39 protein-coding genes and 1 pseudogene (1 of these 40 running past the window's edge) are annotated in these 57,671 nt (G+C 49.6%); 17 read left to right on the plus strand and 23 right to left on the minus strand.

Annotated elements, in window-relative coordinates; translation table 11 throughout:
- Positions 1-112: 112 nt before the first annotated feature.
- Positions 113-520, minus strand: coding sequence for an ORF6N domain-containing protein (locus QZN53_RS02925; RefSeq protein WP_294651503.1), 408 nt, complete (start codon positions 518-520; stop codon positions 113-115).
- 595 nt (positions 521-1,115) lie between these two features.
- Here QZN53_RS02925 and QZN53_RS02930 point away from each other — a divergent pair.
- The gene (locus QZN53_RS02930; RefSeq protein ID WP_163437394.1) at positions 1,116-2,564 is read left to right on the plus strand and encodes a reverse transcriptase domain-containing protein; all 1,449 of its coding nucleotides are present in this window, start codon (positions 1,116-1,118) and stop codon (positions 2,562-2,564) included.
- A gap of 49 nt (positions 2,565-2,613) precedes the next feature.
- Here the strand turns inward: QZN53_RS02930 and QZN53_RS02935 are convergent, their stop codons facing one another.
- The 4 genes from QZN53_RS02935 to QZN53_RS02950 form a co-directional block, all read right to left on the minus strand.
- The gene (locus QZN53_RS02935) at positions 2,614-4,164 is read right to left on the minus strand and encodes an ATP-binding protein (RefSeq protein WP_163437396.1); all 1,551 of its coding nucleotides are present in this window, start codon (positions 4,162-4,164) and stop codon (positions 2,614-2,616) included.
- Positions 4,165-4,358: 194 nt separating this feature from the next.
- A complete protein-coding gene (locus tag QZN53_RS02940; protein WP_163437398.1) occupies positions 4,359-5,780 on the minus strand; it encodes a Sau3AI family type II restriction endonuclease in 1,422 nt (473 codons plus the stop codon).
- Position 5,781: 1 nt separating this feature from the next.
- Entirely contained in the window at positions 5,782-7,122 is a 1,341-nt protein-coding gene (dcm, locus tag QZN53_RS02945; protein ID WP_163437400.1) for a DNA (cytosine-5-)-methyltransferase, read from the minus strand.
- Positions 7,123-7,249: 127 nt separating this feature from the next.
- Positions 7,250-8,158: a PD-(D/E)XK nuclease family transposase gene (locus QZN53_RS02950; protein WP_163437402.1), complete on the minus strand. Its 909-nt coding sequence runs from the start codon at positions 8,156-8,158 to the stop codon at positions 7,250-7,252.
- Positions 8,159-8,337: 179 nt separating this feature from the next.
- On the opposite strand from QZN53_RS02950, the gene QZN53_RS02955 reads away from it, so the two are divergent.
- Both QZN53_RS02955 and QZN53_RS02960 read left to right on the plus strand, forming a co-directional pair.
- Positions 8,338-11,238 (plus strand): DUF3427 domain-containing protein, encoded by a 2,901-nt coding sequence (locus tag QZN53_RS02955; RefSeq protein ID WP_163437404.1) that lies wholly within the window; start codon positions 8,338-8,340, stop codon positions 11,236-11,238.
- A gap of 1 nt (position 11,239) precedes the next feature.
- Positions 11,240-11,587: pseudogene (locus tag QZN53_RS02960) on the plus strand ((deoxy)nucleoside triphosphate pyrophosphohydrolase); the annotation flags it as partial.
- On the opposite strand, the gene QZN53_RS02965 reads toward QZN53_RS02960, so the two are convergent.
- Complete coding sequence (locus QZN53_RS02965; RefSeq protein ID WP_367269171.1) at positions 11,488-12,195, minus strand: master DNA invertase Mpi family serine-type recombinase; 708 nt, start codon at positions 12,193-12,195, stop codon at positions 11,488-11,490. The pseudogene QZN53_RS02960 and the gene QZN53_RS02965 overlap by 100 nt on opposite strands.
- Before the next feature lie 98 nt (positions 12,196-12,293).
- Entirely contained in the window at positions 12,294-12,614 is a 321-nt protein-coding gene (locus QZN53_RS02970) for a hypothetical protein (protein ID WP_163437408.1), read from the minus strand.
- Positions 12,615-13,846: 1,232 nt separating this feature from the next.
- Here QZN53_RS02970 and QZN53_RS02975 point away from each other — a divergent pair.
- The 4 genes from QZN53_RS02975 (at position 13,847) to QZN53_RS02990 (ending at position 17,501) form a co-directional block, all read left to right on the plus strand.
- Positions 13,847-15,049 (plus strand): PDDEXK nuclease domain-containing protein, encoded by a 1,203-nt coding sequence (locus QZN53_RS02975; RefSeq protein ID WP_163437409.1) that lies wholly within the window; start codon positions 13,847-13,849, stop codon positions 15,047-15,049.
- Positions 15,050-15,131: 82 nt separating this feature from the next.
- Entirely contained in the window at positions 15,132-15,302 is a 171-nt protein-coding gene (locus QZN53_RS02980) for a hypothetical protein (protein WP_163437411.1), read from the plus strand.
- A 141-nt stretch (positions 15,303-15,443) separates the two neighbouring features.
- Positions 15,444-17,342 (plus strand): carbohydrate-binding domain-containing protein, encoded by a 1,899-nt coding sequence (locus QZN53_RS02985; RefSeq protein WP_163437413.1) that lies wholly within the window; start codon positions 15,444-15,446, stop codon positions 17,340-17,342.
- A gap of 27 nt (positions 17,343-17,369) precedes the next feature.
- Positions 17,370-17,501 (plus strand): hypothetical protein, encoded by a 132-nt coding sequence (locus QZN53_RS02990; protein WP_294651518.1) that lies wholly within the window; start codon positions 17,370-17,372, stop codon positions 17,499-17,501.
- A 252-nt stretch (positions 17,502-17,753) separates the two neighbouring features.
- Here QZN53_RS02990 and QZN53_RS02995 read toward each other — a convergent pair whose 3' ends face one another.
- From QZN53_RS02995 to QZN53_RS03065, 15 genes are all read right to left on the minus strand, one after another.
- Positions 17,754-20,369: a carbohydrate-binding protein gene (locus tag QZN53_RS02995; RefSeq protein WP_163437415.1), complete on the minus strand. Its 2,616-nt coding sequence runs from the start codon at positions 20,367-20,369 to the stop codon at positions 17,754-17,756.
- 163 nt (positions 20,370-20,532) lie between these two features.
- A complete protein-coding gene (locus tag QZN53_RS03000; protein ID WP_294651524.1) occupies positions 20,533-22,194 on the minus strand; it encodes a cellulase family glycosylhydrolase in 1,662 nt (553 codons plus the stop codon).
- Between the two features lie 112 nt (positions 22,195-22,306).
- On the minus strand, positions 22,307-25,897 hold the full coding sequence (locus tag QZN53_RS03005) for a fibro-slime domain-containing protein (RefSeq protein ID WP_163437417.1): 3,591 nt from the start codon (positions 25,895-25,897) through the stop codon (positions 22,307-22,309).
- Positions 25,898-26,061: 164 nt separating this feature from the next.
- Positions 26,062-28,743, minus strand: coding sequence for a beta-L-arabinofuranosidase domain-containing protein (locus tag QZN53_RS03010; RefSeq protein ID WP_163437419.1), 2,682 nt, complete (start codon positions 28,741-28,743; stop codon positions 26,062-26,064).
- 16 nt (positions 28,744-28,759) lie between these two features.
- Entirely contained in the window at positions 28,760-28,915 is a 156-nt protein-coding gene (locus QZN53_RS03015; protein ID WP_163437421.1) for a hypothetical protein, read from the minus strand.
- 62 nt (positions 28,916-28,977) lie between these two features.
- Positions 28,978-30,801 (minus strand): carbohydrate-binding protein, encoded by a 1,824-nt coding sequence (locus tag QZN53_RS03020; protein WP_294651530.1) that lies wholly within the window; start codon positions 30,799-30,801, stop codon positions 28,978-28,980.
- Positions 30,802-30,966: 165 nt separating this feature from the next.
- Positions 30,967-32,466 (minus strand): carbohydrate binding domain-containing protein, encoded by a 1,500-nt coding sequence (locus QZN53_RS03025; RefSeq protein WP_163437423.1) that lies wholly within the window; start codon positions 32,464-32,466, stop codon positions 30,967-30,969.
- Positions 32,467-32,490: 24 nt separating this feature from the next.
- Positions 32,491-34,812: a family 43 glycosylhydrolase gene (locus QZN53_RS03030; protein ID WP_163437424.1), complete on the minus strand. Its 2,322-nt coding sequence runs from the start codon at positions 34,810-34,812 to the stop codon at positions 32,491-32,493.
- A gap of 354 nt (positions 34,813-35,166) precedes the next feature.
- The gene (locus tag QZN53_RS03035; RefSeq protein ID WP_163437426.1) at positions 35,167-36,837 is read right to left on the minus strand and encodes a sialate O-acetylesterase; all 1,671 of its coding nucleotides are present in this window, start codon (positions 36,835-36,837) and stop codon (positions 35,167-35,169) included.
- Between the two features lie 168 nt (positions 36,838-37,005).
- Positions 37,006-38,580 carry a sialate O-acetylesterase gene (locus tag QZN53_RS03040; protein WP_163437428.1) on the minus strand — a complete coding sequence of 525 codons (1,575 nt, stop codon included), beginning with the start codon at positions 38,578-38,580 and terminating at the stop codon, positions 37,006-37,008.
- A gap of 148 nt (positions 38,581-38,728) precedes the next feature.
- A complete protein-coding gene (locus QZN53_RS03045) occupies positions 38,729-40,819 on the minus strand; it encodes a carbohydrate-binding protein (RefSeq protein WP_163437430.1) in 2,091 nt (696 codons plus the stop codon).
- Positions 40,820-40,952: 133 nt separating this feature from the next.
- Positions 40,953-43,181 carry a carbohydrate-binding protein gene (locus QZN53_RS03050; protein WP_294651537.1) on the minus strand — a complete coding sequence of 743 codons (2,229 nt, stop codon included), beginning with the start codon at positions 43,179-43,181 and terminating at the stop codon, positions 40,953-40,955.
- A 125-nt stretch (positions 43,182-43,306) separates the two neighbouring features.
- A complete protein-coding gene (locus QZN53_RS03055; RefSeq protein ID WP_163437432.1) occupies positions 43,307-45,535 on the minus strand; it encodes a carbohydrate-binding protein in 2,229 nt (742 codons plus the stop codon).
- Between the two features lie 172 nt (positions 45,536-45,707).
- On the minus strand, positions 45,708-47,027 hold the full coding sequence (locus tag QZN53_RS03060) for a carboxypeptidase-like regulatory domain-containing protein (RefSeq protein WP_163437434.1): 1,320 nt from the start codon (positions 47,025-47,027) through the stop codon (positions 45,708-45,710).
- Positions 47,024-47,887: a DUF4423 domain-containing protein gene (locus QZN53_RS03065; RefSeq protein ID WP_163437435.1), complete on the minus strand. Its 864-nt coding sequence runs from the start codon at positions 47,885-47,887 to the stop codon at positions 47,024-47,026. Before QZN53_RS03065 ends, QZN53_RS03060 begins: the two co-directional genes overlap by 4 nt.
- Before the next feature lie 246 nt (positions 47,888-48,133).
- On the opposite strand from QZN53_RS03065, the gene QZN53_RS03070 reads away from it, so the two are divergent.
- The 6 genes from QZN53_RS03070 to QZN53_RS03095 all read left to right on the plus strand — a co-directional run bounded on the left by QZN53_RS03070 (position 48,134) and on the right by QZN53_RS03095 (position 51,855).
- Complete coding sequence (locus QZN53_RS03070; protein WP_294651543.1) at positions 48,134-48,526, plus strand: Fur family transcriptional regulator; 393 nt, start codon at positions 48,134-48,136, stop codon at positions 48,524-48,526.
- Entirely contained in the window at positions 48,519-48,785 is a 267-nt protein-coding gene (locus QZN53_RS03075) for a hypothetical protein (RefSeq protein ID WP_163437437.1), read from the plus strand. Before QZN53_RS03070 ends, QZN53_RS03075 begins: the two co-directional genes overlap by 8 nt.
- Before the next feature lie 84 nt (positions 48,786-48,869).
- Positions 48,870-49,916 (plus strand): metal ABC transporter substrate-binding protein, encoded by a 1,047-nt coding sequence (locus QZN53_RS03080; RefSeq protein WP_163437439.1) that lies wholly within the window; start codon positions 48,870-48,872, stop codon positions 49,914-49,916.
- A gap of 7 nt (positions 49,917-49,923) precedes the next feature.
- Entirely contained in the window at positions 49,924-50,568 is a 645-nt protein-coding gene (locus QZN53_RS03085; RefSeq protein WP_163437441.1) for an ABC transporter ATP-binding protein, read from the plus strand.
- 4 nt (positions 50,569-50,572) lie between these two features.
- A complete protein-coding gene (locus tag QZN53_RS03090) occupies positions 50,573-51,424 on the plus strand; it encodes a metal ABC transporter permease (RefSeq protein ID WP_163437443.1) in 852 nt (283 codons plus the stop codon).
- Positions 51,425-51,528: 104 nt separating this feature from the next.
- Positions 51,529-51,855 (plus strand): hypothetical protein, encoded by a 327-nt coding sequence (locus QZN53_RS03095; RefSeq protein ID WP_163437445.1) that lies wholly within the window; start codon positions 51,529-51,531, stop codon positions 51,853-51,855.
- Between the two features lie 40 nt (positions 51,856-51,895).
- On the opposite strand, the gene QZN53_RS03100 is transcribed toward QZN53_RS03095, so the two are convergent.
- Positions 51,896-52,117 carry a hypothetical protein gene (locus QZN53_RS03100; RefSeq protein ID WP_163437447.1) on the minus strand — a complete coding sequence of 74 codons (222 nt, stop codon included), beginning with the start codon at positions 52,115-52,117 and terminating at the stop codon, positions 51,896-51,898.
- 161 nt (positions 52,118-52,278) lie between these two features.
- Here QZN53_RS03100 and QZN53_RS03105 point away from each other — a divergent pair, with 161 nt between their 5' ends.
- From QZN53_RS03105 to metH, 4 genes are all read left to right on the plus strand, one after another.
- Positions 52,279-52,854: a hypothetical protein gene (locus QZN53_RS03105; RefSeq protein ID WP_163437448.1), complete on the plus strand. Its 576-nt coding sequence runs from the start codon at positions 52,279-52,281 to the stop codon at positions 52,852-52,854.
- Positions 52,757-54,820 (plus strand): TonB-dependent receptor, encoded by a 2,064-nt coding sequence (locus tag QZN53_RS03110; protein WP_294651552.1) that lies wholly within the window; start codon positions 52,757-52,759, stop codon positions 54,818-54,820. Before QZN53_RS03105 ends, QZN53_RS03110 begins: the two co-directional genes overlap by 98 nt.
- A 26-nt stretch (positions 54,821-54,846) precedes the next feature.
- Positions 54,847-55,989, plus strand: coding sequence for a GTP-binding protein (locus QZN53_RS03115; protein WP_163437450.1), 1,143 nt, complete (start codon positions 54,847-54,849; stop codon positions 55,987-55,989).
- Positions 55,990-56,063: 74 nt separating this feature from the next.
- Positions 56,064-57,671: the beginning of a methionine synthase gene (gene metH / locus QZN53_RS03120; protein ID WP_294651555.1), read on the plus strand. Its footprint extends 2,049 nt past the window's final position; the window shows 1,608 of its 3,657 coding nt (coding positions 1-1,608); it begins with the start codon at positions 56,064-56,066; its stop codon lies off the right edge, out of view.

Raw genomic sequence — 57,671 nt, forward strand, 5'->3', positions numbered from 1 at the left:
GACATCCGCCTCCAGTTTCTGACCGTTCAGAATCAGGAAGTGCCTGAAAGACGAAGGATCAACGAAGTTTTCCATGACTTTCTGAAGGGCATCTCGATTTTCACGCATTTCGTTAGACAACAAAGCGATGTCGCGCGTATTTTGGATTGTTTGGGCGGCAATCTCCGTGAAAAACAAAGGGACAGGAGCGGCTCATCGTGCTGAGATTTGCGGTGCAATTTTTGCACCGCAAATTTTCAGTGTCATTTGCACCGATAATTGCGGTCAAAATTTTTGACCGCAATTCATCGACTTCGCTTTTGGACAGCTGGAACCGGAAATCCTCCGCAAAACGACCGATATTATTCTTGACCTGCCGATTAAATGCTTTGGTCGTATACCCGTAAATCTCGGCCAGGTCGGCATCAAGCATCACCTTGACCCCGCGAATGGTGTATATCCGCGATTTGAGCAGGGTTTCGTCAATAAGCGGGAACTCCGATTTGACTGGCGCAACCGCCATATCATTCTTTTTAACCATATAGCCTCCATGTAGCCGCGTTCGCGGCTGGTTGATGTTAGAGGCGTCCCCTTATTCCTGCATCGAGGTCAAAAATTTTGTCCTCGATAAAATCGGAATAAAAAAAACGCGATTCTCCATTTGACAGAGAACCACGTGCAGCTTTAATGTACCTAATATCTAAAAAGTTGGCAAGGGACCTAAGAAAATTTTACAGGGCGTTCCCCGGCTCGGTTGGCCCCAGTCACCCTTCGCCGGGTCGGGCTATATCGCAAGGCGCCCCGTGCGCGCCTACGGCACCCCCGCGCCGCTCTTGCAACGGAGCCGCGCAAGCGCATCTCCGCCCCAAGGGGTCACTATCCCTAACGCAGATGCAAGGAAAGTACAAATATTATTTTATAAATAACTTATTTTTATTCGCAATAATCAAATTTTTCTTATTTTTGAAAAGAAGAATTATTTTGCATAAATTATATGTGCTGTTTTCCCAATTTTTGCGGTGTATTCGCTGCAGATAATCAAAACGTAAGACATATGCCTTACGGATCTTCTTTACCGCCTATTTCGTGGCTCTCGTGGCTATGGATGGCATAAGAAAGGGAAAACAGCACTTTTTATGTCAGTAAAAAACATTCAATCACCTCATCATCTTGCGGCGCTTCTGGGAACGTCTTTATCACGATTAACTTTTATTTTATATAAAATACCAGAAGCTAACAAATACAGAGTTTTTGAAGTAGAGAAAAAAAATGGTGGAAAAAGAACCATTTCATCTCCAATAAAGCCTCTTCGGGACATTCAATTAAAACTATGCGAACAGCTAAAAGATGATTACGAACTGAAGAATTGTTCGCATGGATTTGAAAATGGTCGCAGTTATATCACAAATGCAAAAGCGCATAAGAAAAGCCGAGTACTACTCAATATTGATTTAAAATCATTTTTTAATTCAATTACTTTTAGACGCGTTCGCGGACTATTCTTATCTCGCTCTTTTAACTGCTCAGACAAAGTTGCAACAATTCTAGCCCAAATAGTGTGTTACCGGGATATGTTGCCACAGGGGGCTTGTACATCTCCAATTATCGCAAATATGATAGCCCGCCGACTCGATTCATCTCTAATTAATCTTGCGAGAAGTACAGGTTCAAGATATACGAGATACGTAGATGACATAACCATTTCAACAACAAAAAGATATCTTGCGAAATCAATCGTTGAGTCTTTTACGGCCATTCCAAATAAGAATGTCATTCTTGGTCAAGAAATAAAAAAAATCATTACAAAAGAAGGATTTGAGCTCAACAATCAAAAAACGAGAGTTCAAGATAAATCCATCAGACAAGAAGTAACAGGTGTTGTTATAAATGAATTTCCAAATGTTAGGCGGGAATTTATTCGATCAATAAGAATGATGCTACATATGTGGAGAAAATTTGGACTATCAAACGCGTCATCCTATTTTAAAGAACATATTTATAAAAAACAGAGTAAGCTAGACAACGAAAATCTGTTTAAAGCGGTTTTGGTTGGCAAAATTACTCATTTAATTCAAATCCGCGGGCATTTTGATTCTGTACTTTATGGCCTTTGCTGCACATACAATACGCTAGACAAAAATGCTCCCAAAATTATAAAGGAAATCATCAAGATGAACAAAAAATATCAAGTATTCATTGGTCATGCAAGTGAAGATAAAGAAACAGTTGCTGAACCATTGAACAATGCTTTGAAAAATTTAGGCATAGTTACATTTCTTGACGCGGTCAATCTCAAATGGGGAGATAGTCTTACTCAAGTGATCAACAAAGCACTTGGCGAAGCGGATATATTTGTCGCAGTGATTTCAAAATCGTCCGTAAATAAAGCGTGGCCTCAAAAAGAGGTACAAGCCGCAATTTCTCGAAATATTCCTGGAAAACAAATTTTTTTACCCCTATTTGTTGGAGATGATAAAGAAATTGAAAGTTTTCAAAAACATTATTCGTTAATTTCTGATTTATTGTATAAAAAATGGGATAACAACCCTGATGATCTTGCAAAAGAAATACAAAGTCTTCTTTAGTCGAAATTAATAAGCAAGCCAGATAATACATCTGGCTTGCTTATATTAGTTATTTAGACAACGATTTTCCAACTTCAGAGGAAATCGTTTCATTATACAAGTCGACAAGCTGCTGAACATCCTCACTGCCATAGTAGTTGACATTTTGTTTCGCAATCTCATGACACGTGATAACTTTTGCCATTTGGTGCTTTAGGTTGATTGGTAGTTGCCTGTAGAATTCATTATAGAACGGATGATCTATATTGATAAGCACAACACGCTTATTGTTAGACATCTCGAACATGAACATTTCTTCGTTACGTCCAAGGCTGACTTCCTTAATTCCTTCTAGCCATTTATTTTTGCGTTCACGGAAAAGGGCTGGATTTTTTTGTGGGCCACGATGTTCGTGTTCTTTCGGTTCTTCGTTAGGTTTATTTTCTCCACGACGATTTATCTTAAGGAGCAGATTGTCGTTCATCTCTTTGGTGACATGATCGTACATCTTTTGCGTTTCTGGGTCCGTTTCGCCCTTCGCTGCGGCAGACTCTCGCTGTCCTCGGTTTTTCGCCTCATTGATGAAAACTCCAATCTTTTGGATAAGAACGTCATGGAATGACTGACTCATGGTCTCTTTTGATTGTTCTGATACCATTTTGGTAAACGTGGAGCCAAGCAATTCGTCACATGTTCCGTTGGTAAAAAGTTCTATTCGAAGACCGTTGTATTGTGGATGACGAGTCCAAAGTCCAAGCGTCAACCCACGACCTATAAGACGGTTCTGACGATAGATATACAGCCCTTGATTTCGCAAATTTCTTGACGCACCTTCTCCAACAGAATCAGATGTATCTTCTTTCGGCAGATAGTATGCGTTAAATGAAAATTGCGTACCATCAACTTCAAATTCATCGCTGCCCAACAATTCATTTTGTTCGAGAGCATTCAGCATAAGGTTGACTGGTTCTGCCAGAGTCCCATCAACGAAGAATTTGCATATATTGGAGGTTATGAACTTATTAAAAATTTCACCGATTTTGTTACGGAGTTGCCCCCCAAAGCTCTTGCGGTCTTTATTGGAAAGACGGTCAATTTCGGTAATAGAAACGAGTGTTCCGTGATCTTCAGCAAAATTCACCAGATTCTCGGGATTCGAGAGAAATTCGTCCAGTGGAACTTTGTCGATAGAAAGTTCAATCGGCCCACCATTCTTGCAAGCTTCAGTAATATCAAGGACCGCCTTAGAAATGTAATCACTTCCCTGCGTGCGAGAAATTACTGTAAGTTTTTTTCCAAGACTAAGTGCCGCTGTTTTAAGACCTGCTCCATACATTCCTAGGTTAGTTTCGCCGGTTTTTCCAGTCATGGATCCAAGACACATGGCCTCTTTCATTGTGTCAAAATCCATCCCGCATCCATTATCAATGATGTTAATGGATCTTATGGGCCCACCTTTTCCGGAATCTGTAGAGAACTGAATTTTTACTGTGGTTGCATCGACTTCGGGTTCTACCGAATTGTCAATGATGTCTGCAATAGCAGCGTAATTGTTATAACCGCAGTTACGAAGTGCGTTCACGATAAAAGAATCGCGAACCTGGATAGTGTTCGTTTTCATTTTGTTTTCGCCAGTACATGTTCTTGTTGTTAACGATATCTATATGGTATGCACCGGTCTTTGTTGACCATACAAATATCTCACATGCAATGATTCTATTCATTGCAACATAAATATAACCAAAAAAAGCGTTAGTGAGATTCTTTTTTTTGAAAAAACTCCGAATTTCGCCCAAAGCTGAAATTTTTACAAAATTACGCTTTTTTTGCGGAATTTATTAATTTTAGCACATATTCCCTGTTCAGCCAATAGCACATTTTCTTGACCTGGAAGCCCTGCGCACCTTCAGTGGTGTCAGCAGCGTTCTGTGCTTTGGGGCGAATATGACAAACGGGATTTTCGGAAGACTTTATAAAATGTTCGTAGTTGCCTGCGGCAACTTTTGTACGAGTATTTTCCCAGAGGATTTTCCCCTGTTTCAAATCTTCAAACGGCATCGTCCAGAACATCACTTTCTCTAGGCGGACCTGCTTGTCATTTTTCACCGCAGGTTTCCTAAAAATGATGAACATGAACCGTTGCGTAAACATCTCATAAAGTGCAGAATCTTCCCAGGATTGTTCCTTAACAATTTCTTTATAATTGATATTCGGGAAAGACATCGCTTCTTTCAAGTTGCCATTGGCTTCAAGACGAATTGTCTTAATGGCGATCTCAGCTTTTTCAAATTCAGCAATTTTCTTTGACTTAATACCAAGAATCGCCTTGCATACATCATAAGCCATAGCTTTGCTTTGAGAAAATTCAACGTCCAACATTTTCTCTATTTCCGCAATCGTCTTGCCATAATACGGAGAGAATTTTCTTTCAATCAGTTGCTCGAAAGTTTCCGATTCACGATAATCAGAAATACTGCGAACTACACTTTCAGCACTTTCTTGAACTTTTAGAATTTTCCTCTTCTGCTGTTCACTTATAAAAAGACCTTTATGCATTTCTGGATGATTCAAAGAATCCAGAATAATTGTATTGACATACTTCGATTTTATCGAATATGCTCGCTGGGGAGCAAGTTTATCGGATTTAGGCTGGCGTCGCATTTGCGCACCAGCCTTCGACCCCTTTGTACATGCAGCAAGATAAAGCGTATCGCCTTCTGAAATTTCGTGAGCTTTTCCCGCAAGTATTTTATTGTGAATTATAGTCCAATCATCTCTGATTATCTTTAAATCAGTTTCAGGGAAATTCCAATATCGAACTATTTTAAAAATAAGGTCATACGGAAGTTTTCCCTCTTCATGCAAATAAAACATTAAAAGCAGAAGAGCATTCTTTTCCCAAAAACTACTCGTATCGAACGTCTTAGTCGCTTCTTCGATATAATCTATGACATTGAGCACCAAACGCTCCTTCGAAAGCATGCTCCCGTCAGATGCTTTTTTCAAGGGCGTACATTTTAGCTCAACACCCGCTTCCTTGAAATCGGGTTCTGATTTAGAATTCGGCTCATATTGGAAATGATATTTTTCAACAGCATTTCCTAAGCTACCTTTTCCCGTGTCAAGCAACCTGGCTTCGCCATACATTTCCCAAAGCGTTTTCCCAAGCATTCTTTGAGCATGCTCAAGAATAGAGTCCTTGGATTTTTTATCGTATGGTAAAGTCTGCTCGCTCATGTCATATCCACTTTTCTAGAACACGACCGACATTTTCGACAATACCAGTCACAAGCGCATTACCCATCAAGAAAGCGCGACGCAAATTACTGGCGCCTTCTGTATGATTATCAGGGAACATATTCAAACGTTCCAACTCAATCGGAACAAGCCTGCGGTAGCGACCGGATTTCGTCTTGATAACATGTTTGAAGCGAGAAGGTCCCTTGCCACCCTCGCCAGTAATAATCGTACGGGAGGGCTTATCCAAGAAATCAGGGAAAGCCATCGGGCCTTCGCTATAATTGTATTCGAAGCCCTCTGCAGTCTTTCTCTTTTCAGACTTACCGCCCTTCAAGTATTCCCACTTAGGCAATTCTTTCTCGTCAATAAAGAATTCCTCGGGAACATCTTTTTCATCAACAAGCAATTCGCCAAGGGTTAATTTCTTCCCGGAATAGTCCGCAACAACATCAAAAGTGCAGACTTTACGCTTGCTCATGAAACCCGCAGTGAAGAACGGAGAGTTTTTCTGCCCTTTGTTGAATTCTTCAGTAACTTTAACCAAGTCACCTTTAATTTCAAATTCATTTTTTTTCGTCTTTTCCGAAAGCTTGCACTTTAAAGCCTGCGCAAGAATTCCGTCATTCAGAATCCATTCATCAGCAACAGCTTTTGAGCATGCTTTTGCAAGTTTCGTTCCGTCCTTATAGGCGACAATGTACGTTCTGCGACGACGCTGAGGCATGCCATAGTCAGCAGCATTAACAACTCGCCATTCTACAGAATAACCGAGGTCAGAAAGCGAAGCCAAAATAATTGCAAAATCACGACCACGCTGCTTAACGGGCGATTTTAAAAGGCGATCAACATTTTCGAGGAATAAATACTTCGGCGGATTCTTGCTATCACGAAGGATTCGATGAATCTGCCACCAAAGAACACCTTTCTTTCCTTCAATACCACCAGATCGCTTCAGCGTAGATGCGACAGAATAGTCTTGGCACGGAAAGCCTCCAACAAGGAGATTCCCCGGCTTTATTTCGTCAACGGAAACCGTAGCAATATCAACATTAGAATGACCTTCAGCACCAAACCGCGCTCTATAAACTATCGACGCATCCTGTGTTTTGGTCGAAGGCTCCCACTGACTATTCCATACTGTTTTATAGCGGCAAGACGCTCTTTCAAGACCAATACGAAATCCTCCCACACCAGCAAACAATTCAATAACACGAATATCGCCTGACTTTGTTTTCGCAACATCATCTAAAAGACAATCTTGCGCGACATCAGCACAATATTTTGCAATAGGTTCACAAAGCTGTTGAGAAAGAATCTTTGCAGACTTTTTCTGTCCCATTTAAACGTTCCTTTTCTTTGAACAGAAAGATACATAAAAATTCTGTCAATCAAGTGACATACTTTTCATCAGAAAAAGAAAACCGGCCTCATAGGACCGGTTTTTGCAAAAAGCACCTTCTTTTACGCTATTTCAGTGCGGCAACCTCTGCCTCAGAAAGTTGCGAAATCCTGGCGACTTTTTCAACGGAATCGCCTTCAGCAAGCATGGCCTTCGCCATTTCGCGAGCCTTGGCGTCCATTCCATCCAAAAAAGAGCTTTCCTTTTCGTATTTAATGTCAGTCATCTCGTCTACCTCCCTAAGAAGCAGTTCGTCTTCAATCTTCTCTAAAGATACATCTTTTATGAACTTTGCGTATAGGTCATTTTGCAAATACTGTGGTGAAAAGGGCTTTTCTTCCATAAGTTCGTTGAAAAAGCGAAGCATGTCGGCTCGTTCGCTCTGTTCGCGATTCGACAGGGGCAATCGAGCGTCTATCTTGCAGAACTTGTCCACCTCGACAAGGAATCCATCAAACTTGTCATAGAATGGGCGACCATTTTTCGAAAGGTTGACATGGTGAAAATAAGTATCCGGTTCGTTATTGAATAAGTCTTCTGTCAGAATAGACAATACATACACATGAGGGAGCCTGTATCGGCTACCTTCGGGAACCAGCGTAGAGATAGCGCGGGATACATAATAGAAAAGTCGATCGATAAAAAGTTGGCTAGCATTTTGTTGAACTTCAACCAAAATGGGTTCTCCAGCTTGATTTGTTCCAACAATGTCGAATATGGGTTTCTTTTGTGAAGGTAATGCAGGCATTTCCTGTATGCGGAACGAGAAATCTTTTATGCGTCGGTCTCCTTCCAGTCCCATCATTGCGTTCAAGAACGCAATGAATCGCTCTGGTTTAACTTGATTTATCATCAAGCGTTTAAAGACTTTATCTCCGAATGGATAGGCGTATTTGAAGATTTTTCGGTATTTGGCAAGATTGGCCCTGTTCTCTTTGACATCTTGCGCCATCAGACGATATTGCGTCTTATTCATCTTTATCTCCTTCCTCGCGGACAAGCAAAAACTGCGAAGCGTTAAGTTTTAAAACAAGAATGCACGCATGTGCACTACGCAATATAGCCAAACAAATTTTTCTTGTCAACTGGTTTCATCTTTTTCTGCATTTTTTCGCAAGTGTTCCGTTTAAACGAACGTTTTCCCAATACATTTTCATGGAAATTTCTTCATCAAATCCACTCTTTATTTCAAACGCTCCTGGAAACACCATGCAGGCGTTTCTTGACAACGAATTATCAAAATGCAACCGATTCATTATTAGCGTTGCTTTCATTTCACGTAGTGGATTGGCACCATTAAAGCAAACTTTGCTAGAGCTAGAAAAAAGAAATGTTCCCGGAAAAATCCTCACAACGGATTATCTAACATTTACCGAGCCATCAGCCCTCAGGGCACTTTCGAAATATTCAAATATCGAATTAAAAATTCTTCGTTGCGACAAAAATATACGAGGATTTCACACCAAGGGTTATCTCTTTTTCAAAAATAGGGTTGTCAGCGTCACTATTGGCAGCTCGAACCTTACTGGGAACGCCCTTGCTATTAATAAAGAATGGAACACCTGCTATTCTGTTGAAGAAGACGAAGCTTTATGCAAGAATGTCATCAACGACTTCAACGAACTTTGGAATAGTCCGAACGCGTTCTCTGCTTCAGATACAGTCCTTAACGAATACGCTCAGATTTATATCGAGCAAAAGCGAATTCGCCGGGAACTCCAGCGACAAAAAATAGCCCTAGAAAAAGAAGCAACCATCAACGAATCGAAAATAATCTCACTTGAGCAGATTTTACTTGAGCCAAATTCCATGCAATTGGAATTTATTCAAAAGTTGAACGAAATTCGTGCCATGGGCGAACACAAAGCGCTGCTAATTTCAGCCACAGGAACGGGTAAAACATACGCAGCCGCCTTCGCAATGAGAGAAATCAACCCCAAACGAGCTCTTTTTCTTGTTCACCGTGAACAAATCTTGCGCAAGGCCATAGAATCTTTCAAGAACGTATTTGGAGATACAAAAACATTCGGTTTGTACTCCGGCACATCACAGGAAACAGACCGTGATTTCGTCTTTGCGACTATGCAAACCATGGCATCCCATTTTAGTGATTTCGCAAAAGATGAATTTCAGCTTATAGTTGTTGACGAAGCGCATCGCGTAGGCGCCGAAAGTTATCAGAAAATGATGGCGTATTTTAATCCCGATTTGTGGATTGGCATGACAGCATCGCCTGACCGTAGCGACAAATTTGACGTCTACGCCGCTTTTGATCACAACATCGCTCACGAAATCCGCTTGCAAGAAGCCATGAGGCTCAATCTTCTTTGTCCATTCCATTATTACGGCATAACGGACATCTTTGTCGATGGTGAAGAGAAGGAAAAGAGAGATTTCGCAAAACTTGTCTGTGACGAGCGAGTCAATTATATTATTGAAAAAGCGGAATACTTTGGCCACAGCGGAAATCGCGTAAAAGGCCTTGCTTTTTGTAGTTCGCTAGAAGAATCAAAGGAACTTTCCCAAAAGTTCAATGAGCGCGGATATAAAACAATTGCTTTGTCGGGAGCCGATTCCCAAGAGGCGAGAGAACAAGCCGTAAGGCAATTAGAAAATGATAATCGCGACAACGGTCTTGATTACATTTTCACGGTAGACATCTTCAATGAAGGCATCGACATTCCGCAAGTGAATCAGATTTTGATGCTTCGCCCAACAGAATCACCCATCATCTTTGTGCAGCAACTAGGGCGCGGATTACGTAAGGCAGAAGACAAAGAGTTCGTGATGATTCTCGATTTTATCGGGAATTACAGCAATAACTACATGATTCCTATTGCCCTTTCTGGCGACCGAACATACAACAAGGACAACATTCGGCGATATGTTCGTCAAGGCGTAAAAGCTTTAGAAGGAGCTTCAACCATCCACTTTGATGAAATTGCCCGCAAACGAATTTATGAATCCATTGACTCGGCTAACTTCAGCGAGATGAAATTAATTAAGGAATGCTACAAGAACTTGAAATACAAATTGGGTAGAATTCCTAACTTGATGGATTACGAAGAATATGGTGAAATTGACGCCATGCGTATTTTTGAAAATGCATCTTTAGGTTCGTATCATAAATTTCTGAAGAAAGTCGAGAAGGACGAATACAAAGTTGATTTCAGTACCATCGAAGAAAAGTATCTGGAATATGTCTCAACGAAATTTGCAAATGGCAAGCGATTGCACGAACTTCTGATTCTTGATGAGCTGTTAGGTGAAAATAACGGGAATGTCATATCCCGGGTGATGAGTAAAATGCAAAACGATTTCGGCATTAGCGTCAACGAAAAAACTCGAAAGAATGTTGAAAATATTTTAACCGGTCAATTTGCGTCAGGCGCTGCTAAAGATACTTATGCTGACGTTACATTCATCGAAAACAATGGAAACGACTTTTGCATTTCCTCAAAGTTCAATGAACTACTTGACAATAATGAGTTCCGGCGACAAATGACGGAAGTCGTAAAGTTCGGTCTATTCCGCAACAAAAAATATTTTGGTCATCGCTACAAGGACACTTCATTCTGCCTTTACGAAAAATACACTTACGAAGATGTGTGTCGTCTTTTGGATTGGGAAAAAAATGAAGTAAGCCAAAATATAGGTGGTTATAAGCACGATAAAAACACAAACACAATTCCGATTTTTGTCAATTATGAAAAAGGAGATAACGTTAAGGAATCGATTCGCTACGAAGACGGTTTTATTGACGAGAAGACCTTAGAATGGATTTCTAAAGTAAATCGAAAGAAAACATCTAAAGATGTCATTTCTATTCAGAATTCCGATAGAATTGGTATAAAAATAGACCTGTTTGTTCGAAAAAACAAAGATGATAAAACATCTAAGGAATTTTATTATTTGGGACGATTACATACATCGTCGGAACCTATAGAGTTCAAAAAATTCAACAAGGATCTCGGAAAAGATCAGTCTTATGTTAAGTTTATCTATACCCTAGAAACTCCTGTGCGTCAGGACATTTATGATTATTTAGTAGGATAACATGAAACACATCGAAGTAGTAGCAGGCATCATCAAGGATAGCGACAAGATTTTCGCAACACAGCGTGGTTATGGAGAATTCAAAGACGGTTGGGAATTTCCCGGCGGCAAGATGGAACCTGGCGAAACTCCGCAGCAAGCACTTGCCCGCGAACTGAAAGAAGAACTCGCTATCGATGTAAATGTCGGAAATTTTCTATGCACCGTGGACTATGACTACCCCACTTTCCATTTGACAATGCATTGCTTTTATTGTTCCGTTATCGGTGGAGAATTAACCCTATTGGAACATGAAGCCGCCAAATGGTTGAAAACGACAGAGCTGCATTCTGTCAATTGGTTGCCCGCCGATATTGAAGTTGTCGCGGCACTAGAAAGAAATCTGTAAAGCGTTCCGCGCGCAACGTGCAGGTTCTTGGCGATGTCACTCTTAGGCATGCCACGAGAAATCATTTCGCGAATCCATTCGCGATTCTTTTCGCATTTCTGATTTGGAATAGGCGACTTTCCTTTAGGGCGCCCAAGAATCACCCCTTCGGCCTTTTTGCGAGCAAGAGCTTCTTTGGTTCGCTGACTTATTAGGTTTCGTTCAATCTCAGCGGAAAGGCCAAATGCAAACGCAAGAACCTTACTTTGAATATCGTCACCAAGGCGATAGCCATCTTTAATTGTCCATACACGACATTCCTTGTTCATGCAGATATTCAAAATTTCCATAATCATGAACAGGCTGCGGCCGAGGCGCGATAGCTCGGCACAAATAATCAAATCGCCCTTCTGCACTTTTTTCAGAAGGCGCCCGAGTCCTCGTTTAGTGTAATTCTTTGCACCGCTAATCGTTTCTTCGATCCAGCCGTCTATTTGCAAGTTCTGTTGTTGTGCAAACCGACTTATTTCAAAGCGCTGATTTTCGACCGTTTGCCGGTCGGTACTCACGCGTATATAGCCGTAAACCATTATGTGAACATTCTTCCATTTTGAAACCTATATAAAAATCAGCCTCAGAAAAACATCACCGGCCATATAAACAAACTTATCAATCAAATAATACAAAATCATTTTTCTTCCATCAGTACCGCGATGTCGTCCTTGTCGAAGTCCTTGCCGAAGGCTTGCCGGTAGCTCGATTCCAGCGCCTCTCCGGGGGTGCAGTTTTCCCTGAACAGGACCATGCCGCTGTCCAGGCATTCCATGTCGAGCTCACCGTCGGTGTCGATGCTTTCCGGCCGGAACGTGGACCATAGGCAATAGTCGGTGAACCCTTCCCGGATGTCTTCTTCGAGCAGGTTGTCGCCCGTGCCCGCCTGAACTTTCAGGAACGCCTTTGCGCTCTTGACCCATGCGAGTATCGCGCCGCCGAACGTGTCGTTTTCCATAGTGCCTCCGCCCCGAAAGATAGATAATGCTAGTGACAGAAAATGTCATGGCAATTATGGCGATTTTTGAAGTCGCAAATTGCGACTTTAGACGAAAATCTTGAAGTCACAAAATGTGACTTCAAGTTGACCCGCGACGTTCAAGGTCAAAAAATTTGACCTTAGAACTGCGAAATTTGGCGAAAACAGACGATTTTGAGAAAATAGGCAACTTGAGGTGCAAAAATTGCACTTCAAGTTGTCGGGTTTTCCGACAGGTTCAGATAGATGGCGAACTGTCAAGGAATACTTGAAAGTTCAATGCAACTGGTCGCAAAATGCGACCGGTTCTGCCAACCCAATTCTTTCATTTGTGCAAGTTCCGCTTGCACAATTAAGAAAATGCCTATTTTGCAAGCGAGACTTGCAAAAATATGGCTTTAGGGGTGAATGAGGTATGTGCAAATTTTGCACATACCACTCCCTATGGTGCAATTGCGGTCAAAAATTTTGACCGCAAAACAGCAAAATTCGTCGAAAATAAGCGATTTTGAGCAAAAAGACAACTTGATGTCCAAAAATCGGACATCAAATGAGTTCTTTAAGGTTCCAAAATGGCACCTTAGAACTAGTTCCGTTTTGGAACTAGTTCAAAAAGTAATATGCAAATTGTGCATATTACTGTCTGACTTACGCATAAGCTTATGATTTTTAAACTCCTCGAAATTTTCGAGGAGTTGAGCGGGCAAGCGGGGCGTTGCGGGGCCGGCGATTGAGGCCCCGCTGAGGGGGTATCCGGAAGACTTGCCCTGGACCCTATCGCCTTCGGCTCCAGGGTGACAGAAGGGCAAGGCTGCAGGCAGGGGGAGGCTTCCCCCGCCGAAATATATTAGAGAAATCTCTTGACACGGGCTGCGCGAGGATGTATATTTAGTGAACGGGCGTGCAGGATTGTTCTTGTGCGCCCGACTTGAGATTACGACAATCCCTGCGACAGTCGGCATAGGCCATGCGCCCGTACGTGCATCCGCGGTGGGGTTCATCAACCTTCTTGTTGATGTTGTTGGATAGCTGGCAGGAGAAGCAGCCTGCTCGAGCGTGTGGCGAAAGCCGCGCCAGGTAACGCCGAGGAAAGCCCCCGCCAACAGCACCGCAAGAGCATCCCAAATAAAACTACTAGAAAGCTAAGGCTCAACATACGTTGTGCGTCTGCGTATTTGCGCCTTCGTATTGTTATTAAAGAGAGGTCTTTTATGAGAAATCGAAAGATTGAATCTCACAATATCCATATCGATTCTGATTACATCAACTGGATTACGGAACTAAAGCAGCGTTACCGCTCGGCACAGGTAAAGGCGGTCATCAAGGTAAATGCCGAAAAACTGCAGTTCAACTGGCTGCTAGGGCGGGACTTGGTGCGCAAAAAGGCCGAGGAGCGCTGGGGTACGGGAGTCGTGGAGCAACTCAGCCTGGATTTGCGGCGGGAATTTCCCGATGCAGACGGATTTTCTGTGTCGAATCTGTGGTTTATGAAGAAATGGTACTGTTTTTATACGCGGAAAGGGGCTAATCAAATTCTCTACCAAGCTGGTAGAGAATTAGCCAAAACTAAGTCTAGCCGACTTGACAGAGAAAAACTGCAACAGCCTGTTGCAGAATTAGACATGGCAAAACTGCACCAAGTTGGTGCAGAATTACCAGCAATCTTTGCCGGTATCCCTTGGCGTCACCATGTAGAAATTATCACGAAATGCAAATCTGTAGATGAGGCCCTGTTTTACATCAAAAAGACTGTGGAACAAGGGATGAGCCGCGCTGCGTTGATCAACTGCATCAAGGCAGATCTTTACAGCCACCAAGGCAAGATAGTCAACAATTTTACCGAAAAACTGCCCGATTTGCAGAGCAAACTTGTTCAAGATGTGCTGAAAGAGAACTACGATTTCGGCTTTGCTACTGTTGGTCACGAAATTTACGACGAAGCCGAATTGGAAGAGGCTCTTACGAAGAATGTCACCAACCTTTTGCTCGAAATGGGTACGGGTTTTGCCTTCATTGGACGGCAAAAGGAGGTTCTTGTAGGTGGACGAAGCCGCAAAATCGACCTGCTGTTTTACCATATCCGCCTGCGCTGTTTCGTTGCCTGCGAACTGAAGGCAAAGCCGTTTGAGCCGGAATTTGTCGGCAAGCTGAACTTCTACGTGAACGCGGTAGATGAGTTGCTGAAGGCACCCGAGGATAATCCGACAATCGGGCTGTTGATTTGTTCCAACATGGATTCGACCGATGTACAGTGGTCTTTCCGTGGGCTGGGCACGCCGATGGGGGTTGCGACTTACAACAATATCCGCATCAAAGATGCGTTGCCTTCAAAGGAATTGCTGGAAGAGCGCATGCGCCTTCTGCAAAAGGAAATGCATACTACGAAACGACTCATTCGGAAAAAGGGCGAATAGCGCGTTCATGGAGGGCGAGGATTGTCGCACCACTGGTGCGACAAAGGGGATGAATTCGCCAAAGAGGCAAAATTTCAAGATTATGCCGATTGAAGTCAAATCGGGCAAGCGCTATAGATACGAGTCTCTCAAACGTTTCCGAGAAGAATTCGGTGAACGTCTCGGAGAATCCTACATCATACATCCCAAGAACTTTGCGATAACTCGCGATGGCGTTATCTGCATTCCCGCCTATATGGCGATGTGCCTCTAATTACCACCCTTCCTTGAGCCCTTCCAAAACCTTGTACAGCGGGAAGCACAGCTGGTTTTCGACAACTTAGCCATTGTAAAAAAAAATGTATATTTCGCGCGGTGTAAAGGCGAAAGCCCATTTAGAAGAAGGAATCATTATATGAAATGCATATACCCTATGTTTTTTGCTTTATTTGCTGCTACGGCACCGTTTGCTGCGACAGTCGATCTTTCTACGTTAACAGGCAATTATACAGCGCAGAATGGCGATGTCCTGACGGGCTCGCTTGAAGGAAAATCTCAGCCTTACAAGATTTCCATCGCCGATGGGGCCAAGGTCACACTCAGCGACGCGACAATCAACGGCTCCAGCTCAAAAGATTGCCCGTGGGCGGGCCTTACCTGCTTGGGTAATTGTACCGTCGTTCTCAAAGGCTCTAATACAGTGAAGGGTTTTTATAATGAATTTCCTGGCATTCAAGCTGCGAAAAACGAAGGAAAAGGTGATGAATATACGTTAGTGATTGAGGGCAATGGCTCCCTTGATGCTAAAAGCAGTGGTTGGGGCGCCGGCATAGGCGGTGGTTATAGTGACTTTGATTGCTCGTTTGGTAAAAAAAACTGTGGTAATATAATTATCCGTGGCGGTATTGTTACAGCAACGGGTGGTAGTTATGCAGCCGGCATAGGCAGCGGCGGTAGAGGAACCTGCGGTAATATAACTATCAGTGGTGGCGAAGTTACAGCAACGGGTGGTGCTCAAGCTGCCGGCATAGGCAGCGGCTCAAGTGGAGTAAGCGCCGCTATAACAATCAGTGGTGGCAAAGTTACGGCAACGGGTCGTGTTTGGGCTGCCGGCATAGGCAGTGGCAATGAAGGAACCAGTGGCGCTATAACAATCAGTGGTGGCGAAGTTGAAGCGACGGCTGGTAAAAAAGCTGCCGGCATAGGCAATGGTTATCAAGGAAAAAGTGACGATATTATAATTACTAATGACATAACTAAGGTTATGGCAACAAAGGGGATTGAAGCACCCTATAGCATCAATGTTGGGGATGAGGAATCCGCCTCTACGATTACTATCGGTGGAGTTGTTATGGGGCCTATTGAAAAGAGTTCCTTTGAATTCCCTGCGGAACTTGTTGATGTTGAAACCGCTGGTAGCAAGACCGTCGCCTTTATTAACGGCAATTATAACGGCGAAGACGCCTTGAGCCTTACAGAAGATGTGTCTGTTGACAATGTTATTTTTAAGCGCACCTTCCCCGCCATCGATGGTGAAAATAATTATTCCACCATCATGTTCCCGTTCGAAATCAGCGCAAATAAAGTTGGTAACGTAAAACAGGTTGTTTCGTTCCTCGGCATAGGCGTTGATAGCACAAACCATAAGTATGTGGCTGTGGAACGGGTCTGGTGCAATGAACAATCTAACACAAAATGTAATTACGGCACAGCCAAGCTTGAAGCGTACAAGCCGTATCTAATCCAGCTTGAGTCTGGAAAAACGAGTATTTCCATAAATAATACGGACCCGCTCGTGCTCAAGGCTAGCCCGACCGACGCTGATGCATACGATGTGGCGCAGGACGACGATTATAGTGCGTATGGTGATTTCGTGTTCCGTGGCGTTGTACAAACAAAAACCTGGGATGCTACCGATCCAGAAATCGAGGGAACAGCCAAGGCCGCGGCCTATGGCTTTGCGGGTTCATCCGCTACAGATATCTCGATTGGCCAGTTTGTCAAGGTGGGCGAAGGAGCCTACATCAAGCCGTTCCGCGCCTATATCTATAAAAAGCCGGTACCGCAATCAGCACCGCGGGCGCAGTCCCATGCCTTGTACCAGCCCGCACCTGTCGACGACCTTCCGGACGAGATGGAGGTTATTATTGTTGACAGAGAAAAGGATGGCTCGGAACTGACGACGGTTATTGGCCAGTTCAACAGCCGTACAGGGAAAATCCGTCTGAACCGTACGACGCGCACCTACGACCTGAAGGGTCGTTCTGTCCGCGGTGGAAACCGCATGGCAAAGGGCGTTTATTTAAACAAGTAAAACATTTAATAATACGAGTTGATAAATATGAAAAAAGAAATCGAACAGAAAAAAGAATACTCAACCCCTACAGTGAGAGTGGTTGAACTCAAGCACCAGGCCCAGCTGCTGCAAGCTTCGTCGTCGGATCCTTTAACAGCTCATGGCGAGTTGAATTAAAGCCCTTCCAAGACCTTGTACAGCAGAGTGTACAAGGTCTTTGCTTCGGTGTCGGAGAGGTTCACGCAGCTGGCCATGGACTTGGGGACGCTTGCGGCCTTGCGCTTGAGCGATTCACCTTCGTCGGTGAGGCTTACGGAAAATTACCAAAAGTCAATAGTTTTAGGAAAAAAATTTCTTAAAGGCCGTTTTTTTTACAAAAAAAAGCCACCCGGAAGGAATCCCAGGTGGCAATTAGGCAAGGAGTAAACTCTACTTGAGCTGCACGCGGAGCGTCTTGCCCATGCCGCGTACCATGTAGATACCCTGGGCAAAGCCGGCTTGCTTAAGCGTTTCGGTGAGGGCGAGGCCTGCACGCGGTTCTACGCTACCCATAAAGCGGCCGTTTGCGCCATAAACCTTGAGCGAACGCTGCATATTGGGCATAAAGTCCATGCTGTAGGTCGGCACCTTGCGAATGCCGGTGGTGTTAAGTTCTTCCTTGGTGAGAGCGAACTGGATCCAGTCCAGATTTACGTAGCTACCGGTGAACTGCACGCGCAGCACATGGTCGCCCTTTTCGATTTCGCTAGTTTCGCCGTCCATGAGCGTATAGGTGTTCCAGTCTTCGGTTTGCGGCACCGCAACGGTATCGGTCACAGCCTTGCCATCGATAAACAGGCGAATGCTACCGCCTTCAATGCCATCTGCCACGTTGGCGCGGAACACGAACTTGCTTGTAGTCACTACGTTCACGCTGTATTCGAGCCATTCGCCTGCCTGGGTGTAACCAATCGCGTAACCCTTGCTGGCGTCAGCAGAATCGATTTGCACAATGTCGACACCGTCTTCGCGGTAGGCGCCACCTTCGTTCACAAAGTCCTTGTCGTAGAACGATACGCTCTGGCCGCCCATATCGTAGTCTTCGAGCTGCACAAAGCCCGGAATGCTAAAGATTGCCTTGTAAGGTTCCTGGGTCACAGCACCGTTAAAGTCAGCGAGCGGGATTTCCTTGATATCGCGAATGTAGCGGAACGCCTTTTCGATACCGGCGTTGTTTACCACATCATCGCTGTAATAGTTATTGGACTGCTGCAGAGTGTTCTGACCCGCCTGATTCTGGCCTACGCCTGCAGGGGAATTCTTGAACACGTTTTCTTTCACGGTAAAGCCGCTAGAGCCTTCGTCCAAGTAAATAGGCACGTTCCAGTAGTCGGCCCACTTAGACGTTCCGTTATCGTGGATATAGTTGTGCTGGATTTCGCTACCGGTACCCTGGTTAGAGAGCGTGTAAATCGGGCCGGAGTCGCAAAGCAAGCGCGCAATGTGGTGAATTTCGTTCCAGTTCACATGGTTATTGGTCATGGCAGTTTGCTGCTTGGTCCAGCCAAAACCAATAGAAATACCGGAGTAATAAGTGTAAGAAACTTCGTTATGTTCGATTACCACATAGCGGGGGTAACCGGCGCCAATACCTACGGCACCTTGATGTTCGTTCGTCACGTTGGTGACCAAATTGTTCTTGACCGTATCGCGGGTGCTGATTTCGTCTTTGTCACTCGGGTTGTAAGCGATATGGATTTCAGTCGTAGAATCCTGATAGAATTTGCCCAGCATAATGCCCGCGGCACCGATTTCGAAGAAGGCATTGCCCTGGATCATGTCATCGTTAGTGCCCGAGACAAAGTCGAGGCCCGTGGCCGCAATCTGCGAGAATACGTTACCCTGCACCAAGAAATGATGGGCATTTTCAACGCGGAAGGCCGCATCGGGGCGCCACAGCAAGTACTTGTTGCTGTTCAGCTTTTCCCAGTTTCCGCGGCTCGGATCCGGAAGGACGTCTACATTGAAGTTTGCAGCCTGCAAATCCAAAAAGCCTTCGTCGCTCGGGCGGGTAAAGTTGGAATGGGCAAAGATCAGGCCTTCGAAGCTCATGTAGCCCACTTTGTTCTTGGTGTCTTTACCCAAAACGCTGAACAAAGTATTGAGGCGGGGTGCAACCACGTGGGCCGTAGACATGCTTTCGCCAGAACGGGGCTTGTAGTAAAGCACATGGTTCTTTTCGTCCAGGTACCATTCACCCGGAGCGTCAATCAAGTCGTAGGAATTCTCCAGATAGAAAACCTGCTGCTTGGGCGGATTGCTCATGAAGGCGGTGCCGAGCATGGGGAAAGCGCGGTGGAACAGCTTGGTGCGTTCAGGATCCTTGGGGATGAGCTTTGCGGTGCCGCCGTTTACCTGGGCCTTTTCCAGGCGCAAGATGTTTTCGGACCAGGCAATCATCAGGTGGATTTCGACGTCTTCGATGTTCTTGATATTCTTGATGTAGTCGGCAGAGACATCGAAGGCGCGGCCCGAAGAGTCCACCTTCGTGAGGCGCACGAAATCGTGGTCGAAACCGCCGTTGCCTTTTTCCTTTGCATCAATCACGTTGGGGAAGCACGCGCGAACTGCCTTGCGGTTGTTCACGTAAAGCTGGCGGAAACGGCCATCGACGCCTTCGGCTTTCCAGATGTTGTTCGCCTCGTCGTGGATGGTCCAGCCGGTAATTTGCATACCGCCGGAAATCAAGGGCTTTTCGCCATCAGCAGCTTTATAGCGCACGTAGTGGCCGTCTTTACCGCCGTCGCGTTCGTCAAAGCCGATTGTGGCGGGCAATGCGTAAGTACCTTCGCGCAAAATTACTTCGATGTCGCCCGTCATGGTGCCATTAATGGCACGCACGGCCTTCTGGGCCTGCGTAATCGTCTTGAACGGAGCGTCTTTAGTACCTGCGGCAGCATCATTGCCAGAGGGGGAAACGTAGAATGTCGCCTGAGTGGCGGCAACGGCGGCACCGGCAAAAGCGAGCGTGCAGCCAAACGCCAAAGAAAGAATCTTTGTATTCATAAGAAACCTCACGAAAAAATCCACACCAATAAAAAAAATACCTTTTGCCATCAAAAAAAGAACTCCCTTTTCGGGAGTTCTCGTTGACAAGTTGTCAATGATTATCAACGATTAGAAAGCATAAAAAGGAGATCCCGGCTCGGAGGCCGGGATGACATGCGGCCTATTTGATGCGGTGTCCGGTCAAGTCAAAGCGCATTCCGTTCTTTTCGACAAAGAGCTTGCCGCCTTGTTTGCGCAGGCGCGGAGCTGCCTTAGAAACAGCCGTCGGAGCGATGGCACGGATTCCTGTTTTGTCTTCACAAGTTTCTTTTTCGCAGAACTGGAGCCAGTCTACATTCACATAGCTGCCTGCAATGACAAGCCTTAGAATGTGTTCGCCAGCAGTAAGGTTAGCGGTTCCGATATCCATTTCTTTGTATACATTCCAGGTCGTGTCAACCTTGTCAATCGTGATAGTATCGAGAAGCACCTTGCCGTCGACAAGCAACTGGATTTTTGAAGTCTCGGAAGCAGTCGCCACATTCGCACGAACACCGTACTTGCCGTCGGCAGCAACCTTCACGCTGTATTCAAGCCACTCGCCCGCTTCGGTATAGCCAATCGCGTAACCCTTGCAAGCGCCACCGTTGCAAGTCGCGCCATCGAGGGTGACCACATCCACAGCGTCTTCGCGATAAGTTTCGCCCTTGTTGGTAGCATCTTTGTCGTAGAAACTGAAGCGGTTACCGCCCTCGTCGTAATTTTCGGCCTCGATTTTCCCCGGAATTTCGGCAACCTTGTCATTGTATGCCTTGCGTTCTGGCGGGTTCGTTTCGACGGTGTCGGCCCAAGCCATTTTCATGCGGTCTACGCCCGACTGGTTCACGATTTGGAGCTTGATATTCGCCCCTTCGCCGCTGCGTTTGGTCATGCTATACCAGTCACCATCGCGGAGTCCCGGCCAGTAGAAGCTACCCATTTCCCATTCGCGCAATTGGTCGGACATGCCGCGAATGTAGGCCATAAAGTAGTTCGTCGGAGTAGAATTATAGTCCATGTAGTCGTAATGCACGCCCGCCTTGTCACCAGGGCTCATGGCGCCACCCCATTCCGTACACACCGTGCGGTCAACGTACTTGCCCACTTTGCCCTTGAAGCTGTTTTTCCAGCCCTGTTCGGTGGTAATGCTCATGTTCCAGAAGGTGTATTCGTGCACCGCGAAAAGGCAACCTTCAAAGCGCGGGTCGTCGGCAATGTCAGGCACGTTCCAGGCAAGGCCCGAGCCGTCAAGCAGAATATGGTCGCGCGGCACATTCGGGAACTTGCTCAGCCACTGGGCATAAAGATCGCGCAGTTCCGTTTTGCTGTACATATGCGGTTCATTGAAAATTTCAAAGTAGGCATTCGGGTGGTCGCCGTATTTTTCGACGATTTTTGCCCACATGCTCCACCAATCATTCATGTTCTTCGGGCCCGAAGGCTGTGCGGGGCCCCAATAGCCCATTACGATGCGGCCCTTGGAAAGGCCCATGTCGATAACGCCCGTGTAGGTATCCCAGAACTTGAGAATCGTAGGTTCGTTCACCGGAATGCGCACGCTGTTGGTGCCGAACAGTTCCTGGAACTGCCCGATAACACGGTCTGCCACCACAGATGCCGACTGGTAATTGTCCGACAGGCTCATGCCCGAAAGCACCAGCACGTCAGACACGAAATTGTCACGTTTATCGGCCCAGTTCACACCGCGGAACTGGCTCGTTACCGCGAAGGAACTCACCGACGAAATGGCCATTGCAGCCAAAATACCACAGGCAACATGCCTGACCTTGAAACCAAACTTCATAAGAACACCTTCCTTTTCCACCTTTTCAAACAACCTGATTATAAATTACCTTTTGGGCACAAAAAAAGAACCCCCAAAAAGGAGATTCTATTGACATAATGTCAATGGGAAGTTAAAAACCCGATTTTCCGCGGCGTACGCCCCATAGGTAATCGTGCGTGCGGTGCACCGTATTCTTGCCGTCTACCACAATTTTGACTTCGAGACGCGCAATATAGACGCCTGTACCCACCAAACGCCCGTTTTTGGAGCGCATGTTCCAGGCCAGGAACACTTTCCCCTTGTTTTTGAGGCAGCCTTCGTCGCCGTACACTTCTTTGTCGGAACACTTGATGGAACCCGACGTTCCGCCCACATACTGGCCAAATTGGCTAAAATAATGCGTGCGGTAGTAAAGTTCGACTGCATTGTCGGCGACAATCGTCTTTTCGCCGCTGCGGTATTCTTCGAGGTTGTATTCGGTCACATCGCCACGCTTGATTGCCTCGACCAGTTTTTCGCTCACGCCCGCCTCGGCGAGTTCGGCATCCAGTTTTCCGCTGCGAATCAATTCAAACAAGTCGCCCTGCGTTACCGTTGTAACGCCGCCTATGGTAATGGTCGTGTCGCGGCTTGCATCGATATTGGCTTCGGTCATGGTCGCAATCACGCCAAGTTCCTGTTCGCCCACAAAGTTCTTGTAGTTTTCTTCGGTAATGGAGCCGTCCAAGATTCCATTGATGGTCTGTTCGCTAAATCCGTACGACGTGTCTAACAGATTCACGCGGATATCGTTGAACAATTGCGCAAGCGCTTCTTGTTCGCTAATGCTCGTAATGGTCGTGTCGTAATCGGTTTCGCTCCCGATGCGCGACTTGACAAAGATTTCAAGAGCATCGACCGCATTTTTCGTTTGCTCCACCATGATTTTTGCGATATCGAAATCAAGAAGCGACCCTTGCACGCCCAGGGAATCCGCAATCTGCTGGGCAGTCTGCGTTGTGCCCGTTATGAGTTTTGGCTGCGTTACGGAATTATTCTTGATGATGTCGTACGGGTCTTCGCCGAGAGCGACAACGCCCGGATTTTCTACGCCGAGGTCCTGGTTTCCGGTAATTACGACCCACGGGTTTTCGGCATGCGGCGCATTGCCGACCAAATCACGTGCGGAGCCGCGAGGCGCAAAGCGGATCATGTCCCCGGCATTCGGGAGCACCGCATCCATTTCGCTTACGGCATAAACCAGCATCATTTGCGTACCCAAACCGCTCTGCAATACAGGCTTTTCCGGCACCTGATTCGAACCCGAACGTATGCAGGTGAATTCAAACATCTCGGCAAAGGCGGCCCTGGATTCATCTGTAATCGCTTCGCTAAAGGTAATGTTCAAAAATCTATTCCCGTCTTTGTTTTCGGTTTTCGAAGCCGCAAGAATAATGGGGCCAACGCCATCGCTTACCGGTTCATTTTCGATGTAGAAGTTGCTAACTTCGCCTTCGTTTTTGTAGGTGAACCAGTTGTTCAAAGATCCCGTGTACGCACCAGACGCATCACCCGTAAATTGCCTGCTGCCAAAGCCGCAAACGCTTTTGCTGCAACCTTCGCCGGTCATGTCTTCGGCCGTGATTGCGATATCGGTTTCGTTTATCACCTTGAATTTCGATGTCGGTTGGAACGATTCGCCAAAGGTAAACTGGATCGAATCAAGTCGGCTATTGCCCATGATAGAGTGCTCGAAATGCACATACAAACTATCTGCACGGCCGTCACCGTTTCTATCTACCACAATGGCGCGTTCTACACGGGGTGCAGGCGGTTCGGCAAATTTCAAGTTGCTCCACACCGAAACACCCGCTGCAGCGCCCTTGGCCGTAAGGTTCACGCCCGACACAGGGGAATTCGCATGTACGTAGAACGTGGCGCGACCGTTTTCGTCGAGAGTCACGGCATTGATTTTCTTGCCGCCCACCGTATCTAAAATATCGATATCCGGGTTCGAGAAAGAAAGGTTAATCTTGCGGTTGTAATTGTTGACCTTCGCCCATTCTTCAAAGAAGGTAATGTTCACCTGGTAAGTCGCATACGCCCAGGGGCCAATTTGGGCGGTGTCGCCCGAAACCTCTTTACCGAGAATCGTCCAGTCTTCTTTTGCAAACGCGACACTCGGCACAGAATAAGAGGGCACCGTAATTTCGACCTTCACCATTTGACTCGGGTCCGCCTTGAGCGTGATCTCTAAAAAGTAATGGCCGGGGGCAAGCGCAAAGCTAGAAACAATCGCCGCAGAGTCAATAGAGAACGTAGAATCGCTCGTAATCTTGATACCTTCGTAATGGGTGCCAATGCCCAGAATTTCCGGCCCCGCGAGGTTTCCGCCCGTAAGCTTGAAGGTAGACACGCCACCGGTCGTATCGAGCTCGGTAGAATTTGCATCAAAGTTGCAAGAAAGCTTGTTCTTCTTGTTTATCTGCCAGACTTCGTAAGTGGTGCCGCCGTCGCGATTGTCCGACGACAAGAAGATTGACGCATCGACCTGCAAATCAATCGAGGTGCGCATGCGGAAATTCGAAGAGCCCGTATGACGTTCCACATAGAAAATATGGAAGTCGTAGATTTTGCCGGGAACAAGCTTGTCGCCTGTGTTCTGTCCGATGGTATCGAGATCCACAGCGCCCGCTACCTGACCGTGCTGCCCGCCAATGTCTACAGCTAGGCGGTGGTCGATAAATACCCACACATCGTCGTCGCCGTAAAAATCAAAATACTGCCCCGGAACGTATTCAAAAGTCGCCTGGATTTTTGCGGCATAACCGAAGTTATGCTTTCCGATTTTTGTTCCCTTCAGTTGGTCGTAATAAGGGTTCGGAACCGTCTTCGCTTCGTCGAGAAATTCAAAATCGTCCAGCAGGAACATGCCGTCCGAATTGGCCTCGTTGCCTTTAGAAATCTGGTCTTTGGAAACTTCAGCAAGCCAGAATCCTTCGTCGTCCATAGACACGTAAAGGTCGCGGCAAGTCATGTTGGTATACTCGTTGCCTTCGTCATCTTTGGCGATGACTTCGGGCAAGAACCAACTGTCGAGATGTTCCGTAATCTTGCATTTTTCGGGGAACGGGTCTGCGCGTACGGGGACTCCGTTTTCGCCGAGATTGTATTCGACCATGCCTGTGACGGCCTTGTCCTTGCCGGAACATCCGCCCGAACCAAAGTCGGCACTGACTCCGTTTGCGGGGTCACCATTTTTGCCGCTACCGTCGCCGTCGCCTTTGGTTCCGTGCAGCCAGTCGTAAACGGTCACGGGAATTTTTTTGAGCGGGCAATCGCCGAGTACGCCAGGGTAGCTCGAAAACTGCGCCGGGACGTCGGTCTTGTAGCCCTGCACCCAAATGGTGTCCGAAAGCGCGGCCACGGAATCGAGCGATATTTCGCCCGCGGTCATGGGTTCTTCGGTCACCACGCCTTCGGCGCCCACGTAATGCAGGCCAACGGTCTGCTTGAAGTAGACGTTGAAATTCTTTTCGGGTGCGTCGATGGTCGCCTTGAACCAACCGCAGTAATTGTCTAGCGCAGTCATTGTCGCCACGGAATCGCCGTCCATGAACAAGACTGCATTGGTATTCGACCACGGCGTAAAGAACACCACTGTCTTTTCTGCCGAGGCAACGCCTGTACCCAAAGCGGCGGCCAAGGCCGCCATTTTGAACTTATTCGCCCAATTTACCATATATCCATCCCGGAGAACCTTTTTAATGTTCTCAAATTTTATATGGTAAATATAGCTCTATATCAGTACAATATCTTAATTTAACTAAAATTTAACAGATTTAAACACAAAACTCAGCATTTCGCAGAATTCATGTTCTCAAATTCCGCGAAATGTTCTCAATTTTACCGGTCTTTTCTGAAAATCGTCGTGCCGTAGCTAAAGCCGTCGCGTTGGATCTTCAAAATGTACATGCCGTTTTGCATGTCGCCAAGGCCGATGCTGAAGCTGGATTGCCCCGCCGCAAGCGCCTGCGATTTTACCAAGCGACCGTTCATGCTGAAGATTCTGGCGGTATAGCCCTGCGAAAGCACCGTACCGGCATCGATCTGCAATTCTCCGCCATAAACGCGGGCCTTCAAATCAGGGCGAGTGACCGGTTTCGCAACGAACGTCGTCGGTTCCGGCTTAGGCTTGTTGCGCAGCAGGCGCACGCCATAAAGGCCACCCACCATGTTGCCGGCACCCGCCTTGAACGTCACGCGGATTTCCTTTTTGCCCTTGACCATGGCATCGGGAATCGCATAGACTTCGTTCACGAATTCCTTCTTGTTCCACTTGCCTTCGATGCTTTCGGTCGCGAGCTTTTCGCCATCGATCATGATATCAAAGGTACGGGAGCAGGATTCGTTGCCCCAATAGCGAACCATCAGGCTCAAGGAATCTTCGCTATTGGTTTCGAGCACGTAGCTGATCATGCCACCGTCGCCCGCATTGCACTTACCTGCATCGCGGTAGAATTCACCGTTTGCCGTACCAGAGGTCGTATTTTCGGTCTTCATCTGGTGATCCACTTCAGGCTGTTGCTCACCAGGAGCCACCTTATCGACCGTCTTTTCGTCGAGCGCCAGGGCTTCTTCTTGTTCCTTTTTCAGGCGTTCCAGAATCGAGGGGTCCGTAAGCACCATCCAATACATCATGTAACGGGCGTCATGCACTTCGTAGAAGGGTTCCAGAAGCAGGCCGCCGTCTTTCTTGTTTGCAAACAGGTAGGGGGCCTTAAAGTGCAGGGGTTCGCCCTTGACAGGTTCTAGCTTCGAGGGAATATCTTCTTTCTTGCTCGCAAGCATGGGGGCCTGGTCAAGCGATTCGAGCGCGCCCGAGGCAATATGGCTCCAGCGACCGTCATCGGCCACGAGGCCGTTCAGGTTTGCGGTTCCCGTTTTTGCAGAAAGCACGATCGGGCCATGCAAAAGCGCCACGTAGTCCGACACGTTGGGCAATTCTTCGACATGCGTGTACATCGGGTAAAGCACTTCGATCACATCGCCAGTCTTCCAGGATTTTCCGGCCGACACGTAGCTCGACGGGTCAGACTTTTTCACCACAGTGTCACCGTTAACGATCACCTTGAATTCGCCTTCCTTGACCCAGTACGGGTGACGAATCTGCATATCGAAAGAGCCGGAGCCTGTAACGGTGAACTTGGAACTTTCACCCTTCGGGAATGCGGTCTCTTGCTTGATTTGCACGTTCTTCGCCTTCCAATTCAAGATGGATGCGGCAAAGAGGTTCACGTAAAGCTTGTCGCCGTCTTTGGTGTAAATAAACTGGTTGTACTTGGCCGGGTTTTCCATGCCCGAACCCACGCAACACCACATAGCCGCATTCACCTTGGAATACACGCGGTAATGGCGGGGACGTGCAGGAGTGAAGTACACGTACCCGCCATGTTTTGGATGTATTGTGGATAAAATATGGTTAAAGAGCGCGCGTTCATAGAAATCCGCCTGCTTGGCGCTATGGTCCATATTGAACAGGCGTTCCGTGAGCTTGAGCATGTTGTAGGTGTTGCATGATTCCGGTCCTTCGCGTTCTTCCACATACTTTTTGTGATTATCGAAAGAGGGGAAATGTTCCGAAATGCTGTTGCCACCAATGGCGATGCTTCGTTTGTTGACCACACGATCCCAGAAATATTCAGAGCCCTTTACATATGTTGCGTCATTCGTGAGTTCGGCAACGCGCGCAAAGCCCACGACTTTCGGCACCTGCGTATTCGCATGCACATTGGTGAGGTTGTCGTTACTTGCCGCCATGGCGTTCAAAAGCCACTTGTGCGACCAGCGCTTAGCCTCTTTCAAGTACTTGTCCTGCTTGGTGAGCGCGTAAGCGTCGGCGTAGACTTCGGCCATGCCGCCATGTTCCGTGCCTAGCATAGATTCCATCTTGGAATCGTTGAGGCCGCCCGTAATTGTAAGGCCCCAGTCACAAAGCGCAAGGAACATGGTCTTAGCCTGTTCATAGCCTGCATAAATGTAGGCATCGCGCAGGCCCGCGTAAAGCTTGTGAATGTTGTACCACGGCACCCAATAACCATTCTGGGCGCCGGCATTTCCGCTCTTCATGCTGAGCCACATCTTTTTGCCGTTGGGCACGCCGCTAATGTAGCCCTTGAAGTTATTGTCCTTGGAATTCTGGTCCTGAATGGTTTTGAGTTCTTTCAAGACATATTCCAACCGTTCTTTAACCTGAATGTCGTCATTGTCGGCGTAATGCATCGCAAGTGCACTCAGGTAATGCCCGAGCACATGCCCGTCCAAACCAGCCCAGTTCGGGAACTTGGATGCTTTCGGCCGCATGCCCGCTTCTTCGTAGAACGGCGCCAGAAGGCGGTCCACGTCGTAACTCAGCAGGGTTTCAACGTTCAAGTCTTGGCGTTCTTTTAACGGACCGTCAAGCAGTTGAACTTCGTTCAACGCGAACATATCAGGATAAAGAACGTCTTGCGAATACCCTTGAGTGACGAGACCTCCTACCACAGCAAGGGTAACGCAAGCGATTTTTTTTGTATTGATTCCAAACATCTTATACCATCCTTTTTTAAACCAATTTATCCTTTATAAAATTATATCTTGCACCAACGATTTTCATCCCTTCAAAGCCAAATACCTTTGCAGAAATTTCAATAGTCAAAGATGTAATCAAGTCGCAAAAACGATGCCAACAAAACGCGACAACAACGCGAGTGAGACGCATAAAAAAAGCCCCGCTATCGCTAGCGGAGCCTCTTTTTCTTAGGAGTATTTTGGAGTAGCAAATTACTTGATGCGGTGACCCGTCAGGTCAAAGCGCTGGCCGTTCTTTTCGATGAACATGGCATTGCCCTTCTTGAGCAGGCGCGGAGAATTGGTGTTGCGCACAGCCGCGGGGATTGCCTTGTGCAGGCCCATCGGGTTGCAACTTTCGCCTTCACAGAACTCGATATAGTCAATGTCCATCCAGTCGCCGGTTACCGTAAAGCGGAGAATGTGTTCGCCTTCGGTGAGGCTCACCTTGGCTTCGACCGTATTGTATTCGTCATAGTTGTCTTCACCGGCGGTTGCTGCAGGCACTGCGATTTCTTCGGTAATGCCCTTGCCGTCCATGGAGAGCTTGAAGCTTGACGTGCTGTTGGCAGAAGCCACGGAGGCGTTCATCGTGTAAGTTCCGGTCTTTGCCACCTTCACGGTGTATTCGAGCCATTCGCCAGCCTGGTTGTAGCCAACGATAACGCCGGTAGCCTTCTTGTAAAGGTCCACGCCGGTACCCGGGCGGTAGTCAGAATCACCGTGGTTTTCGGTATCGCTTTCGTTGTAGGTGGTGTTGCCCTGGCCTACGCCGTTAATGTCGAAATCTTCGACTTCGATCTTGCCCGGAATAGCGAGAGCTTCGCCCTTGAACGGAGCGCGCGGAACCGGCTTTAAAACCAAGCGGAGGAGTGCCGAGCCGTGAGCCGGAAGTTCGATAGAAACGTGCGAAAGCGGGCCCAAATCCTTCTTTTTCCAGGCATCGCGAACTTCCACTTCGCCTTCTACGCCAATGTCTGCAAAGTTGCATTCCACAGTCTGGGTAGAATTGTTGTTATTGAGGAGTGCCACGGCAAGGTCGCCATTCTTCAAAGGCTTAGTCCAAACCTGCTTACCCTGCTTGTCAGAGATGCGGTGGCCCTGAACGCCCAAAGAATCCTGGTTGATGGCAATCATGTCCTTGTTCAGGTAGAGTTCCTTGGTTTCGTTGCTCATGCTGCGAACATCGGAACTGATCATGATGGGAGCCGCCATAATGGACCACATCGTCATCTGGGAGCGCTGTTCTTCGTAAGAGAGCCCCCTGTTGCCCACTTCGAGCATGTCCGGGTCATTCCAGTGGCCGGGCTTTGCAATCTGCCAATACTTGTTGTTCGCGTCGATAATTTCATAGACGCCGCGATACCAAGAAGTCGAAATCCATTCAGGGCCAATGTCGAAAGTGGTACGCCAGAGGTTCGCAATTTTTGGCATCCACTCCTTGTATTCCCACATGCAAATGCTGAACACGATGTCGCGTCCGGAATTGCGGAGGGCCTTGGACATGGCGGTGTAATCTTTTTCCTGGGTATTCGGGTCAGAATCGCAGTTGTCGTACTTCCAGTAGTCGACACCCCATTCGGCGAGTTTCTTGGCATCCTGTTCTTCGTGACCGTTGGAACCGCTCTGGCTATCCCATTTGCTGTTGTAATGGTGGCAAGTACGTTTGCCACGGTCGCCGTAAAGGCCGAACTTAAGGCCCTTCGCATGCACGTAATCGGCAATGGCCTTCATGCCGCTCGGGAAGGTTTTCGGATTATTCTGGAGGTTGCCTTGCGCATCGCGCTTGGTATCCATCCAGTTGTCGTCGAGGTTCAGGTAAATGTAGCCCGCGTCCTTCAAGCCAGAAGACACCATGGCATCGGCGATTTCCTGAATCTGCTTTTCGTTGATGTTTTCGTGGAACACGTTCCAGCTGTTCCACCCCAGCGGGGGCGTAAGCACCAAACTATCCGGATGCGCAAAAGCCTGAGAGGTCAAACCACAGAAGGCAAGGGCAACTGCCCCGCCGAGCGAGCATTTTTTTAAACCAAACATCTTCATCTCTCCATGATGATATTTACACCTTAAAAATATTCCCAAAAAAAGGGAAAACTCACCCAGAAAAGCAAAACGGCATTGACTATTTGTCAATGCCGTTTGTCATATTATTTGCGAATTTAAGCGAATTTCAGCAATTTTTACCGGTAAAAGCGACCATTTTTATTTAACATGAAACAAGGTCTTTTTGCCGTTCTCGCTACGGAGCATGTAGACGCCCTTCCCGAATTTGGCCTTCAACAAAGTCTCCGTTTCCGTCGCATGGCGAATTTTCACCGTTCCGAGGCGTTTGCCGGAGAGGCTATATACCGCATATTCGGCGGTAGCAGTAACAACCGAGCCCATTTTCGGTGCAATGCCAGTCAATTCCGGATCCGTCGGAGCATCGGTCTTTTTAAGTACCACATTATCCAAGGTGAGCGAACCCGTCGCAGCGCCTGCATTAAAGCTTAAGCGGCTGTTGGTATCGGTAGCGGCTGTCATCTGGAATTTAAACTTGAAGTTCTTGGTATCAGTACCAATTTCAAAGTTCTGCTTTTCCTTGAGGTAGCTAGCCCACGGATCGGTATGCTGTTCCACGTTCACTTCGAGCGTGCGGGCAGCGCTTGCGACTGCATCAAAGCTTACCTCGTACCACTGGTCCTTTACAAGGCGCAAGTCGTGCTGGATCAGCTGCACCTGGTAATTCTGTGTGCCGATTGCCGAAATATCGAGTTTGTACTTGCCATCTTTTGCATCGCCGGTAGCCTGAGCGTCACCATGCGTCTGCAAGTCCCAGGCCACGGCGCTCGAATCAAAGCCACCGTTAAAGACTTCTTCGCGGTTCGTGGGCACGACAATCGCAGGGGCCGGCGGCGTAATGCTAGAACCGTCCAGCGAATAGTTCTTCACAAAATTCCAGATTTCCACGCTCGTGTTCACGCTCACGGCTTCGTCCATGGAATACCAGTGGCCCTTGCCATCAATAGTCAGCAAGCGCACTTCGACACCATCGGTGCAGCCGCTCCAGATTTCAAGCGATGCGGCAGAGCCCGGCTTGGTCGACGGATACGGCTTGATCTTCTGCGAATTGCTGGAGCATTTTTGCGCATTGACCCAGCCCTTCAGGGTATTCACGGTGCTGTTATAATTCACCACGTCGTCGGTGGTACCGTGCGTATGCATAATCGGCATGGCGCGCTTGGGCGAATTCACGCCACCGCCACCCGAAACAGGCGCAATAGCCGCAATCTGGTCGCCCATCTTGTTTGCCACATGGTAACTCATCATGCCACCCATCGAAAATCCCGAAACGTACACACGGTTTTTATCAATGCCGTACTTGTTGAACATCTCGTTGATGATGGCCTTGATAAAATTGATGTCTTTATTGCCACCGATGTCCCAGGCCTTATTTTCGCCGTTGGGGAACACCACCACAAAGCGCGCGGTATCGGCAATGGATTCCCACTTCGCCGCATTCTTCTGGTAGGGGGCATCTTGGTTCATGCCGTGCATCTGAATGATGAGCGGGCGATTCTTTTCGATTCCCGACGGAGCATACACGAGCATGCTGCGGGATTTTCCGTCAACTGTGATGTTGTCAGCAACAGCATGACCCGTAAGCAGCGCAACACTTGCAAAGGCAAGCACCACCTTGCCCAAATTTTTGAAACCAAACATCCTTCGCTCCTTTTTTATGGGTCCTTACTTCGTTACCGTAAAGCGATGAACCATCCCATTCTTCGCTCTAATCAGGTACACGCCCTTTTCCGAAACCATGGCGCGCACCTTAGACTGAGCCTCGCTTGCACTTGTCGCAAACACGGAGCCCACAAAGTTTCCGTTCAGGCCATACACGCGGTAAACCTGTTCGGCCTGCACATCGTAGCGCACTGCATTTGCGATACCCGTCGGATCAATCGGTTCCGGGTCCGTAGCGTTTGCGCCCTTCACGAATGTGAAGTAGTCAATATCGAGCCAGGCGCCAGTAACCGTAAAGCGGAGCACATGTTCGCCCGCAGGGAGCGTTACATTGGCCTTCACCTTGTTGTAATCGTCGTAATTCTCTTCGCCGGAGCTTGCTGCCGGCACCGCGATTTCTTCGGTAATGTCCTTGCCATCCAAGGAGAGCTTGAAGCTCGAGGTAGAGCCAGCCGCAGCAACAGCCGCGAACATGGTGTAATCACCTGCATCCTTTACGTTCACGGTGTATTCGAGCCAGTCGCCTTCGCTGTTGTAGCCCACAATGACGCCGGTCGCCTTCTTGTAAAGGTCAACGCCCGTGCCCTTGCGGTAATCGCTATCGCCGTGGTTTTCGGAATCGGCGTCATAGTAAGAGGTGCCATCTTTACCCTTGCCCGGAACGTCGAAGTTTTCTGCTTCGATCTTGCCCGGGAGCGCAACGGCAGGGCAATTTTCACCAGCAGCGCAGAACGGAGTCTGCGGAACAGGTTCAGAGCCAGCGCCATCGAGATAAATTTCATCGTTCACGTCGGTACCGACCTTGAACCAATCAAAGTCTGCGTAACCACCGGCCTGCTTGGTCGCAAAGTTGAAGAGGCCCCAACGGACGCCCACGAACATGTGGAGGTCGTAATTGAGCTTCACGTCGCTACCGATTTTTGACCAAGTATTGCCATCGGTACTGTAGTAGAAGTAGGCGGTGCCGCGGTCAATCGGCAAGTCAAAATCAATTCGCAGGTAAACCTTGGAACCAGAAATCGCCTTGCTATCCTTCAGGCTTTCACCATTCTTGTTTCCGGTGTACATCACCACCTTGTAGCTACCGCCATCTTTAGCGAGCGCCACAAAGCCCTTGTCGTCCTGCAGGGCAACGAGGCCAGCCATATCGCCATCCTTCATGCCGGTGCCATCGACAAGAGTCCTGCCGGAGCTCTTGGGGCCAAAGGAACGCTGTGTCAAGGTGTTCTTCGCAGTCACCACGCGGCTATCGGTGCGACTCGTAGTAATGCGGTAGAAGCCCGGATTTGCGGAGAGGCTCCAGTTCTTGTTATCGGGGTTATGGTTGAACTGCCATTCGAGAGCAAGTTCACTAGATTCAAAGTCATCAGAAGTCACCATGCCGTAGCCCGGGAGCGGAGTTTCGGGCAAGTCAATTGTGGAGGGAGCCTTGGAGCCGCTAGTCGGGACCGGCCAGCCGTCCTTCCATTCCATCGGGACCAGGTGCGACATACGGCCAACCGGGCCGGAATCGCGGAACAAAAGTGCATACCACTTGCCCTCGGGAGTATCGAAAATGCCACCCTGCGCAACGCCGTTATCGGCCAAGAACACCCTACCGGTATAGCCCGAAAGCAGGCTCTTGGAACGGTAAACCACTTCGGTACGGCAGGAGCCATTCGGCCAGGAAATCGTGAACAGGTAGTATTCGCCGTTCACCTTTTCCATGTGCGAGCCTTCCTGCTGCACAATATAGCCGCTCTTACCGGTTGCCTGGTTCACGCTCACACCGCCAAGCTTGCCGCTCTTGCCGCCCTGCTTGACGCCGCTCGCATCGTCATTCAACTGCACATAGCTGATCTGGTCGCCGCTGCCGTAAAACACCCACACGGTGCCGTCGTCATCGAAGAACAGAGAAGGATCGTGGTAGAACGGGAGCTGCACTTCGGACCACTGGCCACTTTCCACGTCGGCGGTTTTGTAAAGGTGCGTCTTGCCCGTCGTGTAAGACGGGGTCAGCACGTAGAAAAATCCCTTGTGGTAACGGATGCTCGATGCCCAGGAGCCCTTACCGTAGGCATCATCGCCATTCAAGTTCATCTTGTTGTTATTGGTGAGAGTCTGGTAGGCATACCCCACCGTGCGCCACTGGGCCAAATCCGTGCTCTTGAAGACGGGCACGCCCGGGGCAAAGTGCATGGTCGTCGTCACCATGTAATAAGCGTCGTCAACGCGGACAATCGAGGGGTCCGGGCTATCGACGTACATAATCGGATTGTTGACTGTTACAGCGTAAACTGCACAAGAACTGAAAAGGGCAATGCCCAAACCTTTTAGCCATCCCATAATATTACTCCTTTCGAGGGCGCACCACCGCCCATGCAAATTTCTTCATAGTAAAATTACCCTAAAAACGGGGTAAAATCCCCCCCTCCCCTTCATTATCCTTTGACAAATTGTCAAAAGCGCGCAAGGCGAGTGTCGCGGGCATCAAGCCTGCTTGAATGCCCATGACCGAGCCGCAGCCGCGGACGCCAAAGGCGTCAAAAGGGATTGCCCTTTATTTCAAAGTAAAAACCCCTGATTTTGCAATCAGGGGTGAATTCAAAAGAGAGAGAGTTTAAGTCCTAACCGTATAAAAATCCAAGCACAACTACGACTACCGAGAAGAACGCAATCTGCTTGACAATCGTTATTTCATTATTTTTCATAAACCACGACCTTCTGTTTCATGGCACCCTGGTTACCCTTGGTGCGCACGTAGTAAATACCCTGCTTCAGGTCAGCCACAGAACCGGTCTTGACCATCTTGACTGCGGCATCCATGCCAGCGGCCTTGAAGCTTGCCACGCGCTTGCCGTGCATGTCGAACAGGTTGAAGCTGCTTTCGGCTTCGGTCATCAGGTTCAACTTGCCTGCAATAGCGGTGTTGTTTTCAACCTTCTTGAATTCGACGTAGTCGATATCGATCCAGTCGTTGGTGATTTCGAGCTTGAGTTCGTGTTCGCCGGCCTTCAAGGTAGCCTTGCCGCCGCTTACCGTGGTAAAGTTATCAAAGCCCTGGCCTTCGTTAGCGATTTCGGTACCGATCTGGTTGTCGTCCATGTAGAGGGCAAAGCTACCGGTGCCATTGTCGCCTGCAACGAGTGCAGAAATTTCGTATTCGCCATCGGCTTCCACCTTCACGGTATACTTGAGCCATTCGCCCTTCTGGCAGTGGCCCACGACCAAGCCCATGTTCGGCTGGTAAATATCCACGTCGTTCTTGCGGAACTTGCCGCCTTCGTTACCCTTGCTCAAATCGGAGTAACCCTTGTCGGCACCGCCCTTGTTGTATTCTTCAACTTCGATGGTGCCCGGAATCTTTGCAGGGGCTTCGCCATACGGGCCATATTCCTCAGGCGGTTCGTCCGGTACGGTAGACTGGCTCGGGTCAACCAAGTTCACTTCCGGTGCATCCGGGTCAATGGTCTTGTCGATGAGCTTGAGCATTTCGGAGCAGTAGCGCTTGCCGAGTTCAATCACGCCTTCGCGGCCAAAGTGGTAGGGGTCCTTGCCGTTACCCTTCAGGCCCTGAGAAGAGGCCAAACCAAACTTCTTGAACTTGCTCTTCAGCTGGGCAATGCCGCTGTTCTTGCTGCTGCAGCAGCTACCCTGGCCAGAGTTACCCGTGGGGTCATTCATCATTTCGCCAGCAACAAACGGAACTTCGTTTTCGTCCAAATCAAGAGCGTTGATAATGTCCTTGTAGGTCTTGTACACATTGTTCTGCCATTCGGTACCAGCGCCATCGGTTTCACCCTGGTGGAAAATAAAGCCCTTGATCACGCCTACTTCCTTAGCCTTCTTGCCCAGGTCCACAATTCTCTGGTAGGGGTTAGAATCGTAGTCCTTTGCCCAGCTCTGGATGTAGCTTGCCGCAGAACTGAAATAAGCCTTGTACTGGTCCTTGTCAAAAGCCTTGATGCTCACCGCACCGATAGCCACCGGGATAATACCCACGGTAACGCCCGGCAGGGAATCGACCATGGCGCGGCCGAAGTAGTCTGCCGGAGAAAGGTTTTCAAAGGGGTGGAACATCGGCGGGATTGCGGGGTACCATTCGCCCGTCTTGATCGACTGAGTCGTCTTGCCGCTACGCTGGCTTGCGTTGGCGTTGTGCGAAGCGAGCATAAGGAAATTCTTGGGATTCGTGGCCTGGTCCACGGAAGGCACGATTTCGCCGTTACCCGCCATGTTCGACTGGCCGTAAGCGATATAAATATGGAAATTGGGGTTCGGCGCAGCATTGGCAAGCGACGCAAGCATCATGAGCCCGCCAACAAGCCACAGGGCCGGGGTTAAAAATTCAGAGACTTTTTTAAGGTCCATAACACACTCCTTTGCAATACCCTAAAATTATCCTCAAAAAACGCCGATTTCACGCGAAAAACGCCAAAATTTATGGATAAATAGTCAACAAATGCAAAACCCCGGAAACATTCCGGGGTTTTCCCAATCCTTTTGTAAACTTTAGCTGACAACTAGGGTAAAATAGGCCTATTTTGCCACCTGAATCATCATCGTGCGGCCACTCATGGACTTCGCCATGTAGGATCCTCCACGCTTGACCAAGCTTGCGGCATTCTTGCGGAGTTCCGCCTTGCCCGTTGCGCGGACCACGCCAAGATAGGTACCGTTCATGTCGAAAAGGCGGAAGTTTTCGGCTTCGGTCGGCATGTTCAGGCGGACATCGGCAATCTTGGTACCGCAATCGGCGCAGTCCTTTTCAAACTTGAAGTAGTCGATATCAAAGTACTGCTGCGTCACATCCAAGCGCAGAATATGCTTACCGGCCGGAAGAGTCACCTTCTGCTTGACTTCGGTGAAATCATCGTAGCTAGAACCCGTGACCGTAAATTCGCCAATGGACTTGCCGTCGATAGAAAGCGTAAAGGCGCCTTCACCTTCGGTAGCGACAGAAGCGGCAGCGGTGTAATCGCCAGCTTCGGCAACATTGACCGTCCATTCGAGCCAGTCGCCGGTAGTGTTGTAACCGGCAGCAATTCCGGTAGCCTTCTTGTAAAGGTCTACGCCGGTATCCTTGCGGTAGTCGGAATCGCCGTGGTTTTCACTATCGTCGCCGTAAGAATCGTTAGTGGAACCGTCTTCGTTCCGGCCCTTACCCGGAATATCGAAATCTTCGACTTCAATCTTGCCCGGAATCGCAAGAGCTTCTCCCTTGAACGGAGTCTGCGGTTCAGGATCCACTGGCGCTACGTTAATGAGCTTGAGCATTTCCTGAGCGTAACGCTGACCCATGCCGCGGTAGCCTTCTACGGTAAAGTGGAGGCCGTCGCCCTTGCTTCCGTAGCCCTTGGAGCTTGCCACGCCAAAGTTGACGATGTACTTGGAAAGATTGTGCACACGGCTGTTAAAGCCCGCGCAAGAACCGCCATCCACCATTTCGCCGGCGACAAACGGGGTTTCTTCGGCTTTAAGGCCCAGCTGCGCGAGCATGTATTCGTAAGTCTTCTTGACAATCTGTTCCCAGTTGCTCATGCCGCCATCGGTTTCGCCCTGGTGGAAAATGATACCCTTGATCACGCCCTTTTCCTGGGCCTTCTTCGCGACTTCGATGATTCGGCCCATGGCGTTACCGTCGTTACCGTAAGCCTTCACGCCGCTCTTGAGCCAGTCGGCAGCAGATGCAATATAGGCCTTGTAGTCATCGGGGTCGAACAAGCGGATACTCGTGCCACCCTGCGCCACCGGAATAATACCGATTGTCACATCGGGCAAGGAGTCTGCCATGTGGCGGCCAAACCAGTCTGCCGGAGAAAGGCCCTGGTTGCACTTGAACATCGGAGGCACTGCTGGGTACATCTCGCCCACTGTCGGGCGACCGAGGTTGCTGCAAGACGTCGTTGCGAACATCTTTACGCGCGGATGTTCCTTACCGTCGACATTCTTGTCAAAGTTCGTGGCATTGCCTTCCATGTTGGACTGGCCATACGCAATGTAAATGTGAAAATTCGGGTCCGGTGCCGCGTTTGCAATTGTCGCAAGCATCACCAGCCCGCCCGCAAGCCAAAGGGCCGGGGTCAAAAACTCGGAAATCTTCTTGATATCCATTTCACACTCCTTTTGCAATACTCTAAAACTATCCTCAAAAGCACCCTTTTTCTGCCCCCAAGGCACATGTTCTATGGACAAACCGTCAACAAACGAAAAATCCCGGATACAATCCGGGATTTTCTGCAAAATTTCGCTTAAAAACGGCTTATTTCGTCACCTGAATGAGCTTGGTGCGGCCATTCATGGACTTGGCCAGGTAGGCGCCACCGCGTTTTACGAGGTTAGCCGCATTGGCACGGAGTTCCGGCATGTCTGTTGCAGAAACCACACCGAGGAAACTTCCGTTCATATCGAAAATGCGGTAGCTTTCGGTTTCGGTCGGCATGTTCAGGCGAGCGTCGGCGATACCCGTATTGCAGTCTTCGCACGGCTTTTCGAACTTGAGGTAATCGATATCGAACCAGGAGGTCGTCACTTCGAGACGCAGAATGTGTTCGCCAGCCGGGAGCGTCACCTTGGCCGTGACATCCTTGAAGTCATCCCAGCTGGAACCAGAAACCGGAACCTCGGCAAGGGACTTTCCATCGATCAAAAGCGTAAAGCCCGGATCCGAATTGGCCGTCGCGACAGAAGCGGTCATGGTATATTCGCCGGCTTCCTTCACGTTCACGGTATATTCGAGCCATTCGCCAGCCTGGTTATGGCCCACCACGACAGCGCCAGAGGATTTCTTGTAAATATCGACGCCCGTATCTTCACGAACCTTGGAGCATTCGGCAGTCTTGCCTTCGTCGGTGCAGGCATGGTTTTCGGAATCGGAGTCGTAATAGGTCTTGTTTTCCTTGCCGGTACCCGGAACGTCAAAGTTTTCGGCTTCGATCTTGCCCGGGAGTTCCACAGCCTTGCCACCGAACGGTTCGCGCGGTACTGGTTCTGCAGGCGTTCCCACGCCCACGAGCGTCACGATGCAGTCCTTGAATTCCGAGCTGCCCGCATCCAGGGTGACAGTCACAGAGCCGTTCTTCACTTCGACTTCACCTTCATACTTGGCATTCTTCGCCTGGCTCGTGGTGTACACGTGGAATGTTTCCACATCGGCACCCTTCACGTTAACCGTTACGGTCTTGGAATTCTTGTAATCGCGGTTCACGAGCACCACAATCACGGAGTCGCCTTCGGAACTCTTGTAAGCACTGGCAAAAACTTCCTTCTCGGGATTTGCCGTAGCACCCACGCGCACGGCACCCGGGCGGATGAATCGGGCGAACTGGCTCATCACGTAACCGCGCTTAGAAATCTTGCCGATTTCGTTGCTCGGAATCTGGAGCTTGTTGCCAAAGTCCTTTTCCATGATCAGGCCATAGCAACGACGGATGTACCACCAGGTGTACTGATTGAAGTTGCCCACAACCATGGCGCGGTGGATTTCGTAAGCTACATCCATGGCGTTCACGGTATCGCGCTTGTTGGCGTTTGCCTGGTCGCCCGTGTTCGTAACCGTGCGCCAGTAGTTACCGCTGCCCTGGCTTTCGGTGTAGTGTTCCGTCATCCAGCGTTCCACGCCCTTCTGGTCAGCCAAAGAATACTGGAAGAAGTTGTCCCCGGTCCTTCTGTCGCTGGCGTAGAAGTGCGCACCGAGAATGTCCCAGTTCTTGAGGGCATTGGCATCGTTCAAGACCTTGTTGTAAAGATTCTTGTCGTAGCGGAACGATTCCGTCGAAATCACCTTCACACCATTCTTGCGCATTTTATCGGCGTAGCCCTTGGTGAAGTTGTAGATTTCGTCAGCGCTCCAGCAAGCCCATTCGCCGCACCAGTCCGGTTCGTTACTGATGGAGATGGCGTACAGGGGAACGCCCTGGTTCTTCATGTAATCGTTGAAGTTGTTCAGGTGGTCCACGTACTTCTGGTAGTTCGAAGAAGACATGTGCTGGTTTGCGCCCGCATACGGAGAAGTCCACGGAGTCGCATACAGAATAAAGTCGTCGCCGGCGTATTTTTTTGCATACTTTGCAGCCTGAACTTCCTTGTTGAAGTCACTGGAGTTTGCATACACCGGAATACGCAGCGTATTCAGGCCAAGTGTTCCATCGCCCGTACCAAAGGCAATTTTCGCATCGGCTTCAGAAAGGCCGCCACCGCCCTGCCACTGGTTATGCACCATGCCGCCAAAACCGCGAATGACCTGGTGTTCTTCCGTTACGTCGACATTGACCGTCGAGGCCATAGCCGAACTCCAAAGGCCAACCACTCCAAAGGCTAGGCCCACACTCTTTGCAATTTTTTGGATTGTCATCTTATACTCCTTTTTAACACAACTCCCGATATTAAAATACATTCTCGTAATTTCAAAATCAAGCGCTTTTTCCCGGAAGGAAGGGCACCCCCATTCGGGGGTGTCCTCCTGGTTGGATGTGTTTATGGGAAACTTATTTGGTTGTACGCACCTTGGCCATTGCGCCGTTTGCGCGGTTGCGAATCAGGCTAATTCCCTGAGCCTTTTCGCTACCCTGAATGGAACCACTCTGCCAGAGTTTGGAAGCTTCAGCCATGTTGCGGGCAGTAAAGCTTGCCACCTTCTTGCCAGTCAAATCAAACACGTCGAACGTTGCCACCTTGGCCGCATTCAGCTTCACATTGCCAGCAAGACCCGTCGTCGTTTCCGGAGCGTCCTTGCCTTCGACAAAGTTGATGTAGTCGATATCGAACCAGTCGCCCGTTACCGTCATGCGCAGAATATGTTCGCCAGCCTTCAGAGACACATTGGCCTTCACGCTTTCAAAGTCATCCCAGCTGGAACCAGAGACTGCGACATCGGCAATCTTGTTGTCATCGATAGACAGCGTGAAGCCGGCAGTAGAATTGTCCGTCGCGACAGAGGCGTACATGGTGTAATCGCCATCCTTGGCCACCTTCACCGTGTATTCAAGCCATTCGCCAGACTGGTTGTAGCCCACCACGTAACCGGTCGCCTTCTTGTAAATATCGACGCCGGTACCTTCGCGGTAGCTCGTGCCACCATTTTCAATGCCATGGTCTTCGGAATCATTTTCACTGTAAGACTTGATTTCGCTGCCGCGGCCGACACCCGGTTCATCGAAGTTTTCGACTTCAATCTTGCCCGGAATTTCCCAAGCCTTGCCGCCAAACGGAGACTGCGGTGTGGGAGGAGTCGATCCACTACCTTCAAAGCCCCAGGCCTTAACAGCCATGGTAGAATCCTGAGCGCCCTTGAACACCAAGAACAGTTGCTTTACAATGCCCTTGAGTCCTTCCACTTCGCAAGTGGTTTCGGCATAAGTATTCTTGTTGCCGGTATTCTTGAGATTACAAGTTCCAGCGAGCGTACCCGTTGCAGAACCCGTGCGGATTTCAATCTTGTTGCCGTCGCCAGCGCTTGCGGCTTCAACCTTGAAGGCCGTCGCTGCAGTACCGAAATCAACACCCGAAACGCGCAGCCAAGATTCCTTGGTCGAAAGCGGAAGCAGCACATGTTCGGCAGCCTTGCCCTGCACAAAGTTGGAGCGGCTGCGAATGCCCTTCTGCTTGGAGCTCGTGAGAGCCGGATACCAGTCGTACGGATCGAAGTTTTCAATCTGTTCCGGGCCTTCGTTGGTGCAAACCACCTGCTTAATCGTACCGTCGGCGTTGTAGAACATTTCGTCTACGGAAACGCTACGGTGATAGCCTTCGTTCGGTTTCGGCTGACCGTCATCGGCCGGAATAATTTCCAAGCCATTGTGGCCCTTGGCAATACGGCGATCATGATAGACAACATAAGAGTGGCCCTTGAATTCGGCGATACCATGGTGGTTGTTGTTGCCGTTGATGCTACGGCCGTTCATGCTCGGGTCGCCGAGAATGGTGCCCTTCCAGGTGTAGGGGCCCATCACGTTGTTGGACATACCGTAGTCGATCGTCGGTGCACCCTGCTGCCAGCCGGTACTGTAAGAGAAGTAGTAATTGCCCTTGTGCTTGTGGATGTAAGAGGCTTCAAGCATCTTGCGGGTCGGCAAGTTGTTCACCTTCACGTGAGAACCGTTACCCACCGGAGCATTTTTCGCATCGTTCAGCTTGACGATATCAAAGTTGTCGGTATTCGGACGGCTGTTGCTTTCGCCGCCGCCCCACGTCACGTAGGTGGTTCCATCGTCATCAATAAAGATACCCGGGTCAAAGCACCACGAAACGCCATCGCAGCCGATAATGCCGCGGCCACCGACAAGTTTATCTTTGCCGTTACCCACGGCGTTCGTCCACGGGCCTTCAATTGCAGGAGCCTTGATGTAGCCAATGCCGCCGCCACCGCCATCGGGGAACACGATATAGAACGTGCCGTTGTGTACCGCGATGCCAGATGCCCAAATATCGTTAATACCGCTCACCTTACGGGCATCGTAAATAATGCCGAAGTCGGTCCAGTTCTGCATATCCCTACTGCGGAATGCATAAAGGGCGTAAATCTTGTAACTGTTAGAATTGTACGGAGCCGGGTCATCGGAGTCCGTGATGATATAGAAGTACTCATCGTCAGCGGCAGCACCCGGGTCTGCCAGGTAATGGTAAGTAGAAATCGGGTTGTCGGCAAGGCCGAAAGCCGCCAAGCCCATGACCAAACACGCGGCCTTCTTCAGGCCTTTCACATTCCAAACATCCATAAAGGACTCCTATGAAGGTAAAAACACCACACCTTCTCCCTTAAAACTATCCTCAAAAGCACAAAAAAAAGTGCCCCGGAGGACACTTTTCTTTGACTTTTTGTCAATGGTTTGTTTACAAATCTTTACTTCGCGGAGCGAATTTTGGTCACCATGCCGCTGGAGCGGTTACGGAGCAGGTTCACGCCATGGGCCTTTTCAGAACCCTTCACGGAACCGTCACGCCACATCTTAGTGGCTTCAACCATATTGCGGGCCGTAAAGCTGGCGAGCTTCTTGCCGCTCAGGTCAAACACATCGTACTGGGCCACTTTGGAGGCGTTCAGCTTGACATCCTGATGGATACCCGTGGTCACTTCGCCAATCGAGAACCAGTCCACATTCACGTTGTCGCCGGTAATCACCAGTCGGACAATGTGTTCGCCCTTGGTTAGGGTCGCCTTGCCGGCATCGAATTCTTCGTAGACGCTCCAGTCTTCGCCAGTCTGCGGAACCTTCACGGTATCGCCCACAGCCTTGCCATCGACAAGCAGGCAGAAGCTTGCGCCGTTTTCCATACCGGTAGAAGCCGATGCCTTCAAGGCGTATTCGCCATCTTCTGGAACCACGATCGAGTATTCCAGCCATTCACCAGCAGCGGTGTAACCAATAGCCTTGCCGGTACCACCGAGCACGATATCGACTCCCAAGTCGGTACGGAATTCGGCATCGCCCTGGTTTTCGGACTCGTTGTCACTATAGGATTGCGCTTCATCACCGCGGCCCGTGCCCGGAACGTCATAGTTTTCGGCTTCGATCTTGGCCGGAATCGTCACAGCCTTGTCGCCATAAGGAGTCTGAGGAGTCGGCGGAGTAGAGCCGCTTCCTTCGAAGCCCCAAGCCTTGATTGCCATGGTCGAATCCTGCGAGCCCTTGAACACGAGGAACAAGGATTCCACGATACCCTTCAGGCCTTCCACTTCGCACTTGGTTTCAGCAAAGGTAGACTTGTTGCCGGTATTCTTGAGCGTACATGTGCCCGCCAAGGTACCGCTTGCAGAACCGGTATGGATTTCAATCTTGTTGCCGTCGGCAGTACTTGCTGCCTGCACGGTAAAGCCCGTAGCGGCCGTACCGAAGTCCACGCCACTCACGCGAATCCAGGATTCCTTCGTGGAAAGCGGGAGCAACAAGTGCTCGGCGACCTTACCCGGAGCCCAGTTGGAGCGACTGCGGATGCCCTTCTGCTTGGAGCTCGTGAGTGCCGGATACCAGTCGTACGGATCAAAGTTTTCAATCTGCTTCGGACCTTCCTTCGTGAAGGTCAGTTCCTTCATGGTGCCATCGCCATTGTAATAGAATTCATCGACGCTTACGCTGCGGTGGTATGCGGGCGCCGGATTCGCCTTGCCGTCGTCGGCAGGAATCTTTTCGAGGCCATCATAACCGTTCGCGATACGGCGGTCATGGTAGGCAACGTACCAGTGGCCCTTGAATTCGGCAATGCCATGATGGTTGTTGTTGTTCGCGTTAATATTCTGACCGTTAATGCTCGGGTTGCCCATGAAGATACCCTTGTATTCGTAGGGGCCCATCGGGTTCTTGGACATGCCGTAGGCAATACGCAAGTCAGCCGTACTGTAAGACAGGTAATAGTTGCCCTTGTACTTATGGATGTAAGAAGCTTCCATCGCCTTCGGGCCGCCAATCTTCAGGTGAGTCTTGGTACTCACGTCAAAGCCCTTCATGTCCTTGTTGAGCTTGTAGATGTTAAAAATGTCGTTATTGTTGTTGTTCGCCGGGCGGCTATCGCTGCTACCGCCACCGAACGTGAAGTAGCCCGTACCGTCGTCATCAAAGAAGATTGCCGGGTCAAAGCACCAGCCGATGCCGTCGCAGTCCGAAATACCGCCACCCCAGTTGTTGATGAGCTTCTTGTTGCCCGAAACGGGGTTCGTCCAGGGGCCGGCAATGCTGTCGGCGCCGATGAGGCCAACGCCGCCACCACCGCCATCGGGGAACACGATGTAAAGCCTGTGATCGTTGGGGTTCACCGCAATGCCGGATGCCCAGATATCGCCGATACCGTCCACCTTGCGGGCATCGTAAATGATACCGAAGTCGGTCCAGTTTTTCATGTCCTTGGTGCGGAAACCGTAGAGGGCCTTGATGTTGTAGCCGTTGGCATTGTACGCAGCCGGGTCGTCGGAGTCGGTGATGACGTAGAAGTACGTATCGTCGGCAGCGGCACCCGGGTCTGCCAAGTAGTGATAACTCGAAATCGGGTTGTCGGCCAAGCCAAAAGTGGCAAGCCCCGCAACTAAGCAAGCGGCCTTTTTTAGGCCCTTTAATTCCCATGCTTTTTTATAACCCATATAGACTCCTTAGAAGGCAAAAAACACAACCAAACCTTCTTTATTCCAAAATTACCCTAAAAAAAAGCGAAAAAAGCTCACAAAAAGGCTTTTTCTATTGACACATTGTCAATAACTACACAAAAAAAGCCCCGCTTTTTGCGGGGTTTTGTTCCAAAATTGGGGTTTTGAATTATTCCATGCCCTTGACGCCGTAAATCACGATGTCGTCGACCCACATTTCGTACGGCACGCCTTCCGTGACACCACCGCCGAAGAAGTTCAGGTTCGTCACATGTTCCTTGACTTCGTCCCAACCAATGTTGCCGCCGATATTGTGTTCGTCGGGTTCAATCAGGTCTTCCGGAGTCACCACGTAACGCTGCCAGGCGGTATCGAGCTGCATGTGCACCCAAGCCTTACCGTTTTCGTAACCGGTAGAATCGAGAGCGATCGAATCGAGAAGCACATCGAACGAGACGCTGATCCACTGGGAAGAATCGCTGAGACCCGAACGAGCCCAGAACACCACGGAATCAAGTTCACTCATGTCCGTCATTCCGTTCAGATCATGACCCATCAATGCCCAGTTGGCGTTAGAATCGTTGGTGTACACAAAGTGAGCAGACAATCCCTTACGGCCGTGGACATTCTTCTTGGCATCGAGTTCTGCAGTAGCATACTTGGATACCGAGGTGTACCAACCGTAAACGCTATCTTCGAAGTTTTCGAAAAGCACCACCGGGTAGACATCTTCCTTGGCAGTCGTGTCAGGAGCAACCACCGGCTTTTGGCCAATCGTCACTTCCGTCGTCTTGCCAGGTTCAATCTTCGCATTGGTGCTACCGACAGTCATCATGTTGCTGATCGCAGTCGGCTTACCTTCCATATCAAGAGTCTTGTAAGTATGGAACGAGAATCCGACCAAGGTAAGCAGGCCCTTCGGCAGACTCTTGAATTCGAACTTACCGTCTTCGTCAGTTTCAACAAAGTAATCAAGGCCCTTAACACCAACCGTCAAAGAGTTTTCGTTTTCAGGCACGTAGACCTGGCCCGAAACTGCACCAGTCGGTTCAAGCTTAATAGACACAGAATCGCGAGACACATCGGTCACCACAACGCGCACAAACGCCTTGGTAGTATCCTGACGTGCTTCCACATTATAAGTACCGGGCTTGAGTCTCTTGAGGTTCAACCGGCCCTGCTCGTCGGTTTCGAGATTCAAGATACCCAAAGTAGAATCGGAGACGACCACCGGGGATTCACCCTTTTCGTGGTCCTTGACAAGATCCATATTATTAGCACCCGCCAAGAAATCAACCGGGCGCACCAAGACCTTGGTACGGGCAGCAGGCGAACCATCGCTCTGCTTCACAGCGAGCACCACGGCAACCGAGTTCTCCGTCTCAAGCGAAGTACCCGCACTCGGATCAGTGCCGTTGCTGCTGGAACACGCCGCAATGAGCGCTCCCACTGCTGCTGCAAAACCTATATGCCACACCCATTTCTTCATTTGGACTCCCTTTTGTCGCCCTCCACAGAATCAACGGTACGGACACCGCCCTTACGCGCAATCGGATAGAATGCCATAGAAAGCTGCATTACCCGGTCGGAGTTTTTGGCACTGTCCACCCTCTTCTGGACCAGGCGCCTAAATTCCCTAAGCATATCACCCAAGTCATCGAAGCAGGACTGGTCCACGGACAATGTAAGAGTAGAAATATTTCTTTCGTCAACGGGGATGTAGTCAAGCGCATCGCTCGCCAAAGAGAGCACTTCTTTCTGAAAATGGCGGACAGCCTGTTTCTTTTCGGGGCCACCCACAGTCAGGTGGGCATCCGTAACAGCCAATTTACCCGAAGCCATCTTCTTGACCAAGCCGACTTCCAGCAAGGTATCGATAGCTTCCTGAGCCTGGGCCTCGGTAATCGGGGGGCACAGGTCTCTAGAAATCTGCTTTACGTTAACCACGCCACCGTTCAGTTCGAGGTAGGCGCGCACGGCCGGAATCCACCAGTTCTGGAGCAGCTTGAGTTCGGCTGCCTGCAGGCTGTGGCGGTCCACATCCCGAAGATCGAGGGCTTTTGCCATTAGCTCTTCGCGCTTGGCCTTGTCCTTGGTTACTGCTGCGGAGAACAGCAAGTCAAAGTATTCGGCCTCACGACCGGACAGATCAAGGATTTCTTTCGCGGCAGGGAGTGCATGAGCCGGCAAGTGCTGCTTTTTCTGCAACACGCGATAAAGGTAGCTGGAATCCAACCCCAGCTTGTCCCCCATCATACGGTACGAGTAGAAAGGCATTTCGGCCTTCCTACGGTCGTAGTACTCCTTCAAGAAGTCGCGATAATCCGATATGTCAGAAAACGTAACCATAATTATTTACCCGTATATTTACAATAATAAAATAGACTTTGCAGGTAAAGAAACATATACCGAGGGTGAAATTCGCATGGACGTTTTGTCCAAGAGCTTCGTGACCATCGCCACATGGTGGGGAAATTTTCCCGTTTTTTAGGAATTTCGCCAAAAATCGGGGTTTTCGCCCCAACATTTGCAAACCATTCTCATTTTTACTAAATTTTGCGAACGATTCGCAAATTCGCGGATCAAGAGGAAAAAGTGGAATACAAAACGCAAGCGCGACAAATGATCCTGGATTACATGGCCGAAAATCCCGACCGGATTTTCAAGGCCTCCGGCATTGCCCAGAACCTGCCCGAAGTTTCACTGAGTACTATATATAGAAACCTCTCCCGAATGGAAAAGGCGGGAGTCGTGCAGATTGTCGGCGCCGACGACAACAACGAACTGCAATACCGCTACACGGGCCCTGGCCGCTGCGAAGAAAAGATGCACCTCGTGTGCAAGGAATGCGGCAAGTTCTTTCACCTAGAGGGCCCCGCGCTCAAGGTGTTGCAGCTTTCGGTACAGCGCAGCGGATTCGAACTCGATCAACAGCAATCGGTTTTGCTCGGACGCTGTTCCGGCTGTTCGCGGAGGCGTCATGATTAACGCCCTGCTCAACAAATTGCTCGTGGCGTTTGCATCGCTCTACGTGGCCAAGCACATGGAGCACCATTGCCATGGCGAACACTGCCACGTGTGCCACCATATTCACCGTTGCCTGGAACTGATTTCGGTTTGCATGGAACTGGTGGTAGCACCATTTGAACTTGCGTTACGATTTTTCTATTTCAAACTAGTTTGCTTTAAGGCCGCGACTTCGCAGCCGACAACTCTTGTTTCACAAAAAGTCCTGCTACTGAATTGATGCGCACCGATTGAACGCGACATACTGTCGCAAGGCATCTTATTCACACGTACAATTTCACGCCAAAATGGCGAAGGACTTTTAATGAAAAAGATTGCATTCATTGCATCTATTTTTGCGCTACTTACACTCTTTATAGCGTGCAACTCGGATTCCGAAAAGAAGAATTCGGAACAAGCGGCAAGCAACGGCAAAAAGATTTCCGTTGTCGCCACCATTTACCCGCAATACGCCTGGCTCAAAGAAATCCTTGGCAACCAGGCTGATTCCCTGGACCTTACGCTCTTAATCAAGAACGGCATGGACTTGCACAGTTACAAGCCCTCGGCGGCCGATATCGCCACAATCGCCAAGGCCGACATGATCGTGTACGTCGGCGGTGAATCGGACGAATGGATCGAAAAAGCTCTTGAAGCAACGCCCAACGAAAAACGCGTGCAAGTGAACTTGCTTGAGGCTTTGGGTGACCGCGTCAAGGCCGAAGAAATCGTCGAAGGCATGCAAGCCGAAGAGGAACATGAACACCATGAGCATGCCGATGAACATGAGGCTCACGAAGATCATCACGAGCACGAAGCTCACACCGAAGAAGTCGAAAACGATGAACACGTCTGGCTCTCGCTGAAGAATGCCGAAATCCTGGTGATGACCCTTGCAGACGCCATTTCAAAAGCAGATACGGCTCACGCCATGGAATACCACATGAACGCAGGCCTTTACATTGCAAAGATCAGCGCCCTGGACGCCCAATACCGCGCCGCGATGGATAGCGTCACCCACAAGACGGTTCTGTTCGGCGACAGGTTCCCGTTTCGCTATCTGGTGGACGATTATGGCATTAAGTATTATGCCGCGTTTGTTGGCTGTTCCGCCGAAAGCGAAGCGAGTTTCGAGACGGTCGCCTTCCTCGCCAACAAAATGGATTCGTTAGCGCTGCCCGCCATCTTCACGATCGACGGTGGCAACGGCAAGATTGCGCAGGCAGTACTTGCCGCAAGCAAAAAGTCCAAGACCGCCGAGGTGCTTACGCTTAATTCGATGCAGTCCATCAAGACTTCGCAGATGGATTCCGCAAACTACCTCGACATTATGCGCGAAAATCTCGAAGTGATCAAAAAGGCTTTGAAGTAGGTTCATTATGGTTTTGATTAAGTGCCGTCAATTGACACTTGGGTACGGGAACAAAGATATCGTGAGCGATTTCGACTACGATATTAATGCAGGGGAATACCTTTGCATCGTGGGCCGCAACGGTTCCGGAAAGACCACGCTTTTGCGCGGTATTTCGGGACTGCTTTCGCCCAAGAGTGGAAGTATCGAATTGTGCGACGGCCTTACGCGAAACCAGATTGGCTACTTGCCGCAAATCACGAACGTGCAGAAAGATTTTCCGGCGTCGGTCGAAGAAATCGTACTCTCGGCGTTCCAAGGTAAAAAAGGGCTCTTGCCGTTTTACAAGAGGGCCCACCGGGAACGCGCCATGGAGTGCATGGCGCTTACGCGGACCGAAAGTTTGCGTAAGGCCTGCTTCCGCGAACTTTCGGGGGGCCAAAGGCAACGCGTGCTTTTGGCCCGGGCCCTCTGCGCCGCCGAACGTTTGCTGTTGCTCGACGAACCCGTCACCGGTCTCGATCCGGAATCAACAGAATCCATGTACAGAATCATTAGCGACTTGCACAAGAGCGGTATGACCATCATCATGGTGACTCACGATCTTGAAGCCGCCCACAGAGAATCCAGCCGCATTCTGGATTTCAACCCCATCGAAGATAGGAGAGGATAGTCCCATGCCAGAATTACTCGACAAGCTCTTCTTCTACCTGGATTTTCCGTTTGTACGCTATGCGATTATCGTGGGCGTACTCGTTTCGCTGTGTTCATCGCTCTTGGGCGTCACCCTTGTGCTCAAGCGCTATTCCTACATTGGCGACGGTCTTTCTCATGTGGCCTTCGGTGCGCTTTCGATTGCAGCCGTCCTCAAGGTAACCAACAACATGCTGATTATTCTCCCGATCACCATCGCAGTCGCCGTGCTGCTTTTGTGCTCGGGCAAAAAGGCAAAGGTCAAAGGCGACGCCGCCATCGCCATGGTATCGGTGGGCGCGCTGGCTATCGGTTACTTGCTCATGAATATTTTCTCTACATCGGCAAATATTTCGGGCGACGTGTGCACCACACTTTTCGGCTCTACATCGATTCTCACGCTCAAGGTAGAAGAAGTCTACCTTTGCGTGGCACTTTCCATTGCTGTACTTACCGTATTCGTTATTTTCTACCATAAAATTTTTGCAATCACCTTTGACGAAAATTTCGCTCAGGCGACAGGCGTGCGCGTGATGCTTTACAACATCCTCGTTGCCGTGATTATCGCCGTCATCATCGTTCTTGCCATGAACCTGGTGGGCGCCTTGCTGGTGTCTGCCTTGGTCGTATTCCCGGCCCTTTCGGCCATGCGTCTTTTCAAGAGCTTTTTCTCGGTAACCGTTGCCGCAGGCATTATCTCGGTCTTGTGTTCGCTTACCGGAATCTTGATTGCCATTTTGGCAGGGACGCCTGTGGGTTCGACCATCGTGGCCATGGACATCGTGGTGTTCGGAATCATTTGCCTTATTAGCCTGATTCGCGACAAAAGAGTTTAACATTGTCCAAAATATTTTTGTTCCTCGTTTTATTTGCGTTTGCATTACCCAGCTTCGCGCAAAAACCAGGCCAAACCAAGACCATTCATTTTGACTTGACTAAAATGAGCGGCACCGTCGTGTTCGCCCTGGTCAACCGCATGGTAACAGAACCTGCCAAGTTCCAAGGAAAACGCATCAAGATGGGCGGCGTATTTTCGAGCTACTACGACGATCAAATCGACCGGCGCTTTTACGGCTGCGTTATCGCCGATGCACTCGCCTGCTGTTCGCAAGGACTCGCCTTTGAACTTGCGAAACCCCGCAAGTACCCAGAACAATACCCGGCCGAAGGCGATGCCATTATTGTCGAAGGCGATTTCGATTACGAAAAAGACGAAGGGGGTGGCGGATTCCCGATTATTCGCAATGCAACCCTTAAGAACCAGTAATTCTTAACAAACGCCATTAAGCAAAGCTTACCAAGTGAAACTATTCAGGATCATTATTGTCGCATTGTTGTTTGCCGGGCTGCTCTCGATTGCCCAGCACCATCATGACGACTTTGACGGACACGACGATTGCCCGGTTTGCGCACTGGTCCAGCATGGTCTTGATGTCGCTAGCGACGCGCCGGATGTCGCCGTATTTTTGGTGGTTATTTGCGAACTGGCATGCGATATTCGCGTTTTCAAGACGAACCCGCGGTTTCACTTTTCAAGGCCCCGCGCCCCTCCTGTTCTCTCGGCATAATCCTCTAAAACTTCAATCGCAACATCCTGCTTTTTGCCTCGCGAAAAATCGCTAGGTGTTTTTGGCCTTGTTGTCCGCAAAACTTTCCGCGGATAGGATCGTTGTATTCAAACGAGAGAAACATGAAACTGATTCAAACCCTTTCCTTTGCCTTTTTCGGCCTTATCCTTAGCGTTTTCTTTGCCGCCTGTGGCGATAGCAACAGCACCTCTACCGACCAGCATGAACATTTTGAAGCCGAAGGCTGGAACCTTTATTGGGGCGACTGGCAGCTTGCTTACAGCGTTTACCGCGGCAAGGCAGATTCCTCTATCGAAGTGATGCATGTGAACGCAAACTGCATGAGCGAACATATCACCGTAAAGTTCCTTGACGACAATAAGAAAGAAGTGGAGCCCCCGACCGATGACGAGCATTCCCTCGCCTGGGAAATTGAAGACGAAAAAATTCTGGATGTACACTCCTGCGGCAGCTGGGGTTTCCACCTGAAGGGTGTCAAGGAAGGCGAAACGACTTTGATTCTCAAGGTAAATCACCACGACCATGCTGACGCCCGTACGCCGGCAATCCGCGTTGTCGTAGACAAGGCTTTGGACGCAGATGAATGCCCGTTCCATGAACATCATCATGATGATGACGACGATGATGATGACCATGATCATGACCACCACGATCACGAGCACGAACATGAAGATTAGCCTATTTAGGGCTGCCATGGGGAGCCTCCTTTTAGGAGGCTTCCTTCACTTCTCTTTTGCCCAGGAATTTGTACAGGATTTAGGAAGTTCAGTCGTACAGGCAGAAAAGCCCTCGCAGGCAATTTTAGAAGGACTCCGCGAAGACGACGATTTAAAAGACAAAAAACTGTATCGCGCCATTTCTACAACCATTGCCGAAACCATCAAAAACGAGCCCGACGTAGCGATCCGTTCCATGGGCCCTGCGGCCGCACGCCCCGTTATCAAGGGACTTTCGGGTAGCCATGTTGAATTGACCGAAGACGGCGCATTTTGTGGAGACATGAGCGCTACCTCGCCCGATCACGCAGTCGCATCCGAAGTTTTAACGGCACACCGACTTCGCGTTTTGCGAGGCCCCCACATTTTATTGCACAGTTTTTCAGCCGCAGGCGGAGTGGTTCAAGTGGAACGCAACGACATTCCCTTTGGCGATTCTCTTTTCCACGGCTATGTCACGAAGTATTCTGAAAGTGCACAGCCGGGTTATGCAACAGCCGTAGGGGCAAATGCTTCGGTGAAGGGATTATCACTCAAGGGAGAACTTTTGGCCCGCCGCATGGACGACATGAAAACTCCCGACGGCACGCTCAAAAATACGGACATTGAAAACGGAAGCGGCGCCGTTGGCGCATCTTACGCCTTGGGGCGTTTCCGTTTCGGGACCTCTTACCGTTGGTTCAATAGCGACTACGGGATTCCCGGCGGATTCATTGGCGGTCACCCGAACGGCGTAGACATTGAAATGTGGAAACGCGACTTGACTCTGCGGGGGATTTATTTGCCGGCCAACGACGTCCGCGACACGCTGGATGTCACGCTTCGAATCAACCGTTATCATCACAAAGAATTTGAAGGAAAGAAGGGGGCGGTGGGGGCCGAGTTTGCTGTCAATCAGGAGAACTTGCGCTTAGAAAAACTCCTGGCAAGTCTCGGTCCCCTTTTCGGAATTCGCCTGGGCGCAGAACTGGAACGCCGATGGATTGAAATGGGTGGCTACGTGTTCACGCCACCGACTCGGTCGTATGCAGGCTCCGCTTTTGCCGTCGCCAGCATGAGTGGTTGGCGCGGGCTCGAAATTACGGTAGCTGCGCGACTCGGCGGAGCGATCTTTCGCCCGCATGAAAGCGTCGTCGCCGACAAAGACGCCATCGAAGACCGCAACTTTGCATTGTGGGCATTTGACGCAGAATTCTCGCAGCGCGTCGGTGTGGGCAAATTCTTGACGCTTAATTTATTCAGAACAACACGCGCTCCCACCATCGAAGAATTGTACAACCAAGGGCCGCATCTAGCCGCTTACACCTACGAGCGAGGCAACCACAAGCTGGACGCCGAAAGCGGCTACGGCACCGAACTCGAGTACCGCTCTTACGGAGATTTATTCACATGGCGCGCGACCGCTCACGCCACCTATTTTTTGAACTACCTCGCGCCCCGCGCCACCGGAGACACCAACTGGTCGCAACTACTCCCCATCTATCAAGTGCAAGGCGACAAGGCGCTGCTCTACGGCGCAAGCACCTCCATCGAAACCGCAGCGGAACAGGGCTTTCGCGCCGCCACCTCTGCAAGCTATGTGCGCGGCATGTACCGCAGCACCCATTGGAGCGACATGCCCCAAATTCCGCCGTTCAAGTTCCACGGAGAACTCGCCTACCTTTGGGAACATGTACGCACAGGCGCACACACCGACATGGCCCTCGCCCAGCACAAAGTAGACAAATACGAAGAACGCACCCCCGGCTACATCACCTTCGGCCTGTCAACTGAAATCCGCTGGGAACTCGCACTCGCCCGCTACAGCCTCGTTTTCCGCGCCGACAACCTATTCGACGCCGACATTCGTAATCACCTTTCTCGCCTAAAATCAGTCATGCCCGAGAAGGGCCGCAACTTAAGCGCACTTGCAAAAATCGAATGGTAACACCCATCAAACCTCAAAGGAGAACTATGAAAAAGAACAAGAAACCCGTCATTCTCATTACCGGATACCTGGGCTCCGGCAAAACGACTCTCTTGAATAACATTCTCAAGCAGGAGAAACGAAAAGTCGCCCTCATCGTCAACGATATGGGCAGCATCAACGTCGATGCCGAAATTCTGAAGAAGAACGGGTCGAACGTAGCCGAATGCCCGATGTTCGAACTGCAAAACGGTTGCATCTGCTGCACCCTCCGCGACGAATTTATCGAACAAGTCGAAAAGATTTCTAAGCTAGATTCTATCGAAGTCGTATTCGTCGAAGCCTCCGGCATTAGCGACCCCGGCGCCGTCAGCGCAAGCTTCTTGGCCTACGAAGAAGACAATCCCAAAACAAACGTCTACTTGACATCCATCGTGACCGTCGTCGATGCAGACCGCATTTACAGCGAATTTCTCAGCGACTTAAAGCATAAAAAAGAACAGCGGGATCACCTCGCCGACCAATACGATCTTTCCCAAGAAGAAATTTCCACATTGATTGTAGACCAAATCGAATTCTGCAACTTTATCGTCTTGAACAAGTGCGATTTACTCAGCGAAGACCATCTCAAGGAAGTCGAATCCATCGTGTGCGATTTCCAGCCCCGCGCACCGATTATCCATTCGGTAAACGGCGACATCGATATCAATAAAATCATGACGACCAAGCCATTCAACTACAGCCAAATTGAATCGTCCTCGGCCATTCAAAAAGCCACCGCAAGCTTGCTGCAATCCAGCCGCCGGCGCGACAGTTGCGTAGACGAATACGGAATTTCGTCCTTCGTTTTCGAGACTAGGCAACCATTCAACAGAACCCGTTTCATGGATTTCGTCAACAACCGCTACCCCACAGAACTGATCCGTTCCAAAGGCTACATCTGGTTTTCAGATGCCAGCAGAGATGTGCAGCTATTCGAACAGGCCGGCAGGAATTCCTCCGTCATGCCCGTTTCCTATTGGATAGACGCCCTGCGCGAAGACCAAAAACAGGCTTTTCTTGCCGAAAATCCCGAAGTCAGGGAAAACTGGGATTCCCGCTATGGAGACCGCGAAAACCAAGTCGTTTTCATAGGCAAGGGTTATAATAAGGAATTCATACGAAAGGAACTCGAAAAATGCCTTGACTAGCCACAAGCTCTTTTTCTATATTTATGCATAAAACTAAATAAATGCATAAAACGTAAAATACGGCGGTTCGTGCCATGGACAAGAAAATGACTTTACGCGAAGCTTTTGAAAGCAAGATGATGCTGCTCGATGGCGGCATGGGTTCTGTCATTCAGACTTACGGCATCAAGGGCGCGAACAACGACATGCTCTCCATCGAAAAGCCGGATATCATTCTTGATATCCAGCGCCGTTACGTGGATGCGGGCGTGGACTGCTTGACGACGAATACGTTCTCGAGCCAACGCGTAAGCCAGCACGAGTACCACCAGGAACACCGCATCGCCGAAATGAACCGCGCCGCCGTGAAAATTGCGAAGCAGGCCGCGGCAGAGGCCATGGAAAAGTACGGTCGCCAGGTGTACATTCTGGGCGACGTGGGTCCCACGAGTAAAATGCTCTCCATGAGCGAAGACGTGAACGACCCCGCGAGCCGTAGCATTACTTTCGACGAGCTGGAAGATGCCTACCTGGAACAGATTCAGGTGCTAATCGAAGAAGACGTCGATGCCATTCTGATTGAAACGATTTTTGATACGCTGAACGCGAAGGCTGCCGCCAGTGCATTCACTAAGGTGATGGAAGCGCGCGCCGCTAAAGCCGGTGACAAGGCTGCCGACCTCAAGCCCGTCGAAGTCATGTTCTCCATGACGGTGAGCGACGCTTCGGGCCGTACACTTTCGGGTCAGACGGTGGAAGCATTCGCCGTGAGCGTGATGCACATGCATCCGCTTTCTATCGGCCTCAACTGCGGTCTCGGTGCCGACGGTATGGTGCCGTACCTGCGCCGCATGGGCAAGGTCGCGCCCTGCTACATTAGCTGTCACCCGAATGCGGGGCTGCCGAACCAGTTCGGCGGTTACGATGACACGCCCGAAGACATGGTGCGCCTCATGGGCGTTTACCTGGACGACAAGCTGGTGAACATGATTGGTGGCTGCTGCGGTACCACACCGGAACACATCGCCGCCATGCGCAAAATGCTCGACGCCCTGCCGGCCGATTACGAACGCCGCAAGCCCGCGCCCAAGTACGCCACGAGCCCGCTACTCCGCCTCGCCGGTTTGGAACCGCTGTTCAAGGAACAGGTGCGCCCGAGCAACGGTGCCGACAGCTGCAACGCCGAAGACTTTGTGAAGGTCGGTGAACGCTGCAACGTGGCAGGCTCCAAGAAGTTCCTCCGCCTTATCAACGAAAAGAATTACGAAGAAGCGCTCGACATCGCCCGCAAACAAGTCGAAGACGGTGCCGATGTAATCGACGTGAACATGGACGACGGCCTCTTGGATGCAACTGCCGAAATGCAGACCTTCTTGAACTTGCTCGCATCGGACCCGGCCATCAGCCGCGTGCCCATCATGGTGGACTCTTCCCGTTTCGAAGTGATTGAAGCGGGCCTCAAGTGCGCCCAGGGCAAGTGCATCGTGAACTCCATCTCCCTAAAGATGGGCGAAAAAGCTTTCATTGAGCATGCGCTCACTATCAAGCGCCTCGGCGGCGCCGTCATCGTGATGCTCTTTGACGAAGAAGGTCAGGCCACCAACTACGAGCGCCGCGTGCAGATTGCCGCCCGCGCTTACGACATCATGGTCAAAAAGCTCGGCTTCGACCCCTCCGACATTATTTACGACCCGAACGTCTTG

This window comes from uncultured Fibrobacter sp. (genome assembly GCF_900316465.1).
In the GTDB taxonomy this organism is placed as follows: domain Bacteria; phylum Fibrobacterota; class Fibrobacteria; order Fibrobacterales; family Fibrobacteraceae; genus Fibrobacter.

Excerpts from the sequence above, each read along its gene's own strand:
- QZN53_RS02955 (WP_163437404.1), top strand. The coding sequence starts at position 8,338 with ATGGAAATTTCTTCATCAAATCCACTCTTTATTTCAAACGCTCCTGGA.
- QZN53_RS02965 (WP_367269171.1), bottom strand. The coding sequence starts at position 12,195 with ATGGTTTACGGCTATATACGCGTGAGTACCGACCGGCAAACGGTCGAA.
- QZN53_RS03095 (WP_163437445.1), top strand. The coding sequence starts at position 51,529 with ATGAGCGGCACCGTCGTGTTCGCCCTGGTCAACCGCATGGTAACAGAA.
- QZN53_RS03110 (WP_294651552.1), top strand. The coding sequence starts at position 52,757 with ATGAATGCCCGTTCCATGAACATCATCATGATGATGACGACGATGATG.
- QZN53_RS03115 (WP_163437450.1), top strand. The coding sequence starts at position 54,847 with ATGAAAAAGAACAAGAAACCCGTCATTCTCATTACCGGATACCTGGGC.
- QZN53_RS02980 (WP_163437411.1), top strand. The coding sequence starts at position 15,132 with ATGCCGATTGAAGTCAAATCGGGCAAGCGCTATAGATACGAGTCTCTC.
- QZN53_RS03045 (WP_163437430.1), bottom strand. The coding sequence starts at position 40,819 with ATGACAATCCAAAAAATTGCAAAGAGTGTGGGCCTAGCCTTTGGAGTG.
- QZN53_RS02935 (WP_163437396.1), bottom strand. The coding sequence starts at position 4,164 with ATGAAAACGAACACTATCCAGGTTCGCGATTCTTTTATCGTGAACGCA.
- QZN53_RS03030 (WP_163437424.1), bottom strand. The coding sequence starts at position 34,812 with ATGGGATGGCTAAAAGGTTTGGGCATTGCCCTTTTCAGTTCTTGTGCA.
- QZN53_RS02950 (WP_163437402.1), bottom strand. The coding sequence starts at position 8,158 with ATGAATAAGACGCAATATCGTCTGATGGCGCAAGATGTCAAAGAGAAC.
- QZN53_RS03055 (WP_163437432.1), bottom strand. The coding sequence starts at position 45,535 with ATGGGTTATAAAAAAGCATGGGAATTAAAGGGCCTAAAAAAGGCCGCT.
- QZN53_RS03000 (WP_294651524.1), bottom strand. The coding sequence starts at position 22,194 with ATGAAGTTTGGTTTCAAGGTCAGGCATGTTGCCTGTGGTATTTTGGCT.
- QZN53_RS03090 (WP_163437443.1), top strand. The coding sequence starts at position 50,573 with ATGCCAGAATTACTCGACAAGCTCTTCTTCTACCTGGATTTTCCGTTT.
- QZN53_RS03060 (WP_163437434.1), bottom strand. The coding sequence starts at position 47,027 with ATGAAGAAATGGGTGTGGCATATAGGTTTTGCAGCAGCAGTGGGAGCG.
- QZN53_RS03050 (WP_294651537.1), bottom strand. The coding sequence starts at position 43,181 with ATGGATGTTTGGAATGTGAAAGGCCTGAAGAAGGCCGCGTGTTTGGTC.
- QZN53_RS02940 (WP_163437398.1), bottom strand. The coding sequence starts at position 5,780 with ATGAGCGAGCAGACTTTACCATACGATAAAAAATCCAAGGACTCTATT.
- QZN53_RS03015 (WP_163437421.1), bottom strand. The coding sequence starts at position 28,915 with ATGCGTCTCACTCGCGTTGTTGTCGCGTTTTGTTGGCATCGTTTTTGC.
- QZN53_RS03040 (WP_163437428.1), bottom strand. The coding sequence starts at position 38,580 with ATGGATATCAAGAAGATTTCCGAGTTTTTGACCCCGGCCCTTTGGCTT.
- QZN53_RS03105 (WP_163437448.1), top strand. The coding sequence starts at position 52,279 with ATGAAACTGATTCAAACCCTTTCCTTTGCCTTTTTCGGCCTTATCCTT.
- QZN53_RS03020 (WP_294651530.1), bottom strand. The coding sequence starts at position 30,801 with ATGTTTGGTTTAAAAAAATGCTCGCTCGGCGGGGCAGTTGCCCTTGCC.
- QZN53_RS02985 (WP_163437413.1), top strand. The coding sequence starts at position 15,444 with ATGAAATGCATATACCCTATGTTTTTTGCTTTATTTGCTGCTACGGCA.
- QZN53_RS03010 (WP_163437419.1), bottom strand. The coding sequence starts at position 28,743 with ATGTTTGGAATCAATACAAAAAAAATCGCTTGCGTTACCCTTGCTGTG.
- QZN53_RS02995 (WP_163437415.1), bottom strand. The coding sequence starts at position 20,369 with ATGAATACAAAGATTCTTTCTTTGGCGTTTGGCTGCACGCTCGCTTTT.
- QZN53_RS02990 (WP_294651518.1), top strand. The coding sequence starts at position 17,370 with ATGAAAAAAGAAATCGAACAGAAAAAAGAATACTCAACCCCTACAGTG.
- QZN53_RS03080 (WP_163437439.1), top strand. The coding sequence starts at position 48,870 with ATGAAAAAGATTGCATTCATTGCATCTATTTTTGCGCTACTTACACTC.
- QZN53_RS02975 (WP_163437409.1), top strand. The coding sequence starts at position 13,847 with ATGAGAAATCGAAAGATTGAATCTCACAATATCCATATCGATTCTGAT.
- QZN53_RS03025 (WP_163437423.1), bottom strand. The coding sequence starts at position 32,466 with ATGTTTGGTTTCAAAAATTTGGGCAAGGTGGTGCTTGCCTTTGCAAGT.
- QZN53_RS03005 (WP_163437417.1), bottom strand. The coding sequence starts at position 25,897 with ATGGTAAATTGGGCGAATAAGTTCAAAATGGCGGCCTTGGCCGCCGCT.
- QZN53_RS03035 (WP_163437426.1), bottom strand. The coding sequence starts at position 36,837 with ATGGACCTTAAAAAAGTCTCTGAATTTTTAACCCCGGCCCTGTGGCTT.
- QZN53_RS02930 (WP_163437394.1), top strand. The coding sequence starts at position 1,116 with ATGTCAGTAAAAAACATTCAATCACCTCATCATCTTGCGGCGCTTCTG.
- QZN53_RS03065 (WP_163437435.1), bottom strand. The coding sequence starts at position 47,887 with ATGGTTACGTTTTCTGACATATCGGATTATCGCGACTTCTTGAAGGAG.
- QZN53_RS03085 (WP_163437441.1), top strand. The coding sequence starts at position 49,924 with ATGGTTTTGATTAAGTGCCGTCAATTGACACTTGGGTACGGGAACAAA.
- QZN53_RS02970 (WP_163437408.1), bottom strand. The coding sequence starts at position 12,614 with ATGGAAAACGACACGTTCGGCGGCGCGATACTCGCATGGGTCAAGAGC.
- QZN53_RS03075 (WP_163437437.1), top strand. The coding sequence starts at position 48,519 with ATGATTAACGCCCTGCTCAACAAATTGCTCGTGGCGTTTGCATCGCTC.
- dcm (WP_163437400.1), bottom strand. The coding sequence starts at position 7,122 with ATGGGACAGAAAAAGTCTGCAAAGATTCTTTCTCAACAGCTTTGTGAA.
- QZN53_RS02925 (WP_294651503.1), bottom strand. The coding sequence starts at position 520 with ATGGTTAAAAAGAATGATATGGCGGTTGCGCCAGTCAAATCGGAGTTC.